Origin of the sequence: Streptomyces flaveolus (assembly GCF_044765825.1) — a bacterium.
In the GTDB taxonomy this organism is placed as follows: domain Bacteria; phylum Actinomycetota; class Actinomycetes; order Streptomycetales; family Streptomycetaceae; genus Streptomyces; species Streptomyces flaveolus.
In genome coordinates this window covers 279499-336729 of sequence record NZ_JBIWKU010000002.1, presented here as the reverse complement: position 1 = coordinate 336729, position 57231 = coordinate 279499, and the positions used below count along the sequence as shown (strand labels likewise).

47 protein-coding genes and 9 pseudogenes (1 of these 56 only partly in view) are annotated in these 57231 nt (G+C 69.3%); 26 read left to right on the top strand and 30 right to left on the bottom strand.

The features are described from left to right. Positions 1–25, top strand: the 3' end of a protein-coding gene (locus tag ACIRG6_RS06770; RefSeq protein WP_403321266.1) for a hypothetical protein. The gene continues 101 nt to the left of window position 1, outside the view; 25 of the gene's 126 nt are visible here — the last part of the coding sequence; its start codon lies off the left edge, out of view; it ends in the stop codon at positions 23–25. Positions 26–86: 61 nt separating this feature from the next. Here ACIRG6_RS06770 and ACIRG6_RS06765 read toward each other — a convergent pair whose 3' ends face one another. Then, on the bottom strand, positions 87–647 hold the full coding sequence (locus ACIRG6_RS06765) for a hypothetical protein (protein ID WP_403321264.1): 561 nt from the start codon (positions 645–647) through the stop codon (positions 87–89). A gap of 120 nt (positions 648–767) precedes the next feature. On the opposite strand from ACIRG6_RS06765, the gene ACIRG6_RS06760 reads away from it, so the two are divergent. The 4 genes from ACIRG6_RS06760 (at position 768) to ACIRG6_RS06745 (ending at position 3888) form a co-directional block, all read left to right on the top strand. Then, on the top strand, positions 768–1352 hold the full coding sequence (locus ACIRG6_RS06760; protein WP_364826408.1) for a TetR/AcrR family transcriptional regulator: 585 nt from the start codon (positions 768–770) through the stop codon (positions 1350–1352). Between the two features lie 665 nt (positions 1353–2017). After that, positions 2018–2425 carry an ATP-binding protein gene (locus tag ACIRG6_RS06755; RefSeq protein ID WP_403321261.1) on the top strand — a complete coding sequence of 136 codons (408 nt, stop codon included), beginning with the start codon at positions 2018–2020 and terminating at the stop codon, positions 2423–2425. Positions 2426–2587: 162 nt separating this feature from the next. Continuing rightward, positions 2588–3154, top strand: coding sequence for an ECF RNA polymerase sigma factor SigK (gene sigK / locus ACIRG6_RS06750; RefSeq protein ID WP_403321258.1), 567 nt, complete (start codon positions 2588–2590; stop codon positions 3152–3154). After that, positions 3151–3888, top strand: coding sequence for an anti-sigma factor (locus ACIRG6_RS06745; RefSeq protein ID WP_364686788.1), 738 nt, complete (start codon positions 3151–3153; stop codon positions 3886–3888). The genes sigK and ACIRG6_RS06745 overlap by 4 nt, the downstream gene beginning before the upstream one ends. 84 nt (positions 3889–3972) lie before the next feature. Here the strand turns inward: ACIRG6_RS06745 and ACIRG6_RS06740 are convergent, their stop codons facing one another. The 3 genes and pseudogenes from ACIRG6_RS06740 to ACIRG6_RS06730 all read right to left on the bottom strand — a co-directional run bounded on the left by ACIRG6_RS06740 (position 3973) and on the right by ACIRG6_RS06730 (position 5402). Continuing rightward, positions 3973–4740, bottom strand: a complete 768-nt coding sequence (locus tag ACIRG6_RS06740) for a hypothetical protein (protein WP_403321848.1) — start codon at positions 4738–4740, stop codon at positions 3973–3975. Then, positions 4665–4871 (bottom strand): annotated as a pseudogene (locus ACIRG6_RS06735) (IS200/IS605 family transposase); the annotation flags it as partial. The pseudogene ACIRG6_RS06735 and the gene ACIRG6_RS06740, both read right to left, overlap by 76 nt. Before the next feature lie 162 nt (positions 4872–5033). Further along, complete coding sequence (locus ACIRG6_RS06730) at positions 5034–5402, bottom strand: 4'-phosphopantetheinyl transferase family protein (RefSeq protein WP_364826061.1); 369 nt, start codon at positions 5400–5402, stop codon at positions 5034–5036. Between the two features lie 1041 nt (positions 5403–6443). On the opposite strand from ACIRG6_RS06730, the gene ACIRG6_RS06725 reads away from it, so the two are divergent. From ACIRG6_RS06725 to sbnA, 5 genes are read left to right on the top strand one after another with little or no spacing between them, the layout of a single operon-like run. Continuing rightward, entirely contained in the window at positions 6444–8999 is a 2556-nt protein-coding gene (locus ACIRG6_RS06725) for a Pls/PosA family non-ribosomal peptide synthetase (RefSeq protein ID WP_403321256.1), read from the top strand. After that, on the top strand, positions 8999–11836 hold the full coding sequence (locus tag ACIRG6_RS06720; protein WP_403321254.1) for a non-ribosomal peptide synthetase: 2838 nt from the start codon (positions 8999–9001) through the stop codon (positions 11834–11836). The genes ACIRG6_RS06725 and ACIRG6_RS06720 overlap by 1 nt, the downstream gene beginning before the upstream one ends. A gap of 24 nt (positions 11837–11860) precedes the next feature. Then, the gene (locus ACIRG6_RS06715) at positions 11861–12907 is read left to right on the top strand and encodes a TauD/TfdA family dioxygenase (RefSeq protein ID WP_364686614.1); all 1047 of its coding nucleotides are present in this window, start codon (positions 11861–11863) and stop codon (positions 12905–12907) included. Then, complete coding sequence (gene sbnB / locus ACIRG6_RS06710) at positions 12904–13971, top strand: 2,3-diaminopropionate biosynthesis protein SbnB (protein ID WP_364686617.1); 1068 nt, start codon at positions 12904–12906, stop codon at positions 13969–13971. The genes ACIRG6_RS06715 and sbnB overlap by 4 nt, the downstream gene beginning before the upstream one ends. Before the next feature lie 41 nt (positions 13972–14012). Beyond that, complete coding sequence (gene sbnA / locus ACIRG6_RS06705; protein ID WP_364686620.1) at positions 14013–15038, top strand: 2,3-diaminopropionate biosynthesis protein SbnA; 1026 nt, start codon at positions 14013–14015, stop codon at positions 15036–15038. Positions 15039–15294: 256 nt separating this feature from the next. Here the strand turns inward: sbnA and ACIRG6_RS06700 are convergent. From ACIRG6_RS06700 to ACIRG6_RS06690, 3 genes and pseudogenes are all read right to left on the bottom strand, one after another. Beyond that, a pseudogene (locus tag ACIRG6_RS06700) lies at positions 15295–15495 on the bottom strand (aldo/keto reductase); the annotation flags it as partial. A gap of 549 nt (positions 15496–16044) precedes the next feature. Next, positions 16045–17148: an NAD(P)/FAD-dependent oxidoreductase gene (locus tag ACIRG6_RS06695; protein ID WP_403321251.1), complete on the bottom strand. Its 1104-nt coding sequence runs from the start codon at positions 17146–17148 to the stop codon at positions 16045–16047. 764 nt (positions 17149–17912) lie between these two features. Then, positions 17913–18458 carry a hypothetical protein gene (locus ACIRG6_RS06690; protein ID WP_403321248.1) on the bottom strand — a complete coding sequence of 182 codons (546 nt, stop codon included), beginning with the start codon at positions 18456–18458 and terminating at the stop codon, positions 17913–17915. A gap of 544 nt (positions 18459–19002) precedes the next feature. On the opposite strand from ACIRG6_RS06690, the pseudogene ACIRG6_RS06685 reads away from it, so the two are divergent. The 3 genes and pseudogenes from ACIRG6_RS06685 to ACIRG6_RS06675 form a co-directional block, all read left to right on the top strand. After that, positions 19003–19436: pseudogene (locus ACIRG6_RS06685) on the top strand (alpha/beta fold hydrolase); the annotation flags it as partial. Further along, entirely contained in the window at positions 19429–19650 is a 222-nt protein-coding gene (locus ACIRG6_RS06680; RefSeq protein WP_403321847.1) for a hypothetical protein, read from the top strand. The pseudogene ACIRG6_RS06685 and the gene ACIRG6_RS06680, both read left to right, overlap by 8 nt. A gap of 223 nt (positions 19651–19873) precedes the next feature. Next, positions 19874–20479, top strand: coding sequence for a hypothetical protein (locus ACIRG6_RS06675; RefSeq protein WP_403321247.1), 606 nt, complete (start codon positions 19874–19876; stop codon positions 20477–20479). A gap of 15 nt (positions 20480–20494) precedes the next feature. Here the strand turns inward: ACIRG6_RS06675 and ACIRG6_RS06670 are convergent, their stop codons facing one another. Next, positions 20495–21247 (bottom strand): hypothetical protein, encoded by a 753-nt coding sequence (locus ACIRG6_RS06670; RefSeq protein WP_403321244.1) that lies wholly within the window; start codon positions 21245–21247, stop codon positions 20495–20497. Positions 21248–21517: 270 nt separating this feature from the next. Between ACIRG6_RS06670 and ACIRG6_RS06665 the strand changes: the two genes are divergently transcribed. Beyond that, positions 21518–22750, top strand: a complete 1233-nt coding sequence (locus tag ACIRG6_RS06665) for an MFS transporter (RefSeq protein ID WP_403321242.1) — start codon at positions 21518–21520, stop codon at positions 22748–22750. Positions 22751–22856: 106 nt separating this feature from the next. Here ACIRG6_RS06665 and ACIRG6_RS06660 read toward each other — a convergent pair whose 3' ends face one another. Continuing rightward, complete coding sequence (locus ACIRG6_RS06660) at positions 22857–23522, bottom strand: maleylpyruvate isomerase family mycothiol-dependent enzyme (RefSeq protein ID WP_403321239.1); 666 nt, start codon at positions 23520–23522, stop codon at positions 22857–22859. Positions 23523–23865: 343 nt separating this feature from the next. Here ACIRG6_RS06660 and ACIRG6_RS06655 point away from each other — a divergent pair, with 343 nt between their 5' ends. The 3 genes from ACIRG6_RS06655 (at position 23866) to ACIRG6_RS06645 (ending at position 25424) form a co-directional block, all read left to right on the top strand. Beyond that, positions 23866–24168, top strand: coding sequence for a hypothetical protein (locus tag ACIRG6_RS06655; RefSeq protein ID WP_403321238.1), 303 nt, complete (start codon positions 23866–23868; stop codon positions 24166–24168). A 204-nt stretch (positions 24169–24372) separates the two neighbouring features. Next, a complete protein-coding gene (locus ACIRG6_RS06650) occupies positions 24373–24663 on the top strand; it encodes a WhiB family transcriptional regulator (protein WP_364684438.1) in 291 nt (96 codons plus the stop codon). 269 nt (positions 24664–24932) lie between these two features. Continuing rightward, entirely contained in the window at positions 24933–25424 is a 492-nt protein-coding gene (locus tag ACIRG6_RS06645; protein WP_403321232.1) for a glutaredoxin domain-containing protein, read from the top strand. A gap of 79 nt (positions 25425–25503) precedes the next feature. Here ACIRG6_RS06645 and ACIRG6_RS06640 read toward each other — a convergent pair whose 3' ends face one another. Then, positions 25504–26136 (bottom strand): hypothetical protein, encoded by a 633-nt coding sequence (locus tag ACIRG6_RS06640; RefSeq protein ID WP_403321229.1) that lies wholly within the window; start codon positions 26134–26136, stop codon positions 25504–25506. Positions 26137–26416: 280 nt separating this feature from the next. Here ACIRG6_RS06640 and ACIRG6_RS06635 point away from each other — a divergent pair. Next, positions 26417–26596: pseudogene (locus ACIRG6_RS06635) on the top strand (HNH endonuclease); the annotation flags it as partial. Between the two features lie 138 nt (positions 26597–26734). On the opposite strand, the gene ACIRG6_RS06630 reads toward ACIRG6_RS06635, so the two are convergent. Beyond that, positions 26735–27106, bottom strand: a complete 372-nt coding sequence (locus tag ACIRG6_RS06630) for a type II toxin-antitoxin system PemK/MazF family toxin (protein ID WP_403321227.1) — start codon at positions 27104–27106, stop codon at positions 26735–26737. 91 nt (positions 27107–27197) lie between these two features. On the opposite strand from ACIRG6_RS06630, the pseudogene ACIRG6_RS06625 reads away from it, so the two are divergent. The 4 genes and pseudogenes from ACIRG6_RS06625 to ACIRG6_RS06610 form a co-directional block, all read left to right on the top strand. Further along, positions 27198–27697, top strand: a pseudogene (locus ACIRG6_RS06625) (IS701 family transposase); the annotation flags it as partial. 467 nt (positions 27698–28164) lie between these two features. After that, positions 28165–31014 (top strand): helix-turn-helix transcriptional regulator, encoded by a 2850-nt coding sequence (locus ACIRG6_RS06620; protein ID WP_403321224.1) that lies wholly within the window; start codon positions 28165–28167, stop codon positions 31012–31014. A gap of 724 nt (positions 31015–31738) precedes the next feature. Further along, positions 31739–32944, top strand: a complete 1206-nt coding sequence (locus ACIRG6_RS06615) for a S1 family peptidase (protein ID WP_364684450.1) — start codon at positions 31739–31741, stop codon at positions 32942–32944. A 140-nt stretch (positions 32945–33084) separates the two neighbouring features. Continuing rightward, positions 33085–33996 (top strand): hypothetical protein, encoded by a 912-nt coding sequence (locus ACIRG6_RS06610; RefSeq protein ID WP_364684452.1) that lies wholly within the window; start codon positions 33085–33087, stop codon positions 33994–33996. Positions 33997–34435: 439 nt separating this feature from the next. Here ACIRG6_RS06610 and ACIRG6_RS06605 read toward each other — a convergent pair whose 3' ends face one another. The 6 genes from ACIRG6_RS06605 to ACIRG6_RS06580 all read right to left on the bottom strand — a co-directional run bounded on the left by ACIRG6_RS06605 (position 34436) and on the right by ACIRG6_RS06580 (position 40124). After that, the gene (locus ACIRG6_RS06605; RefSeq protein WP_403321221.1) at positions 34436–35578 is read right to left on the bottom strand and encodes an LLM class flavin-dependent oxidoreductase; all 1143 of its coding nucleotides are present in this window, start codon (positions 35576–35578) and stop codon (positions 34436–34438) included. A 63-nt stretch (positions 35579–35641) separates the two neighbouring features. After that, positions 35642–36826, bottom strand: a complete 1185-nt coding sequence (locus ACIRG6_RS06600; RefSeq protein WP_403321219.1) for an SfnB family sulfur acquisition oxidoreductase — start codon at positions 36824–36826, stop codon at positions 35642–35644. Positions 36827–36829: 3 nt separating this feature from the next. After that, positions 36830–37384 carry an NADPH-dependent FMN reductase gene (ssuE, locus tag ACIRG6_RS06595; protein WP_403321216.1) on the bottom strand — a complete coding sequence of 185 codons (555 nt, stop codon included), beginning with the start codon at positions 37382–37384 and terminating at the stop codon, positions 36830–36832. A 59-nt stretch (positions 37385–37443) separates the two neighbouring features. Next, positions 37444–38661 carry an acyl-CoA dehydrogenase family protein gene (locus tag ACIRG6_RS06590; protein ID WP_403321214.1) on the bottom strand — a complete coding sequence of 406 codons (1218 nt, stop codon included), beginning with the start codon at positions 38659–38661 and terminating at the stop codon, positions 37444–37446. Between the two features lie 50 nt (positions 38662–38711). After that, positions 38712–39830 carry a dimethylsulfone monooxygenase SfnG gene (gene sfnG / locus ACIRG6_RS06585; RefSeq protein ID WP_403321211.1) on the bottom strand — a complete coding sequence of 373 codons (1119 nt, stop codon included), beginning with the start codon at positions 39828–39830 and terminating at the stop codon, positions 38712–38714. A 210-nt stretch (positions 39831–40040) separates the two neighbouring features. Then, positions 40041–40124 (bottom strand): putative leader peptide, encoded by an 84-nt coding sequence (locus ACIRG6_RS06580; RefSeq protein ID WP_350720278.1) that lies wholly within the window; start codon positions 40122–40124, stop codon positions 40041–40043. A 137-nt stretch (positions 40125–40261) separates the two neighbouring features. On the opposite strand from ACIRG6_RS06580, the gene ACIRG6_RS06575 reads away from it, so the two are divergent. After that, on the top strand, positions 40262–41170 hold the full coding sequence (locus ACIRG6_RS06575; protein WP_403321209.1) for a LysR family transcriptional regulator: 909 nt from the start codon (positions 40262–40264) through the stop codon (positions 41168–41170). 217 nt (positions 41171–41387) lie between these two features. Here the strand turns inward: ACIRG6_RS06575 and ACIRG6_RS06570 are convergent, their stop codons facing one another. From ACIRG6_RS06570 to rsgA, 3 genes are all read right to left on the bottom strand, one after another. After that, complete coding sequence (locus tag ACIRG6_RS06570; RefSeq protein WP_403321206.1) at positions 41388–42032, bottom strand: LysE family translocator; 645 nt, start codon at positions 42030–42032, stop codon at positions 41388–41390. A gap of 422 nt (positions 42033–42454) precedes the next feature. After that, positions 42455–43201: an SAM-dependent methyltransferase gene (locus tag ACIRG6_RS06565; RefSeq protein WP_403321203.1), complete on the bottom strand. Its 747-nt coding sequence runs from the start codon at positions 43199–43201 to the stop codon at positions 42455–42457. A 17-nt stretch (positions 43202–43218) separates the two neighbouring features. Continuing rightward, on the bottom strand, positions 43219–44193 hold the full coding sequence (gene rsgA, locus ACIRG6_RS06560; RefSeq protein WP_403321201.1) for a ribosome small subunit-dependent GTPase A: 975 nt from the start codon (positions 44191–44193) through the stop codon (positions 43219–43221). A gap of 713 nt (positions 44194–44906) precedes the next feature. Here rsgA and ACIRG6_RS06555 point away from each other — a divergent pair. The 3 genes and pseudogenes from ACIRG6_RS06555 to ACIRG6_RS06545 all read left to right on the top strand — a co-directional run. Beyond that, positions 44907–45215 (top strand): annotated as a pseudogene (locus ACIRG6_RS06555) (DUF2637 domain-containing protein); the annotation flags it as partial. 246 nt (positions 45216–45461) lie between these two features. Continuing rightward, positions 45462–45866, top strand: a complete 405-nt coding sequence (locus ACIRG6_RS06550; protein ID WP_403321199.1) for an STAS domain-containing protein — start codon at positions 45462–45464, stop codon at positions 45864–45866. Continuing rightward, positions 45863–48070 (top strand): SpoIIE family protein phosphatase, encoded by a 2208-nt coding sequence (locus ACIRG6_RS06545; protein ID WP_403321197.1) that lies wholly within the window; start codon positions 45863–45865, stop codon positions 48068–48070. Before ACIRG6_RS06550 ends, ACIRG6_RS06545 begins: the two co-directional genes overlap by 4 nt. A gap of 302 nt (positions 48071–48372) precedes the next feature. On the opposite strand, the gene ACIRG6_RS06540 is transcribed toward ACIRG6_RS06545, so the two are convergent. From ACIRG6_RS06540 to ACIRG6_RS06495, 10 genes and pseudogenes are all read right to left on the bottom strand, one after another. Continuing rightward, a complete protein-coding gene (locus tag ACIRG6_RS06540; RefSeq protein WP_403321194.1) occupies positions 48373–49548 on the bottom strand; it encodes a zinc-dependent alcohol dehydrogenase in 1176 nt (391 codons plus the stop codon). Further along, positions 49545–49997: an SRPBCC family protein gene (locus ACIRG6_RS06535; protein ID WP_403321191.1), complete on the bottom strand. Its 453-nt coding sequence runs from the start codon at positions 49995–49997 to the stop codon at positions 49545–49547. The genes ACIRG6_RS06540 and ACIRG6_RS06535 overlap by 4 nt, the downstream gene beginning before the upstream one ends. 1242 nt (positions 49998–51239) lie before the next feature. After that, positions 51240–51524 (bottom strand): annotated as a pseudogene (locus tag ACIRG6_RS06530) (M23 family metallopeptidase); the annotation flags it as partial. Between the two features lie 120 nt (positions 51525–51644). Then, positions 51645–51875 (bottom strand): annotated as a pseudogene (locus ACIRG6_RS06525) (peptidoglycan-binding protein); the annotation flags it as partial. Between the two features lie 29 nt (positions 51876–51904). Beyond that, a complete protein-coding gene (locus ACIRG6_RS06520) occupies positions 51905–52597 on the bottom strand; it encodes a transglycosylase SLT domain-containing protein (RefSeq protein ID WP_403321189.1) in 693 nt (230 codons plus the stop codon). A gap of 417 nt (positions 52598–53014) precedes the next feature. Then, positions 53015–53253 (bottom strand): annotated as a pseudogene (locus ACIRG6_RS06515) (IS5/IS1182 family transposase); the annotation flags it as partial. A gap of 56 nt (positions 53254–53309) precedes the next feature. Continuing rightward, on the bottom strand, positions 53310–54317 hold the full coding sequence (locus ACIRG6_RS06510) for a DUF2278 family protein (RefSeq protein WP_403321187.1): 1008 nt from the start codon (positions 54315–54317) through the stop codon (positions 53310–53312). A 68-nt stretch (positions 54318–54385) separates the two neighbouring features. After that, a complete protein-coding gene (locus tag ACIRG6_RS06505; RefSeq protein ID WP_403321184.1) occupies positions 54386–55345 on the bottom strand; it encodes an endonuclease/exonuclease/phosphatase family protein in 960 nt (319 codons plus the stop codon). 104 nt (positions 55346–55449) lie between these two features. Beyond that, entirely contained in the window at positions 55450–55746 is a 297-nt protein-coding gene (locus ACIRG6_RS06500; RefSeq protein ID WP_350720186.1) for a protealysin inhibitor emfourin, read from the bottom strand. A 68-nt stretch (positions 55747–55814) separates the two neighbouring features. Next, positions 55815–57011, bottom strand: a complete 1197-nt coding sequence (locus ACIRG6_RS06495) for a M4 family metallopeptidase (protein WP_403321180.1) — start codon at positions 57009–57011, stop codon at positions 55815–55817. Positions 57012–57231: the final 220 nt, after the last annotated feature.

Sequence of the window (57231 nt, the reverse complement as noted above, 5' to 3'; positions counted from 1 at the left end):
GAACCTGTACACCCCGCTGGTCTGACAAAAGCCCACGGTCCCCGTCCGCGGCGGCGGACGGAGACCGTGGTGCCGGAAAGCCATGGCTACGCTCGCGTGCCGTCGCGCCCCAGGCGCAGGGCGGAGACGAGGAAGAAGACGCCGCCGAGGAAGGCGTACCCGGCCAGACTGCCCAGCGAGGCGCCGTCCTTGCCTGCCTGGGCGATGAACGAGGAGCCGGCGAGGGTGGAGATGGCACCACTGGCGATCATCGCCCACTGGCCGCCGAGCCGGCGCCGGACGGCGCCGACGACGAGCTGCACGATGCCCGCGGTGACGGCCCAGGCGCCCCAGACCCGCAGGACGGCGGGGATGCCGGAGGTGGCTGCGACGGCGAGGCCGACGACGGTGAGGGCGCTGAGCGCGATGTTCATGCGCAGGCCGCGCACCGGTTGGCCGTTCCCCTGGGCCGACCTGAGGTCGACGACCGCGCACGCCACGTCGAACAGGGGGTAGATCACGAGCAGCGTGGCCGTGAGCGCGCCCAGTGTGCCGGCGGTCGTGAACAGCAGGGCAGCCCACACGGCGGCGAAAGCGAAGCGCAGGAAGTACAGCTTGCGCAGGCCCGCGGGGACGCCGGTGGGAGCGGTGGCGGTGAGGGTGTCCATGGCAGGTCCTTTTCGTAGCGGATGAGGGAGAACGTTCGGTCTCATTGAGCATTCAAGAGTGGCGGGTTGGCTGCTGTCAAGACCGAACGTTCTCCCTCACGTATGGGGTAGCCTGACCGCATGAGCGAGGCAGCAGAAGGCGGCAGCACATCGGCGGCGCGGGCACGGCTGCTCGGCGCGGCGATCAGGGTCTTCTACGCGGAGGGCATCCACTCCGTCGGCATCGACCGGGTCATCGCGGAGGCGCAGGTCACCCGTGCCACGCTGTACCGGCATTTCACGGGCAAGGAGGACCTCGTCCTCGCCTACCTCGACCAGGCCGACCGGGGAATCCGGGCGGGGGTGGAGGCCGCACGGGCGGGCGAGCGGTCGCCGGCCGACGGGGTCCGGGCGGTCGGCCGGTTCATCACCGAGGGCATCCAGAGCCCCGGGTTTCGCGGCTGCGCCTTCCTCAACGCGGCCGCCGAGTACCCCGACCCCGCCCACCCCGTCCACCGGGCCGTCCTGGCCCACCGTCAGTGGTTCCTGGGCACCGTCACCGAGTTGCTGGCCCAGGTCGGCGACACTCCCGCCGACGAGGACGCACGGCGCTTCGTCATGCTCCGGGACGGCGCGATGGCCGCGGGCTGCCTCTTCGACCCGAAGCTGATTTCCGAGACCTTCCTGCTGGGCATAGAGGACATCCTGCGCACGCGCGAGGCGTGAACTGCCGCGAAGGCTGGGACGGTTCCTGCGTTCGCGTCGGAACGCTGAGCACCGAGCGACTTGAGGGCGTGCCGTCCACCGGAGTTGGACGGCACGCCCTCACCGGGCTCTACTGTCAATGTCCTGACGCGGCGAAGAGTGACGACGGTCTCCGTCGTGCTCACGTCGCCGTATAGAAGCGGAAGGCATTCGCTTGGATCTTCGCCGGGACGGCTTCGAGATTCAGGTATGACGGGGCATCCTGCCGGACGACGCTCAAGCCATGTGCAAGCTGGCCGCCTGGATCCGTCAGCAGACGGAGATCGCGGTTGCCTCCGCCAAGGCGCCGGAGAGACACCTCCGCCGCAGGGGGAATCGGAGCGGCGGGCGCGCTGGATGAGGATGCCGGAAAAGGTGAGCGGTCGGGAGGGCTGGGTGCGATGCTCCGCGGAAGGGTGGTTACAGCAGAGGCCCTCTGTGCGGCGAGGGCGACGGGTGAAAGGCCGGGCCGCATCGGGAGGAGGCCGACCGGCTACGTGTGCGGGTCGGACGGGCGGCCGCCTGGATCTGCCGCTCGACCGAGATCTGCTGTTCGCTCGGCCATTCACACCATCCGTCGGTTCTGCGGCTACGAATCACTTGCGAAGAGAGATTGTCGCTACCGAGGCTCCTGAAGGGAGCCGGTCATGACCACTATCGCCTCGCTCCCCATCACGGAGCGGCACGCTGTCGCTCTTCCGTATGGTCGGCGGGCCCCGGCTGTGGCCCGCCACATCACCGAGCGATGGCTGAAGACCACCGATCAGCCCGACCGCGTCGCGGATGCGGTGCTCGTTGTCTCGGAGCTGGTCACCAACGCGGTCCTTCACACCCGTGACTCGTGCCTGCTGACCCTCACCCTGAGCGGTGGGCAGCTGGACATTGCCGTTGCTGATCACGGTGAGGAGCTGCCCGATCTTCATGCACGGGCGGGTGGGGGCCAGCGCGGAGGCTTCGGTATGGAGATCGTCAGCCAGCTGGGTGAACAGGTCCGAGTGGTCCCCGCTCTTGGCGGTAAGACGGTGCACGTCCAGCTCGGGTTGGAGGAGGGCTAGACCATCCAGGTATGGAAGAGCAGGTCCTCGACCGGCGCCGTCATCACTCGTATGCCTCCGCAACCCTGCATTGCCCGGCAGTCAGTGACACAGTCGGACACGGCACTCAGCGCGCTGCGGGCATGCCTCACAGTGCAGCACAAGGCACGAGGGGAGCGGGGCTTGCTTCACCGATCCAGGCCCAGCGCGCGAGCGGAGGAGCTGCTTGCCCGTGTCGCCGACGGCGATAAGGAAGCCTTTGCAGGTGTCTATGACGCTTTCAGTGAAACGGTGATGGGACTGGCCTGCCGTATTCTGCGCGACTCGGCCCAAGCCGAGGAGGTCACCCAGGACGTCATGATCGAGGTCTGGCGCACCGCAGACCGGTACGACCCCGCACGGGGAACAGCGAAAGCCTGGGTGCTCACCCTGGCGCACCGCCGTGCGGTCGACCGGGTGCGTACCGCCCAGGCCAGCACACAACGGGAGCAGCGCGCCTCGGCGCTCCTTCCCGATCGGGACTTCGACGAGGTTGCCGAGACGGTGCTGACGCACGACGAACAGCGGCGCCTCTACCACTGCCTGGCCTCCCTGGCTCGCCAGCACCGCGTCCCACTGGTGCTCGCCTACTACCAGGGTTTGACCTACCTCGAGGTGGCCCAGGCGCTGACCACCCCTGCGGGCACCGTGAAGTCCCGCATGCGCGCAGCCCTGCAGCAGCTGCGTGCCTGCCTGGAGGGAGACCGATGACTTCCAGGGAGGACTCGCACCTGGCGCTCGGCGCATACGTCCTGCATGCCCTGCCCCCGGCAGAGGAAGCCGCCTTCGAAAACCACCTGGCCGGCTGCGAGACCTGCCGCCAAGAAGTCGCCGCACTGCAGGAAACCCTCAGCGCCCTGGCAGCCATGCACACCGCCCCCGTGGCGCCGCACGTGAAGGCCCGCACGCTGGACGCCGTCACCCGCGTGTCTCAAGACCGCTCCCGCAGGCAGCACCGTGCAGCCGGCCGCCGTGCCCGGGACTTCGTTCTCGCCGTGGCTGTTGCCGCGGTCGCTGCCCTCGGCGGTGTCGCGACCTGGCAGCACTCCCAGGCCGAAGACGCCCGAGCCTTGGCCGCCCAGGCCCGCTCCACCAGCGATGCCCTCACCGACGTCACGACCGCACCCGATGCCACACTGCACACCGCCGAGCTGACTGGTGGCGCCACGGCCGCTGTCGTCGTTTCCCGTGATCAGGGGCGCGCCGTCTTCACCGCCCAGAACCTGCCGACTCTGACCGGCAACAAGGTCTATGAACTTTGGTATGCCGCTGAGACGGGCGCGCTGCGTCCCGCAGGCCTCATGCACGGTGCAGGGGAATACTACGCACACGCCATGGAAGGCCCCCTCGCCGGCGCGGTGGCCGTCGGTATCACCATCGAACCCGCGGGTGGATCGGACCAACCCACCACCGACACCCTGGGCATCATCACCCTCACTGCCTGAGCCGAACTCCTCCAGCTCGGCATCCCCGCCGTACTGACGGTGAGCGCGATCACGCCGAGACGCTAGCTGCCGGTTTGTGATCGGTTATGCACCGTTTCCCGCGTGGATCGGCAGGGCAAGCGCCCTTCGACCTCCCCAGGTGTCCTGGCCCTTGCCCGGCCGACTCCGGGGACCATCCGCTCGCGCGGGCCCGAGCCCCGGGCGCCCTTGCCGTGGCGGACGTGGAGCGTGCCCAAGCGGCCCAGGTCCCAGGTAGTTACAAGCGGTCGGAGCGAACTTCCGGCAGGTCGCCAGCTCGCCGCCCCATCCGGCGAACAGCGTCTTGACCTCCGGCCCGGACGGCGGAATCTGCAGAGCCGCGTCCTTCGACCCGCGCGGCCGGTTCATCTCGTCGATCGGGCACTCGATCACCCGACCGGTCATCCGGTGGACCTCGACCTTGTGCCGCAGCTTCAACAACAGGGAGTACGTAATCAGCGCCTGAGAGCGCCCTAGCCGCGTACCGCTCGGCGAAGCCCGCAGCACCTTCCCGACGTACGCGACGGCGTCCGGCGGCTCCATCTCCCACAGCGGGCGGCCGAACCAGGACCGCGTCTGGTCCAGGTGTCCGACGTCCCTGCGGATCGTGCCGTCCGCCAGCTCAGCCGAGGCCCGCGCCAGCACAAACCCCGCCAGCACGTCGGTCTCGAACCGCTCCACCTCCTCCGCCGTGGCCGACGGCCGGACATCGCGCAGGTCCCGTACGACAGCCAGCGCCAACCCGAGCCCCCTCAACTTCAGTGAGAACGCTTCAGAAATCCTGAAGTTGCCGGGACTCTTGCAGAAAAAATCGCCAACGGTGCTCCGCCGCACGATGCGGAGAAGTATGAGGGCGACCACAGGTGCCCATGCATGATGGCGCGGTTGATCCGGCCGGTGAACTCCTGCCGTATCCGGCGGGCGGAGACGCCCTTGAGGCTGCTGACCAGCTTGGAGACCGCGACCGTGATGACCAAGGCCATCTGCGGTGGGGCGTCGCGCGCATGGTCCCGAGAGGACTGATCAGCAACGGCACCGTCACTATCACGAAAGCCGCGACGGCGGGTCACCAGCGTCGACCGGAGACCTACCGCTACCGCAACACGCCGGCTCCCGACATGGCATCCTCAGTGGCGCTCGGCGACCGCGACGGCAGCCGCGTACCCCGCTTCCACGGCGACGTCGCTGACCACCCAGCCGGGCACCGGGCACGCCCCACGCTCAGAGGTGCCGAGGTAGTCGAGATGCAGGGCGCGCCCCAGTCCGGTGCCGCGCCCCTTCAGGTACGCCTCCTTGCGGGTCCACACGCGGGCGAAGGCCGCCGGGCGTTGGGCCGACGGGCAGCTGGCGAGCTCGGCGCGCTCCAGGGGATGGAGTGTTTCGCCGACATCGGTGACGAGGTCGAGGCCCGGCAACCGCTCGATGTCCACGCCGACTGCTGTTTCCGCGAAGACGAGAAGGCACAGCTCGGCACTGCGGGAGACGGAGAAGCGCAAGGGCGCTTGGGGGACTGCGGGAGGTCCGTGCCGGACCCGGCACACTGGACATGGCTGCCGGACGAGAGAGATGCCTGAGGGTTCTGTGTGCAGGTACGCCCCGAGGAGTAGACGCAGTGCCGTGTGGGTGACCCGATATGCGTCACGATCCGTCGCTTTCTGTAGCGACATGGCCCGTGCTTTTTCGTGGCTGTCCAGCAGTGTGTTAGCGAGTGGGGCGAGGATGTCTCGGAGGTCTGGTATCCGTGCCAGCCACAATCGAAGCGGGCTGCCAAGGGCAGGTGGCTCCAGTGGCTGGGCCCAGGCGGCCGGTGCTAGCGGAACGGGTTCCAGCATGACGTTGCGGTGGCCGGTTGCGGGAATCGCTTCCGAAAGCGGTTATCAGGAGAGTTGCGCATGCCGCCGGCCGCCCTTCTTCACCTGATGCGGGGTCTACTTCGGTCGTATGTCAGAGCCCTACGCTGATCGTCCTTGTCGTTGCTGCCCGACTCCCTTCGTGTCGGTGTCCGCCAGGGATGGCGCACGGTGTTCGGGTTCGGACTTCGTGATGGGGCTTCGATTGTTTCGGTGATCGGGCGGATCACCGACGCTGCGAGACCGCTGATGGTCGGATGCCGGCAGATGCCGCGCATCGGCACCAACAGAGCTGCCTTCTTACCCGAGCACACAGTCTCTGTGGGCCTCGTCCGTAGGCAGTCGGGCGGATTCCTCGCCCCAATTCGTATGGGCAGGATCCAGAGGCGTGACGTCGGCGTGGGGGCTTTCTGAAGCTTTGCTGATGGCGCGCCTTACTCTGTATTCGGTGCGAGGGAGGCCGGGTATGACGCAGTCGCGCATATTTCTTGTGTCTGGTCACCTGTCCCGATATATGCAACGGTCAGAACAGGTGAGGCAAGTGCCGGGCTGACCTGAAACGCCACATGGTGAGACGGACATTCACCATGCAAGAACACTCACAACAACTTCATACCGGGCTGCCCTGGCAACGAATACCTGGCAAGACAGCAGGACGTTCGACCGGCAGTAGCCCAGGGAGTCCTCATGACGGGACAGAGGCTCGAGGTGATGGATACCGGCCTCACGGCCACCGCCTCCCACCACGATGAACTCGCGGATCCCCCCGCACCCAGCACTCAGGATCTCCTCGCACGGGTCCTTGCCGAGGTCGCCCAGGTGCACAAGGTGTCTGTGGACAGTCACTTCTTCAACGACCTGGGAGCCGACTCACTGATCATGGCGCACTTCTGCGCCCGGGTCAGGAAACGGCCGGAACTGCCGTCGGTGTCCATGCGCGACGTTTACCGGCACCCGACCATCAGGGGACTGTCCGCGGCACTGACGGCCGGTGCACCGCCGGCCCACGCACCACCGACGCCCAAGACGTCCGGACCCCCAACCTCGGAGGCGGGCGAGGCACGGACACCGAAGGCGCCGACGGGCCACCCCCACTACGCACTGTGTGGCGCACTGCAGCTGTTGAGTTTCCTTGGCTACGCGTTCCTCTTCGCCTTCGTGACCGCCAGAGGCTACGACTGGATTTCCGCCGGCACCGGCCTCATCGATGCGTATGTCCGGTCCGTCACCTTCGGCGCCGCGCTGCTCCTGGTGCTGTGCGTCCTGCCTGTCTTGGCGAAGTGGCTGCTGATCGGCCGCTGGAAGCCACAGCGGATTCGCGTGTGGAGTCTCGCCTACGTACGCTTCTGGCTGGTCAAGACGCTGATCCGGTCAAGCCCGCTGGCCTTGTTCGCCGGGTCGCCGCTGTACCCGCTCTACCTCAGAGCGCTCGGCGCACGCATCGGCCGGGGAGTGACCTACCTGTCGCGCAGCATGCCCGTGTGCACGGACCTGCTGACCATCGGCGACGGTACGGTCGTCCGTAAGGACTCCTTGATCAGCTGCTACCGCGCTCACGACGGGGTGATCGAGACCGGCCCCGTCACGCTGGGGCGGGAGGCTGTGGTCAGCGAGGCGACGGTGCTGGACATCGGTACCCGCCTGGGCGACGGATCGAGGCTCGGGCACGCGTCGTCCCTGCACACCGGACAGCGAGTACCGGACGGTGCGCACTGGCACGGCTCACCGGCCCAGCCCGCCGATACTGCTTTCCGGACAGTGGAGCCCGCCCGGTGCGGCACCGCACGGCGAGCCGCCGCCGGCGTCCTGCTGCTGTTCACCGTCCTGCTGCTGTACGTACCCGTCGCGGTGGGCCTGGTGGATGCGCTGCTCTCCCAGGTTCTCCAGGACTCCGCGGTGGTGCGGCAGGCGGAGGCCCACCCGGCCGACTGGACGCTCTACGCCGACCTGCTGGCGATCACTGCGGTGGTCTTCTTCGGCGCTGTGCCCGTGGCCCTGGTCGTCGTCGCTACCGTGCCGCGCCTGCTGAGCAGGCTTGTGCCGCCGGGCCGAACCTACCCGCTGTACGGTTTCCGGCACGCCGTACACCGGGCGATCGTCCTCATCACCAACCGGAGGGCGCTCACGCGCCTGTTCGGCGACAGCACCTGCATCGTGCACTACTTGCGCTGGATCGGTTACGACCTCTCGCAGGTGCAGCAGACTGGTTCGAACTTCGGCACCCTGGTCAAGCACGAGAGCCCCTTCGCCAGCACGGTCGGCACCGGGACCATGGTCGCCGACGGGCTCTCCTTGATGAACGCCGACTACTCGAACACCTCCTTCCGGCTGTCTGCGACCTCGATCGGCGCGCACAACTTCCTCGGCAACCGCATCGCCTACCCCTCCCAGGGGCGGACCGGCGACAACTGCCTGCTCGCCACGAAGGTGATGGTGCCTGTCGACGGACCGCTGAGGCACGACGTGGGCCTGCTCGGCTCCCCCTGCTTCGAGATACCGAGGTCGGTACTGCGCGACAGCACCTTCGACGATCTCAAGGACGGCGACGCACTGCGCGCCCGCCTGGCGGCCAAGAACCGGCACAACGCGGTCACGATGCTCTGTTACCTGTTCACGGGGTGGCTCTACTTCTTCGGCGTCACCGCCCTCTTCGCCGGCGCGGCAAGCCTGTACCCGCACTTGGGCATGGTGGTGCTCGGGCTGGCCACCGTCCTGCTGCTGCCCTTCACCGTCCTCTACTTCGTCCTGGTCGAGAGGGCCCTGACTGTGCGGCACCGGCCGGAGCCGCTGTTCTGCTCGATCTACGACCGCCGTTTCTGGTACCGCGAGCGCTACTGGAAGGTGCCCTCGGAGATCCATCTGCACGTCCTCAACGGCACGCCGTTCAAGAGCGCGGTATGGCGGCTGCTCGGCGTCCGCATCGGCCGGCGAGTGTTCGACGACGGATGCACGTTCACCGAGCGCCCCATGGTCGCCGTCGGCGACGGCTGCACGCTCAACGCCGGCAGCGTCGTGCAGTGCCACTCCCAGGAGGACGGCACGTTCAAGTCGGACCGCAGCGAGATCGGCGCACACTGCACCCTCGGGGTCGGAGCGCTGGTGCACTACGGCGTGACAGTCGGCGACGGCGTGGAGCTGGCAGCCGACACCTTCCTGATGAAGGGCGAGACGGTCCCCGAGGGCGCTCGCTGGGCCGGAAACCCTGCCCGCCCCGTATCTGACACCCACGGAGGTGAGCGGTGATGACGACGACAGCGACCAGCGGCCACGACATGGGACACGAGACCTCGCCAGAGGAGGTCTTCACGACCGCGCCCCGCTGGACCAGCGGCCCCCGCCCCGGCACCGCGCGGCACGACACCCCCGTCCCCCACGACGTCACGGCGGCCCTCGAGCAGCGGGCCCGGGAGCTCGGCGTGCCGCTGACCGCGATCCTCCTCGCGGCGCACGCGAAGGTCCTCGCCCTCCTCTCCGGCGCCCCCGCCGTCCGCAGCGGATATCGGCCGCCCGCGGGCACCGGGTTCCTGCCCTGGGAACTGACGGTGGCATCCGGCAGCTGGCGCGAACTGGTCTTTGCGGCCCGGCAGGCGCAGGCGCGGGCTTTCGCGACGCAGCCCGCGACCTCGGCCCCACCGGGATGCGAGGTGGTGTTCGACCCGGTCGGGCACGAGCCGGCCAGCTCCACGGACGGCACGGTGCTCGTCGTGGCCGCCGGAGAGCAGGACGGCCGGCGCGCCCTGCGACTGCGGTACCGGACCGACCTGCTCGACGCTGACTGCGCCGCCCGCATCGGCAGCTATCACCTGCGCGCCCTCGAACAGATCGCCGTCCGTCCGGACGCCCCGCACGACCGGCACAGCCTGCTGACGGCCGAGGAGATCCGTTTCCAGATCGACGCGCTCGCCGGGCCCTGCCGCCCGCTGCCCGACCGCCGCTTCCACGAACTGTTCCAGGAGCGTGCGCACCGGCACCCCGATGCCGTCGCCGTAGTCCACCGCGACCGGCGGTGGACGTACCGGGAACTCGACGTACGCGCCAACCGGCTGGCGCACGCCCTGCTCGACCAGGGGCTGCGCCCCGAGGAGGTGGTCGCAGTAGTGACCGAACGCGACCTGAACTGGCCGGTCGCCGTACTCGCCGTGCTGAAGGCCGGAGGCGCCTACCTACCCCTCGACCCGCACTACCCGCCCGATCGCATGACCACCGTGCTCGCCCGCGCCGACTGCACGCTCGTACTCACCGAACCGGGCAGTACCGCCCATCTGGACCAGGCCCTGGCCTTGCTGCCCGGCACTCGCAAGGTGCTCGTCCCGGACATCGCCGAGGCAGCCGGCAACGACACCGACCCCGGCGTGGACGTCCCCGCGGACTCGCTTGCGTACGTCTTCTTCACCTCCGGATCCACCGGTGAGCCCAAGGGCGCGATGTGCGAGCACGCGGGCCTGCTCAACCACCTCCTCGCCAAGATCGACGACCTGGGCATCGACGAGGGGACAGTCGTCGCACAGACCGCCTCACAGTGCTTCGACATCTCGCTCTGGCAGCTCCTGGCCGCACTGCTGACGGGCGGGCGGACCCTGCTGGTCGATCAGGAAGCGGTCCTCGACACGGACCGGTTCCTCGACACGATCACCGAGGGCCGGGTCGACATCCTCCAGGTGGTGCCCTCCTACCTCGACGTCCTCCTCACCGCGCTCGAACGCCGCCCCCGCCATCTGCCGGACCTGCGGTGCGTTTCGGTCACCGGCGAAGCCCTCAAGGCGGAGCTCGTCCAGCGCTGGTTCGGCGGCGGCCCCGGTCTCCGCCTCGTCAACGCCTACGGCCTCACCGAGACCAGTGACGACACCAACCACGAGGTGCTGGACCGCGCGCCGCCGGGCGACCGGATCCCCCTGGGCCGGCCCGTACGCAACGTGCGCGTCTATGTCGTCGACGACCACCTTGTTCCCGTCCCGCTCGGCGCGCCCGGCGCCATCGTCTTCTCCGGGATCTGCGTCGGCCGCGGGTACGTCAACGACCCCGAACGCACCCGGCTCGCCTACCTGAGCGATCCTCACCGTCCAGGGCAACGGCTCTACCGGGGCGGTGACTTCGGCCGCTGGCTGCCCGACGGCAAGCTGGAGTTCCTCGGCCGCCAGGACGCGCAGGTCAAGATCCGCGGGTTCCGCGTCGAGATCGGCGAAGTCGAGAACGCCCTGCTGCGGGTGCCCGGCGTCCACGACGGTGCGATCGTGGTGACCGGAGCGGAGGGCCAAGACCGGCAACTGACCGCCTTCTGCACCGGCGCGCGGACCCTGACCGCCGAGGACGTGCGGGCACGGCTAGGCGAACTGCTGCCCGCATACATGATCCCGGCCTCCTGCCACCAGCTGGACCGCATGCCTCTCACGGCCAACGGCAAGACCGACAAGAACGCTTTGGCAGCCCTCGCCGGAGCACTCGGTACGGCCTCCGAGGCCCCGTCCCCACCGCGGACACCGACCGAACGGCGGCTCGCCGTTGCCTGGGCGGCAGTACTCGACACACCCATAGAACAAATCGACCGAAACAAGGACTTCTTTTCCCTCGGCGGCACCTCCCTGACGGCCGTGCGCCTCGCGGTCAGACTTGGCAAGGCCATCTCCCCGCGCGACCTCACCGCCCACCCGGTACTCGCCGACCTCGCCCATCTCATCGACACCCGGTCCGAGCCGGCTCCCGCCGTGCTGCACCCTCTCCTGATCCCCGATCACCCGGCACGCGCCGCCCTGATCTGCTTCCCCGACACCGGTCGCACGGCGGCCGGCCTCGGCTCGCCGGCCGACGCCCTGCGGCGAACCGGCCTGGCCGCAGCCAGCGGCCTCGCCGTGCACGTCGCCGCCGTGCCGGACGCCGCACGCATCGTGCAGGCAACCGACCGGCTCCACGCCGACCGCATCCTGTTCTGGGGCGACGGCTCCGGCGCGGCGGCCGCCCAGGAGGCGGCCCACGCCCTGCAGCGGAGCCGAACGCCGGGCCGGGCCGAAGTGATCCGTGCGCCTTCCTTCCAGGAGGCCGCCGACATTGCGTTCCACGCCGCCGTACCTCCGGCAGCACCCTGACACCAGCTCCCCAAGGAGACCACCATGCTGTCCGGACTCTTCCGTAAGCCTTCAGCCCCCGCCGAACCGGCCGCGCCCGCCACGAACGGCACCGCATCACCGACCCCCGCCGAACCCCCGGTCATCGAAGCCCATGACGTCGCGGACGCAGCGGCCTGGACGGCCGAGCACCGGCGCACCCTGCGCAGCATCATTGCCGAGCACGGCGCGCTCACCGTCCACGGCCTCGGTCTGCGCACCCCGTCCGACGTCGAGACGGTGCTTAACCGGCTGGCCGACCGTCCGGCGACCGAACGGGAAGCGTTCGCCGCCCGCGACATGCATGCGACGGGCATCTACTCATCGTCCACGTGGCCGCCCAACCAGACCATGTGCATGCACCACGAGGTGAGCTACACGACACAGTGCCCCGAACTGCTGCTGTTCGCCTGCCTCCAGCCCCCCACCGAGGGCGGCGCCACGGCCGTGGCCGACGCGGCCGCCGTGCTGCGAACGCTGCCCCCCGATCTGGTCGACCGCTTCGAACAGGAGGGCTGGCTGCTCACCCGCACATACAACGACGAGATCGGCGCCACGCTGACCCAGTCCTTCGGCACCGAGGACCGCGACTCCGTCGAGGCGTACTGCCGGGACCACGCCATCGACTACTCCTGGCAACCGGACGGCTCACTGCGCACCCGGCAGCACCGCGCCGCCGTGCTGCGCCACCCGGTCTCCGGCCGGCGCTGCTGGTTCAACCAGATCGCGTTCCTCAACGAGTGGACCATGGCCCCCGACGTTCGGGAGTTCCTCATCGAGGAGTACGGACCCGACGGCCTGCCCTTCAACACCCGCTACGGCAACGGCGACCCCGTGCCCCCCGACGTCGTGGAACAGATCAACAAGGCCTACGAAGCACACACCGTGCGCCGGCCCTGGCAGGCGGGAGACCTGATCGCCGTGGACAACCTGCGCACCGCGCACAGCCGGGAAGCATACGAGGGGCCCAGGGAGGTGGTCGTGGCCATGGGCAATCCCATAAACCTCCTGCCCCACCACACCGCGGCGCGCACCAGGAGGGCAGCGTCATGACCACCACACACCCCGTACCGGAGACCGCCTACGAGGACACGCCGAAGGTGCCGCCCTTCGCGGTCATCCCCGGCGTCCAGGTCAAGGAGGTACTCGAAGGACGGGAGAAGGCCGTGGTGGACGTGGTCGAGGAGGCGTACCGCCTGCACGGCGCCGGACACTCGGTCAATCCGCCGTCCTGCTTCCTCCACCTTCCCGACCGGCCCTCCTCGCGCATCATCGCCCTGCCCGCCTCACTGGGCGGCGACTACCAAGTGGACGGCCTGAAATGGATTTCCAGCTTCCCGGGCAACGTCGCCTCCGACATCCCGCGGGCGTCGGCCGTGCTCATCCTCAACGACCACGCCACCGGTTACCCCTTCGCCTGCCTGGAGAGCTCGATCATCAGTGCCGCCAGGACCGCTGCGTCCGCCGCGTCGGCGGCTGACCGGCTCAGCCGAGGACGGCCTCGGCCCGCCCGGCTGGGCTTCGTCGGGGCGGGCTTGATCGCCCGCTACGTTCACACCTATCTCGACCGCACCGGCTGGTCGTTCGATGCCATCGGCGTGCACGACCTGTCCGCCGACAGTTCGGCGGGCTTCCGGATGTACTTGGAGCAGGCCGGGGCCGTCGGCCGCGTCACGGTCCACCCAAGCGCCGAGGAGCTGGTCCGTAACAGCGACCTGATCGTCTTCGCCACGGTCGCCGGACGGCCGTACATCGACGACCCGTCCTGGTTCCGCCACAACCCGGTGGTGCTGCACGTGTCCCTGCGGGATCTCGCACCCCAGGTGCTGCTGTCCGCCACCAACGTTGTTGACGACATCGACCACTGTCTCAGGGCTGCCACCTCAACGCACCTGACCGAACGCCTCACCGGCAGCCGGGACTTCCTGCTCGGCACGCTCGACGACGTGATGGCCGACCGGGTGACGGTGCCCTCCGGCCGGCCGGTGGTTTTCTCACCGTTCGGCCTGGGGGTGCTCGACCTCGCCGTAGGCAAGTACGTCTACGACGAGGTGGTCATGTCAGGCGAACTACGGATCGTCGAGGACTTTTTCCACGAACTCCGGCGGCACGGCTGAGACGGCCCGCCGACCAACCGGTCGCACCCGAGGAGACCATCGTGCCAGTCATATCCGTCCCCCAGGCCTTCAACGAAGAGGACCTCTACGTCGACCTCGCCTCGTTGTCCGGGCGCCGGCTGTTCCTCAAGTGCGAGGGCTTCAACTTCGCCGGTTCGATCAAGCTGAAGGCCGCGACCGAGATGGTGGAGTCCGCCGAGCGGAGCGGGACCCTGACACGGGATTCGATCCTGGTGGAGTCGTCCTCCGGAAACCTCGGTGTCGCCCTGAGCGTGATCGCAGCGAGCAAGGGATACCAGTTCGTCTGCGTGACCGATTCCCGCTGCAACCTCGCCACCCGCCTGATGATGGAGGCACTGGGCAGCCAGGTCCGTGTCGTCTCCGACGAGGCCGCCGCCGGCGGACTCCTGGGCGCCCGGCTGGCCTACGTGCGAAACCTGTGCGCTTCGGACGACCGTTACGTGTGGCTGAGCCAGTACACCAATGCCGACAACTGGAAGGCTCACTATCGCAGGACCGCTCCCGCCATCGCTCACCGCTTCCCCCAACTGGACGTTCTGTTCATCGGCGTCGGCACCACCGGAACGCTGATGGGGTGTGCCCGCTGGTTCCGCTCCTGGCACCGTCCGGTGCGGATCGTCGCGGTGGACACCGTCGGCTCGGCCATCTTCGGCGACCCGCCGGGCCGCCGCATGATCCCCGGCCTGGGCATGAGCGTACGGCCGCCACTGCTCGACGAGGCGTACGTGGACGAGGCGGTGCGGGTCGAGGAGGCCGACGCCATCCGCACGTGCCGGAGCCTGGCCAGGCGCGGCTTCCTCTTCGGAGGCTCCACCGGCACGGTGGTCAGCGGCGCGACGAGCTGGCTCGCACGGCACGGCACACGCGACCTGACTCCTGTGGCGATTGCCCCGGACCTCGGAGAGCGCTACCTCGACACCGTCTACCAGACCAACTGGGTACAGGCCCTCTACGGCGACGATGCCCTCACCTCGCAGACACCATCAGACGGATCACTCACACCTCCGCCCCCGTCGGCAGCGCGTGTCACGCGGGAATACAGCTAGGGTCCGTCTTCAAAGATCATCAGGTCGTGGATCACGGTGGGGTGGTACGTCGTCATGAACGCACCGGTCATGAGTAGTTGCTCGCCTCGCTGATACCGCGGTTCGCGACGGGCCAGCGCGGAGGATGCCGTAGACGGTCAGGGCAGGTCGCCCAGACGTCCCGAACTTGACGGTGGGTGCCAAAGCGCAGGGCGTTGGCGTGGCCGACATACAGATAAGTGGCGGACCGGTGGGATCTAAGTTGGGCTGTAGCGGACACCGCCTCAGCCACCACTTCCTCCGCCGCGCCGTGCCCGTACATCTCCGCGGTGTCGATGAGGGGTCATTCCCAGGTCCAGGCCGGCGCGCAGGGCCGACACTTCGGCCGCGCGGCGCCCGGGATCCTCCCCCAGGTGCCCTGACCGAGCGCCGGGACCGCAACCCCGCCAGGAAGGATGACCGACCGCGGATCCGCCATGGCTTCCTCCTGGATATAACGGTGGCCAAGACTGCCAACCACCAACTGCACAACGGCACACACCTCAGACCGGAATGGGATTCTCCTGCGGCACGCGCCAAGATTCCCCGTTGGGCCCATGGTTCATCCAGCGAAAGCCGTCCGCGTCGCGCCGCTGCCGCTGCCGCTGCCGCTGCCGCTGATGTGATCGGGATCTTTCCGAATGGCACCGCGATCACCGATGCGCCCCCCGGCCCGGGTTGACGACCAGCCTAGGAGGGAGTTTTCGCGATCGCCCGGGTGCAGGGCACGTCATGCTGCAGATCGCCATGGCCACCCACCACACGGATGCCAGCGGTGAACTGCGGCTGAGCAAGGAGCCGATGCCGCTCAGCCGGGCTCCACCATGAACCTTCAAGATCGTGGATGAGAGCAACCAACCGAACACGGAAGAGTTCTCGGAAACGGGGACACGACATAGCTGCCTCCGGGAAGGCCGGGGCGTACCGGTTTCCTCGCCCCTCGTAGGTACCACGTCGTCGGGGCGGGCTGCGCCGACTGTCGGGGCATTCAGCGGGGCTGGCCGAGTGCTGCCGCCGGACGCAGGTTCTCCTCGAGTCCTTCGGCCATGGCCGCGCTGGCCAATGCCCGTCCCAGTCGAGGCGCCTGTTTGAACAGGTTGTGCCCGGCGGCGAAAAAGATCCTCTCGTCGGCTTCCCAGACCGCCATGCCGTCTTCGCTCCACGGCAGGCTCGTCACCCAGCAGTGCAGGTACTCGACGGGCTCGGGGTCGAGGTCGGGCAGTGCGCGCGAGACGTACCCGCGGGCGCGGTCGTTGAGCGCCACCAGCGCTTCGGGGTCCGCGAAGCTGCCGTCCTCCCGCACCTCGACCGTTTGACTGAGGCCCACCGCATATCGGCTGTTGCCGGGGTAGGGGGCTGCGTAGACGCCAACCTCTCCGAAGTCGCCGCTGCTGTCCTGCAGGCAGGCAACCCGTTCCGGAGGCGCTCCCCTGACCTGGAAGGTGAGGCGGACGTGCGCTGCCGGCTGTACGGGGAGCGAGAGCCCCACGCTGCGCGCCAGCCGCGCGGTGCCCAGGCCGGCGCACACCACGGCCGTTGCGTACTCTTCGCGGCCGACGGCGCTGAGCACCTCCACCGTGCCGCGGCCCGTCCGATGCAGCGAGATGACCTCGTCGGTGACCACAGAGTCACCCAGCGCGTCGCCCAGGCCCTCTACCGCGACACGGGTGCGGATGGCACCGCCGTCCTCATCGAGCATCGCGTTACCGTGATAGTCGGCGAGGAGCGGCATGCGGGCGTGAAGCTCGGCGCTGTCCACGGCCCGGGCCGGTATGCCGCCGGCATCGTGGAGAATGCGCAGTCTCTCAGGAACGGGATCGCCCAGGGCGACCACTCCGTCCTGGGAGATCAGTTCGGCGCCCAACCGGTCGGCCCACTCGTCCCAGACGCCACGGCCCTGCCGGGTGAATTCAACTAGGCGGGCGTCGTCATGCGCGTGGCGGAATATGCGTGACTGGCCACTGGACTGCCCATGGCCTGGAACGCCGCTTTCATAGACCCGCGCCCTTGTTCCGCGTTCGGCCAGTGCATAGGCGGTGCAGAGTCCGACGATGCCGGCTCCTACCACGGCCACCTCGGGAACCCGGTCCATTCGATCGCCTCACTTCGCGTCCCGGACCTGTCCCCCCTGCGGAGCATCTGTCGCCGCCGCGAACTGGTGGGTGACTGGACCCGGTGGGCGGCATTGTCAGGCTCTACGTGACGCGACGGCTGAACAGTGTCCCCTTCAGCCTCGCACCGGTCCGCAATATGTCAACCGGCCACCTCGGACAACGACCGTGACCGACCGGCGGAGAGCCGCGGGATCGGACGTCCGGTCAAGGCAGGGGAGAGGGTTTCCGAGCAGCACATCGGCCGGCTGGCGATTCCGTGGCTGTCCAGACCAGCGGGCAGGAGCAGGGGTCCCGCTCGGTCGAGGTGTCGACCCGCTGGACGTGATGACGGCACCATGAGCGCCGGCTGGTGGAATGACCTTGCATCATGATCAGCCTGGCAGCTTCCGCAGCCAGGACATCCTGCACATCGGAGTCCAGGCTCATTGTGTCGTTCTCGGTGTTTCGACCAGTTGACCTGGCACCTGGCCGCCCCGGGCATCGTGGGGCTCGGCACGTCACGCCCGCCCTGGACCGGGCCGGGCCGGGCCACCGAGGCCGAACCGGACGGTCCTGCTGGGAGCCCCGGAAGTCGGCCGACTTCGGCTGGCCGGTGACACGACCAGGTAACCGTACCGGCGGCGCAGGCACGCGCTGGAGTCCGCCTTCGCCGCCCGGGCGTGACCGCTACGCGCATGGGCCAAACTGGGACCCCGGCCCGATTCCAGCGGGCCGGGGTTCCACTTATGCGGGCGGCCGTGGCCTAGTACTCGTCGTGGTGGCTCTTGGTCACCCGGAAGCTGGCCAGGACACCGTCGTCGATGTCGATGCTCTTGACGTGTCCGGGGCGCACGCCGTAGCTGGAGCTGTGGCGTCCGACCGTGGCGATGGGAGCACCGTTGTCGCAGACGGCCCCGCGGAAGACCTCGACGGTCTTGCGGCTGTCGTTGCGGATGTTCAGGGTCTTCGCGCCCAGGCCGCTGACCACGGTGATGCAGTCACCGGCGTGAGCAGAGTAGGACCGCTCGTTGATCTGGATACGGCCCTCGTCCTCGTAGTCGTCGCCCCGGTCGTGGCCCTTGCCTCCGTAGCCCCTGCCTTCGTCCTTGCCTTCGTTGCCCTTTCCTTCGTTGCCCTTGCCTTCGTCGCCCTTGCTGTTGCCGCTGTCGCCGCCGGTCGGGGCGGCCACGGCGGCCGGAACCTCCTGGGGCGCCGAAGCGGTGCCGGCCGAGGCGTAGGTGATGCCGGTCACGGCCAGAGCCGCAGCAGCCGACACTCCGGCGGTGACCATGGTCGCACGAAGCTTCATCTCACCATCTCCTGTTCGAACAGAGACGCCGGACCGTTCGGCCGGCTCGTGAACGAACTTACCCAGAGCCGATATGACGGGCATTTCGAGAAGCCGGGGATTCAGCTCCGAACGGGGTATTCTCCGGCCCCTTCCACAACCTGACGGAACCTCAGGTCAGGTACTGAAAAAGGCGATTGACATACTATTAGGCTTTCAGAGTGATGTTCTGATGCCTTCTCACCCCCGTGATGACGGCGTGTCGCTGCGGACCCGATGAGCTGAGCCGTGTTACCGAGGTCGAACTTTTCCTGTCGTGTCGTTGCTCAGTCGGGCCCCGGCCAGGCCGGTCCCGGCGAGGCAGCCGTCCACGAGGGCGCTGCGGCACTGTCCCGTCCCATGGGATCCAGCACCGAGGCATCGCGCTGACCAGGCATGATGCACTGTGCGGTGAGACGTGCCGAGGCTGGTGTCCCGGATTGTCGTCTCTGCCAGGGGGAAATGGAGAGTGGCGTCTCAGCTCGTCGTGACTGTGGGTCTGCGTTTCCAGTACCGACTGCCGAACATGATGGATGCCACGAACGAACAACGAACGGATACCACCAGGCGGACGGCGCTGCGCGGTCTGGGGCTCGCGCTGGGGGTGCCGCCCTGGCCGGCGGGTGCGGAGCCTCGCGAGCGGCGGCGAAGCCACGTCGCGGGCTCACCACCTACGTGCTGGTACACGGTACCCACAGCGCCGACCCGTTCTGGATGCCGATCGCGCGGGAGCTGACGCTGAGCGGTCACCACGTCGTCATGGTGGACCAGCCGCAGCATGGCACGGAGGCTTTCGTCCCGGAGTCGCACCAGCGGCAGGACCTCGAAGCGATGGCGGCCGAGCCATCCCCGCTGAAGGGCCTCGGGCTGGACGACTACGAGGCGCGCGTCACGGGCATCGTGCGGCGCGCGGCCAGGAACGGCCCGGCGGTGCTGGTCGGGCACAGCCTGGGTGGCGTGCACCGGCCGGAAGGTCCACGGTCTGGTCATCGGCTCGAACGGAGGCGGCCTGTCCTACGTCGCGGGCCTCGACGGGACGGTGCACCGGACGCGGACAGCGTCGCTGGACGAACCGGAGCTCGACCAAGTAGCCGGTGACCTGCGTCAGTTCCTCGAGCTGCTGGAAGAATCCTTGACACGCTTCACGACCGACGGCGAGCTGGGACCTTTGTAGGCCGGCTCGGGGTGCCCCTTTCCCGCCAGCCGCTGCCCCGCCTCGGCTACCGGCCCCGGAGGAGAAGACCGGGGTGCTGTGCTCCATCCAGTCGTCCGCGTCTGCTCGGTTCGGCATGAACGCGACGAGGGGTGCCGGGCCGGGTCTCGGACAGTGTCTGCTGGAGGTACGTGCCTGGTGGTCGCCTGGGTATCGTGCAGCAGCACGAGAATCAGGGGGACAGATGGCGGGCCGAGCTGACGTAGAGGCGTTGCAGCGGATTCTGCACAGCCAGTGGGGTGCGGACGAGCAGGTGGACTGGGCGGCAGCCGAAGCCGCCCTGGGGACTGCTCTTCCGTCCGACTATCGGGGCTTCATGGCGGTCTACGGTGGCGGCGGCATCGATGACCTGAGCGTTCTCCCGCCTCTGCCGACCGGGAACGGCTGGAAGGGGTCGATCACCGGTCACACTGCGGGGTTCCGGGAGCTGTGGGCCATGGAGGGCGGAGTACCCGGAATCCAGCTGAGTGCTGACCGGGTCCTGCCCTGGGCCAGCGGATGCAACGCGAACGAACTCGGCTGGCTGATGACCGGACCGGACCCTGACCAGTGGCCTGTGGTCGTGTTCAGACGGCACGACAGTCCCCACTGGGCACTGTTCGACTGTGGCATGGCCGCATTCCTCAGGCGGCTCATGACCGCCGACTTCGACGAGTGCCCCCTCAGCGACCTGTCGCTGTGGGGACGCGTGGGCACCTTCGTCCACCACGAGGAACAGGAACGCCGGTTCCACGCGGGCCTGGATCCGATGACCGGCGAACCAGACCCGTACGCCGGCATGTTCGACTGAGTGCCAGGCTTCGGCTCAGGAGCGGGAGCGAACCGCCTCGTCCCAGGCGCGAGGGCTGCGGTAGTGGTTGTGATGCCCCGCGGCGAGGACGTGGCGCAGTTCGGCGCGGTGTGGGGTATCGGCGGGGAGATCCAGCCGGTCGAGCAGAGAGAGCGCGGCTGCTGGTTCCAGGTCGCCGTAGATGTCGTGGAAGCCTGCCCGCAGAGCACGGAACAGCGCGGGGTGCAGGGCGGGCAGTTGCACGGCGGTGCGGTACGTGCGCTCTTTCACCGGCCACGGCACCGGGCCCGAGCACTCCAGAACCCGACGGGCCCGGCGGAGCCGAGCCTCCGATCGCTCCGCGACCACGCGGTCGATGTCGTTGCCGAGGACCTCGGTGAAAGCCGTCGCGGACGTGGTGCGGTCCTCGAACCAGTCCACCCACAGTGAGTAGGTGACCGCCTCGACGTCCCTGTCCGCCTCCAGCCGCCGTCGGTAGCCGTCCCACAGCACGCCGGCCGGCAGCGGGCCTGCCGCACTCGCGTTCGCGAACCGGATCTCGCAGGTGACCCAGTAGTCGTCGAGGAGGTCCAGCAGCCCGAACGCCAGTCGCAGCTGCTCGGCTGCATCCAGGTCTTCGGCGAATACCTCGCCGGCCCAGGAGTGCGCCACCTGGTTGGCGGTGAGCAGCACGTCCGGCTCCTCGTCGCTCATCCACCCCTCGCGCACCTGCCTGATGCCCCGCTCCGCAAGCCAGCGCCGCCCAGCCTCCACGGCCTGCATCTCCATCCGGGAAGTATGACAACCCCTGCCAAGAGGCCGAACTAAGCGGCGCAAGCCATGTATCAGGACGAGCCGACTGTGGAGCATCAACAGATGTGGCCCCTCCCCTTCCCGCCTCGCGGGACGGGGCTGCTGAACGGCACCCCCGCGCTCCCGCCGGGCGGAACGCCGCCGTCCGTCGCGGCGGCGGCTGCCACCGGTGAAGGCAGGCTGCTGTCTGCCGCCGTCCCCGGGCCGCGCGGCGTGCCACCGCCGTTCGAGCAGACGGCCCCGTGGATGAGTGAGCAGAGCGCGCCCCCGCCCGGTGAGTTCGGCACGTGGCTGTCCGGGCAGGGAGCGGACGCCTACGCCCTGGTGTGGCTCGACCCGCCCGGCCAGCTAGCCGGCTGGTCCGGTGGCGTGGAGTCGGAGCTGCCGAGGCTGGGGGAGACGGGTATCGCCCGTCCCGGGTTCGACCTCGCACGGGTCTCGGTGCAGGAGGTCGTCTACGGCCGTGAGGAGGCGCTGCGACGGTGGCTGGACCTGGACACGGGCGCCCGCATGCTGGCCGGCCCCGACGGTCTGCGCGAACGCACTCCGGACGAGCTCGCCGTCGTCCTGCACGAGGCGGACGACGCCTGGCTCAGCCGCCGACTGGCCGACGGCCCGAGGCGCGCCTGCGCGTCAGTCCCAGGCGTTGAAGAGCACTCCGCCCAGCCTGGTGATGCCGTAGAGGCGGATCTCGCGCCACTCGCCCTGGGTGAGGACCGAGGTGTCAACGTCTGCGAGCGGCAGCGTGAGCTCCCCGTGATCGAGCACGACGAAGCCCAGGTCGGTGAAGCTACGGGCGCACGGCGGCGGGGCAAGGAACTCCTCGGTGTACCAGTCCCGGCGCTCCTGAGCGAACGCGATCCAGGGGTGATGGGCGTGACACAGCACGACGTGCTCGGTCGTGCCCGCGAGGACCGCCGCGGTGTGGAACGTACGCGGGTACGCCTGTTCCTCGACCTCGCCCACACTGCTCTGGTCTGCCTCGGCGTGACCGTCGGCGCGCTCGACGTCGCCGCGATCGCCGTGGCCGACCGGCAGGACGCCTCCTGGCTGGCGGGCGCACTGCCCGCTGTGTTCTCCGGCGCGGGCCTGGCCGGCGGCGTGGTCTTCGCCCGCTGCCAGCCCGCCACCCCCCCGGCCGCGTCATCTCCTCCTGCTGGGGACGGTGTTCGCGGCGTGCTGGCTGCCCCTGATCGTCCGCTCCCGGCCCCCGTGGTGCTCGCCGCGGTGTTGCTGCCCGGCGCGCTGTTCGTCCCGGTGCTTACCGTGGCCGGTCTGGCGGTGACCGCGCTGGCCCCGCTGGGGACGACCACGGAGGGGGTCGGTTGGATGTCCAGCGCGATCCGCCTCGGGCTGGCCGCAGGCACCGCCCTGGCCGGGCCCCTCGACGGCCACTTCGCGCTGCCGCTGATGGCCGCCGCCCTGGGCGTGCTCATACTCACCGCCTGCACCCACACCCGCGCGCCCGCCACCGCGTGAGCACCGGAGCAGGGCCCGCCATCACCAAGATGACCACTCACCCCGGGTCAGCCCTGGCGCACGTCGGCTGCTGCTCCGGAGCCGGGCTGGAGGACACGACACCGTGTCACGATGTCCCGCAGCGGCTTCGAAGCAGTTCCACACCATCGCCTTCGAGATCGTCCACGTACGTGGCGCGACCAGTCATGGCCATGATCAAGGCCACGGTGCGGCCGGACACGAGGGGCCCCGAACCGCTGGTGAACGGGCTGTCATCGGCCACGAGCCGCAGGCCGCTGATGCGGCCCTTGGCGACGACTACAAGGTCTGACCCCTGGTAGTACCCGGCCGTCCTCGCCACGACATCGACCGGATAGTCACGGCGGATGCCCAGCGGGCGCCGGATGTCTTCGCCGTGCACGATCGTCTCGCCCAGCATGGCGATGGCAGGCAGGGGAGGCTTGGTCGTGCTCGGGACGGTGCGCCGGAAACGTTCAAGAGTCTCGCCCGGGGTCGTGCCGAGTTGCTGGGCCAGCCGCATGGCCACCTGCTTGTCGAAGTCGAACCGGCAGCGGATCACACCCGCCAGCCAGCGCATCGTATTGAGGCTCGCGCCCGCGGTCAGGTGCGCCAGCACCTCACGCGCTGTCAGGCCAGTGCAAAGCGACGGCGTCGCCCACTGCTCGTCCGTCAGATCTGCCAGATCGGCTGCCAGCGCCGCTCTCTCAGCGTGGATCAAGGGCCACACCCCGGCGTCACGCTTGCGGTCCGCTGTCAATGCCGCGTTACTCATATGGGCTGTACTCCTGTCCAGAATCGTGAACTGCGTGCCCCGGCCCCCGCAGGACTTCGACAGGGGCATTCCCGAAGGAGACTGTTGCTCCCGAGGAATGTCATCGCCGTTGAGCAATCTTTCTCCTGTCGCCTGAACCCGGATCGCACCCACACGGCAGTCACCACAACTGCCAAGCTCACCATGGGCTGCCCAAGGCTGTCAGCCCTCACGAACTCTCCCACCCGGCTGATCAGCTAAGTACTGCCCGAAGCAATTGGCAGACGTTGCCGCTCCCGCTGACACAACCGGTCACCGCCCCCCGGCCGCGTCATCTCCTCCTGCTGGGGACGGTGTTCGCGGCGTGCTGGCTGCCCCTGATCGTCCGCTCCCGGCCCCCGTGGTGCTCGCCGCGGTGTTGCTGCCCGGCGCGCTGTTCGTCCCGGTGCTTACCGTGGCCGGTCTGGCGGTGACCGCGCTGGCCCCGCTGGGGACGACCACGGAGGGGGTCGGTTGGATGTCCAGCGCGATCCGCCTCGGGCTGGCCGCAGGCACCGCCCTGGCCGGGCCCCTCGACGGCCACTTCGCCCTCCCGCTGATGGCCGCCGCCGTGGGCGCGCTCGTGCTCTCAGCCCGCACCCACACCCGTCGCCGCGTGAGTAGGTGAGTCGCAACGGGCCGACGCCGGCAGGTGGGGCGAGGTCGAAGTCCGTGCGGGGAGGACGCCGTTGCTTTCGGATGTTACTCACCTCAAATGTCCAATAGTTACAGTCCCGTCCGACCGCCCCCCTTGCGGACATGTGGGGAATGATCGGCGGTGACCTGGGCATAGGCTCGGTGCCGTCGCCGAACGCGACGGGGGAGGAACACGATGACGACCGTGAAGTACTGGCAGGAGGACGCCGCCTGCCGCGGCGCCGACCCGGACGAACTGTTCGCCGAGAGCACCCGTCAGAGGCGGGCCAAGGCTGTCTGCGAGGGCTGCCCCGTACGCATCGACTGCCTGGTGGAAGCACTCGACAACCGCATCGAGTGGGGTGTGTGGGGCGGCATGACCGAGCGCGAACGCCGCGCACTGCTGCGCCGCAGACCGGGCGTTGCTTCCTGGCGGCACGTCCTGGACAGCGCGCGCGTCGAGCAGCAGCAGCCGCAGGCCAGCTGACCGGCCGCCGGTCAGCGGCGGCGAACAGTCCTGGTCACCTTTCAACGAGGTGTCCCCGCCCTCTGGCGCCCGGGCCGCCTGCCGGGACGCCCGGCCCGATGTCGCACCGCTTGTCTCCCGCCGGGCGTCACCGCCGGCCGAACCCTGTAGCTCGACCACCTCGCCCCCAGAATCCGTCGGCGTGGACCCGTCGTGAGAGGCATGGTTGCCCGACCCGAACAGCTTCTGGTTCGAGGAGCCTTTCGACTCCTTCGATAGTCTGCGTCACCATGATGCGCGCTTGGTTACTGCCCATTCTGCTTGTGCTCTGCGGCTCAGTCGTCGCGACTGGGCAGATCGCCAAAGGGAGCCTCGGCACAGCCGCAGCACTTCTGCCGCCGTTTCTGGCGCTCGCGGGCGTGAACTCGCCTCTGATGTTCCCGAGATCGATCGGTGCGGGGGAGGCCCAACGCCGCAGCGTGGTCGACGGTCGGCCAATCGTGTTCTGGCGTCCGGGGTGCAAGTACTGCATGAGACTGCGCATCCGGCTGGGCCGCAGCGCCCGTCAGTTGCATTGGGTCAACATCTGGCGTGACCCGGCAGGAGCTGCAGCGGTGAGGGCAGCCAACGACGGCAATGAGACCGTGCCGACCGTCGTCGTGGCGGGCCAGCTACACACCAACCCCGATCCCGCATGGGTGCGCGAACAGCTCCCCCTACCGCGTGATCGGAAGCCGCGCCCTACGGAGAGGCGACCGCAGACCCAAGCGGACAGAGGTTAAAACCACAGGTGCATCTCCATCCTCCATTTCATCGCTGGGTTGCAGCGGGAGCCGCCGAGAGTGTCGGTCGGGTTGCGGGTCAGACAGGTTCCAGCAGAACGGCGGGCAGGGACCCGCTGACGATCACCTCCCTGGGCAGCGAGAGCCCGAAGAACTCTTCGACGACGCCCAGTGCCACGCGGTGGACGTCCCTGTGGCCACGTTCCGGGTCGGGAAGGCCGGCGGCCGGGAGCCGCTCCTGCAGACCTGTGGTCGTGACGGGATCGCCGTCGACCTTCTCGTAGCCCCATGACCGGTCCAGGTGCAGGTTGAAGGCGGCCAGCACCCGGCCGTCCTGGAAGGAGGCGAACTGGGGCGGCACCGGCTTGCCGTTCTCCTCCTCGTACTCCAGGAGGCAGACATGCGCGCCGCCGTCGGAGAGGGGTGCCAGGGGTCCGAAGGCGGATTGCCAGCCGCCGTACGCCACCGCGTAAGACCAGTCGCCGGCAGAGCCGAGGCGCAGCCCGACGTCGTAGTCGTCGTCCATGAGCTCCAGGAGCGAGGCTCCCGAGTGGTCCCCGACCGGCACGACCACGTGCTCAGCGTCGTACAGCAGGGCCGCCGCAAGACGCTCGGCGAGCGTCTGCGGCGAGAGTCCTCGGGCCATCACCACGTGATAGCCCCCGAAGGCTATGGCCTGCCGGTCAGCGAGCCAGGTCATTCCGTCTGTCATGACCGACATCCTGACCGCTGCCTCTGACAGCACACGAACCTCTCCTGGGAACCAGCCCGGACCGTCTGCCGGGACGCCCGGTCCGACATTGCGCCGCTGCTCTCCCGCAGGGCGGGACGCTCTGCGCCAGCGGCCCCGTGCCTTCGCCTGTCGTGCCGACACAGACTACGGCCGGGCGCGGCCCCGGCGGAGAGTTTCGGGCTCGATGCATCGCGGCCATGCGCGAGGAGGGCGACCTGCCGGCCTTCCTGTGCCTGCGGATCCGCCCCGACCGCACCGCAGCCTCGTCGCGGTCACCACCCGTTCGAACCGGTCGAAGGCCGAACAGGAACCGGCCCAGTGGCTGCCGCCGGCCGCCGAGGCGCATTGCCAGTACGTCGCCGAGTGGGTGGGTACGAAGCTCCGCTGGGCGCTGTCGGCGGACGAGGCCGAGGCGGCAGCCCTGCAGGAAGCAGGCAGCGCACCCTTCCGCGGGCGACGCGCCAAGCCGATGCGCCGGGAGAACCGTCTCGGCGCCGGTATCTCAACGCGGCCGGAGCCGGCCTGGGCTGGGTGCTGGCGATGCTCACGGTCCTTTGGCTGCTGGGCGTCGGCGCGGTCACTCGCTGAGCTTCGCGGCTGCCGTCGCGGTCCACTCCTGCGGCTGTCCAGCAACACGGAGGGCGTCCTCAATCTCCCTGAGCTTCACGGAGGACAGCACGCCTGCCCGCTCGACCAGGTCGTCCCGGGACACGGTGGTCAGCCACGTGCAAGGGGTGAAGCCTGGACGCGGGAACGCGAACCGCAGCACGCCTTCAAAGGGCAGTCCGTCCGTGGCGCCCACGGCCACTTCGATGCCCAGACCGCTGATGTCGACGCCCGCCGGAGCGACGACCTGCATCACCCGGAGCCCGGACGCCTCGTCTCCCGGCAGCAGCACGACCGGCCGTCGCTCATCGAACTCGACCCACCAGACTTCGCCGTGTTGCATATGTCCTCCTTGCGCGATCTGCGGTGAGGGCGCTGTGAAAACGGGTGCGGCCACCGTTGATCATCGGTGTGTGAAGACTGAAGATCGTGCAGTGGCCGCAGGTCACAGCGTAGACCGTGCCCGGTGGCAGGAGTCGTTCGAGGGCGCCTGATGCAGCGGATCGCGGGCCGCTTCGCGCGGGTTGAACCCCGGCGTCGGGTGCAGGACTTGGTCCTTGGACTGCTCTCGGACCTGCCGCGCTAGAACTGCTGGACCATAGCCGAGCACATCGGGGACACCACCCCGGACGGGCTGCAGCACCTGCTCGGGCGGGCAAAGTGGGACGCCGACCTGCTCCGCGACGACCTGCGCGGCTACGTGCTGGAGCATCTGGCGGACGAGCAGGCCGTGCTCGCGGTGGACGAGACCGGAGACCTGAGGAAGGGCACGCACACGGTTGGCGTCCAACGCCAGTACACCGGCATCGCCGGCAGGATCGAGAACGCCCAGGTCGCCGTCTACCTCACCTGCACCCCCCGGCACGGGCACGCAGGTATCGACCGTGCCCTGTACTTGCCCAAGTCCCGGACCGGCGACATCGAACGCCGCCGCAGGCCCCTCCCGGCCGGTTGATTGAGTATCCGTGGAACTGGCTTTCCGGATGTTCACGGACGCGGAGCGGCGCCTAGGTTCAGGTGTCGGCCCACCGGACTCGCAGGACCGCGCAGCAACTGCGCGGAATCCCGCCCAGCCTCGGTCGGTCAGCACGTGCACGGGCGTGTGGAACGAGCCGCGCATGCCGCTTAACGGCTGTCCCGAGCCGTAGGGCATGGCGCGCTGCTTTTCAGTGGTCGGCCGAGCGTGCTCCGCGGCGCGCCTCGACGCCGAAAAGCTCTTCCGCACGCCCGGGCACGCATGCCCGCTGAAGGCTCGAGGTGCACCCGGTGGCTGCTCGCGAATGTGGGTTGTCCGCCATTGCTGAATCGCCCCGTGGGTATAGCGGTCCCAACGAGGAGAGGCAGCGGTAATTCTGCTCTTGTGTGTGTCCGGTTATGTCGTCGTCTTGGTACGGTGCGGCGATGAGCGACGATGACGGCGTGATCACGGCGCGTGGTTCCGCTGTGCGGACCGTGGCACGCGTCCTCGCCGAGGAGCGTGCCGAACCGCTGCTGCTGTTCGTCGAAGGTGCCGCAGGCGAGGGAAAGAGCCATCTGCTTCAGGAACTGGCCGACCTGTCCGAGAGTGCGGACACGCCGCGCCGGTGGTGGCAGTGCGGAGCCGGTGGGATGCCGTCGCAGGGGGATGAGAACCCGGACATACCGACCCTGTGGCTCGTGGACGATGTCCACCGGGCGGATGGGGACGAACTCGGGCGCCTGCGCCAGGTGCTGGAGGGGCTCGGGCCGGGCTCGGCGGCCGCGGTGACCTATCGCCCCGAGGAACTCCGCGTACCCGGTCTGCCTCTGGGCGCCCTGCCGATGATGTACCCGTCCCGGATGACGGTGCTCCGGCGCCGACTGGCGCCCTGGGACGAGGGACGCGTACGCCAGGCTGTCGTGCAGGCACTGGGCGAAGGCTGTTCGGCCGAGGCGGTGCGCAGGCTGCACGAGCGGACCGGCGGAGTGCCCCGGGTGGTCGTCGACCTCCTCGCCGTACTGCGGGAGCAGCGGCCGGCGTTCAGTGGCACGGCCGCCGAGGTGGAAGCGGCCGGTACGCCGGCCCGGCTGGCGGAGCTGGTGCTGAGCCGTACGCACGCACTGGCTCCCGAGGACCGGCCGGTGGTCTGGGCGGCCGCCGTCTTCGACGGCCCCGTCGGCCGCGACGAACTGCTCGCGGTGTCGGGGCTCGGACATCTGCCGGGGAACGCCGCGCTGCTGCGGGCCCTCGAGCGCGCGGCACTCGCGGAGCTCGGCGACGACCGTTACGGCTTCGCCGTCCCGCTCGCGGCGCCGGCCGTGCGAGCCTCCCTGCCCGGACCCGTACGCCAGGATCTCCACGGGCGGGCGGCGAAAGCCCTGGGTCGCAGGCAGCCCGTGCCCTGGGCCGCCGTGGCCGAGCACCACAGGGCAGCCGGCGACAGTCGCAGATGGATCAACGCGGTGGAGAAGGCCGCCGAGTCGGCGGCGGCCTCCAGCCGGCACCAGGAAGCCATCACGCTGCTGGAACGGACGCTTGCCACCCCCGGCCTCCCTCCCCAGGTCCGCTCCCGGCTGGCACCGCTGCTGGCCCGCAGCGCGGTGACCGGGCTGCGCTCGGACCAGACCGTCGAAGTCCTCGCGCAGATCGTGCAAGATGCGTCCCTCCCCGCGGCCGTACGCGGAGAGCTGCGGCTCGACCTGGGTCTGATGCTGTGCAACCAGATGGGACGGTACCCCGAGGGCTGGCGAGCCCTGGAGACCGCAGCCGCCGAACTGCGCGAGGTGCGCCCCGGCCTGGCCGCACGTGCCATGGGAGCCCTGTCCAGCCCCTTCTGGCCGGGCAACTCCATCGACGTCCACCAGGAGTGGCTCGTCAAGGCCATCGCCGCCGCGGACGCGAGCGGAGACGACGCGATGTGTACGGCGGTCCTGGCCAACAGAGTCGCCCTGGCGACGAGTTGCGCCGAGCCGGACGCGTGGGAGTTGGTACGCAGGCTGCCCAGGGACACCACCGACCCCGCCCGCGCCGGACAAGCGGCACGCGGCCTGTGCAACGCCGCGGACTCCGCCGTCTGGCTCGGCCTGCACGAGCGGGCGGCCGACCTGCTCGCGGAGGGACGGGACTTGTCCGCACGAAGCGGTGCCCCCTACTTCGAGCACAACGCGCTGGGGGCACAACTGCTCCAGGAATGGTGGACCGGCCAGTGGCCGGGCTTGGCCAAGCGGTGCGAGGACTTCGTCGCGGCGACCGCCGACATGCCGCTCATCGCCTCCGACGCCTACGTCGTCCGCGGCCTGCTCGCCCTCGCCCAGGGCGACTGGGGGGAGGCGGCGTCCTGGCTGTCGCAGCGCGGGACGTTCGGCAGGGAAGACCTTCCCGTGCCCCTGGCCACGACGGCGGCCGGCGCCCTGATCCGCCTCGCTCTGGCCCGCCAGGAGACGCAGACCGCGGCGGAACAAGCACGTGCCGCTTGGTCGGTGGTGGCCGAGAAGGGGGTGTGGCCGTGGGCCGCGGAACTCGCGCCGTGGGCCGTGGAAGCGCTGGCGCGCGAGGGCGACAGCGCCACGGCGCAGGCCATGGTCCGGGACTTCGCCCAGGGCCTCGGCCCGGGCGACGCGCCCGCCGCCAGGGCCGCGCTGATCTGGAGCCGGGCCGTGCTCGCCGAAACGGACGCGCCGGCCCGGGGCGGGCGGGACGGACTGCTGCGGGCCGCGGAGCTGTACCGGGAGGCCGCGGCGGCCTACGGGGAGCTGCCCCGCCCCTACACGCAGGCATTGACGGCGGAGGGAGCCGCGCGCTGCGTGCTCGCGGCGCACATCGATGCCGGTCCCAGCCCGATCGCGGAGGGCTTGCGCACCGACGCGTCGCCGGAACCGGCGGCCGACTGCGCCTCAGCCCCGTCGGCGGTGGCCGAACTGGAAGCCTGCGCTCAGCGCTTCACCGATCTGGGTGCAGTCTGGGACGCGGCTCGGACCAGGGCCCTGTTGCGTACACGGCAGCCCGCCAGGAAGGGTCGCCCTCCCGGACGCCCCTCACACGCCGACGAGTTGTCCCCCCGGGAGGCGGAGGTCGCACAGCTCGCGGTCTCCGGACTGACCAACCGGGAGATCGCCGCGACCCTGCACCTGTCTCCCCGCACGGTGGAGCAGCACATCGCCCGCGCCATGCGCAAGACCGGCGCGCTCTCCCGTCGTGACCTCGCCCACCGACTGGGAGGCGGTCCTGAAACGGTGGGCGCCCCCTCGCCCACCAGGGACAGCTGTCCCGTCAGGGCAAGTGAGACCTGCTGAGCCGGAGCCTTCTGTCCTGCCCCCAGGCGTCCACGGTCGCGGCCGTCCAGTCGAGCACCCAGCCGGGGCGCAGCCCCCGGGCCGACCAGCCGTCCGGACGCCGACCGGGGACCGGAAGGCTCGCCATCTGCGCGGCGGTGGCCGTGTCACAGGTCTCACGCGCCATGCGGAGGGCTGCAGACCAGGTGTCGGCCGCCCCGGTGAAGACGTGTAGCCCGCACTGCTCAGGCCGTACGGGATTCCGGATGGGGACATGGACCTGGAAGAAGATTTTGGCCACGGCGCCTGCTCCTTGTCTGCGCGTCTTCCCATCGGACCGCACCAAGGTACGAATCAGCCTGATCCGTGAATATCCGGGATCGGCCCATTACGTATACGTATCCCTGTCCCCGTCTGGGACGACTCCGGAGATGTCGCGGATGCTTCGAGTTTTCTGCGTATCCGTGAATACGCCCGACTGATACAACAGCGAACGCGACTCCCTTATGGTTCAGTGCGCCGACGTCGAGTGCTCCTTCCTATTCAACAGAAGTCCCACTGTTTCTGTTAATTGAATTTCCTGCCGCAGGTACCTTGAAATTCGAGAAATCGTTGCGCGATAGTTCGGGTCCACGGCGGGTCGATGACCCACCGTCAGACAGGAACTGCCTCGACCTGGTGCGCAGTTGCGCCCCGGTCGTAACCCCCCCGTTGGGTTCCTGTCTGTCACCCGGAAGGAATCAACGTGCGCAACTCTCGTAAGTACCGCCTGGCTGCGGTCGGTATCGCGCTCTCGGCATCCGCGGTCCTGGGGACCCAGACCGTGGCGCAGGCTCAGAGCACGACGGACGCCACCCCCCGCTACCAGCCCGAGATGGTCCGGGCCCTGGCCGCTTCGCTCGGTGTGAGCGAGGAGGCCGCGGCCGACCGCCTGGACCGGCAGGACGCCCAGCAGGCCAAGCTCGCCGAGCTCGCCAAGAGAGGGATAGCCGGCGACGGAGCCTTCTTCGACGCATCCGGCAAGCTGATCGTCAACGCCACCGACACCGCCGAGGCGGCCAGGATCGAGAAGGCCGGCCTCGACGCCCGGGTGCCTGCCCGTGGCAAGGCTGCACTCGACAAGGTCAAGGCCGAACTGGACGCCCTCGCAGCCGAGAAGGTCCCCTCCGGAGTGGTCGCCTGGTCCGTGGACATGGCCGCCGACAAGGTGACGGTCAAGGTCAACAACGACCGGGGAGCGGCCGCCAAGGCGTTCCTCGCCAAGGCCGCCGAGCACGGCTCCGCCGTCCAGATCGTACGGGGCCAGGAGAAGCTCGAGGCCAAGGCCGCGATCTACCCCGGCAGCAAGATGACGTTCAACGACACCACCCAGTGGTGTTCCGTCGGATACGGGGCCCGCGACCGGTCGGGCAACCAGTACCTGGTGAGCGCCGGGCACTGCATCGTGAACACCCTGCGCTACGACGGCGCGGCCTTCGCCAAGGGCTACAAGACCCGCTACGCGCTCGGCACCCGCAGCGTCGACATGGGCACAGCGACCATCAACTCCGGTCACTCGATCACCACCAGCGTCGGCACCTGGGGGCAGGCGAGCGGCAACGTGGCCGTCAAGGGCAGCAGCCGCGCCGCGTCCGGCGCCGCCCTCTGCAAGTCCGGTGCGACGACCGGCTGGACCTGCGGCACGGTCGGCTCCTACAACAACACCGTCACCTACATCGACCGCAACGGAGGTCCGGACACGGTCGTCAGCGGCCTGGCTTCCTCCAGCGTCTGCGTCGAGGGCGGTGACAGCGGCGGTGCGTACATCTCCGGCAACCAGGCTCAGGGCATGACCTCCGGCGGCCCGACCAACCAGCAGTGCACCGGCGGGGTCTACTCCCGCGGCTCGTCGTACTTCCAGCCTCTCGATGACGCCCTCAGCTACTACGGGCTGACGCTCAACACCAACTGAGCGTATCCGTAGCAGGGCCGGCCAGGGGTCGCTCGCGAGACATGCCGAGCGGCCCCCGGCTGCCTTCGCGACGGACGCCCGGCCCCGTCCAGTCGCAGACCGTCCTAGTCCGACAAGCCCTCCGCCCGCTGGAAGACGCCATGCCCAACGCCCTCCAAGCCGACGACCCGTACCTGATGTTCGCGACCGCGTTCAACGAGGCCCTGCGACAGCGAGGACTGCCGCTTGACCACGTACGCGACCACCTCCAGTCGCACGGGATCAGCCTCAGCCTCGCCACCCTCAGCTACTGGCGAAGCGGCCGCAGCCAGCCCGAGAGACTCCAGTCCCTGCGCGCCGTCGACATCATGGAACCCCTTCTCGGCCTCCCGAGCGGCGCCCTGCGGTCGCTGCTGAGACACCGGCCTCGCGGCTGGGCCCCGCCTCACGACCCGGCCGCCGTTCGCGGCGTCTACGGCGAGAACTCCGACGTCGAGAAGGTCCTCGGCGACGCTTTCCCCTACCTCAACGCCGACCTGCGGCGGCTGGTCGTCCACGAAGCGGTGAACGTGAACGAGCACCGCCTCGTCGACGAGATTCGCGTCACCGTCGCAGTCAGAGCCACCCAAGACGACGCGCGCCACCTGACGGTCATTCACACCCTGGACTCGTGGACGGCCGACACGGTCGACTTCACCGTTCCCCACGGGCCGGCCCCGAGCATCCGATTCCGCCCGGAACTGAACTGCGTGATCGCCGACATCCCGCTCGGCCGCCGACTGGCCAGGAACGAGACCGCGGTTGTCGAGTACACACTCCGCTCCGCCTCCACCGCGGGCATTTCAGACCAGTACGAACGCCGTACCGCCACACCCCTGCAGATGTACCTGCTGCACATACAGTTCCACCCCCTGGCGGTGCCGTCCAGGTGCTGGCACTACTACCGCAGGCAACTCGGCATCAAGCCCTTGAACCGGCAGTTCGCGCCCCTGGACGACTCCCACACCACCCACCTGCTGCCTACGAAGTGCCCACCCGGCGCGTACGGCATCGAATGGCAGTGGACGGACTGAAGCACGCTCCGAAAAGCCTCCGACTCTGTCAGGACGGTGTCCCGCGTCCACGTTGCGGGAGCGGCCCGCTCGTCGAAGGGCCGCAGATGACTGCTGCACAGCCCGCTCGATCTACGCGGCCCGTGGGTCCACGGTCGCCGGCCTGCCGCAGAGCCGTAAGGCGCCCGTGCTGGTAGGGGCTCAGCCGGGTGCTGCCGTCCCGGCTCCTCTTCGGGGTGAAGCCCAAAACTGCGCGGCAGCCCGGGGAGCGACTGCCTCGACATCCAGACCCTCCCGTGGGGCGAAGAGGTGCGAGAACACTGGGCATCGACGCCAACGCCTTCGATCCCGAGGCCCGCGCCCGCGCTCCTGCGTGAAGGTGCGGTCCCGCACGCCGCCGTCGACGAAGTCCTGCACGAGGGCTGATCCCGGCGCTCGTGACCGGCGGCCTCCGGCCCGGTCAGCCGGCGAACGGCACACGGGCGGCATCGGCGGTGGGCGTGCCTGGCGGGGGAGTCCACAGGCCGGCCGCCGCCAACCGGGGCAGGACACCCTCGCCGAACCAGTACGCCTCCTCCAGATGCGGGTAGCCGGAGAGCACGAACTCCTCGATGCCCAGGGACGCGTACTCCTCGATCCGCTCGGCGACCTCGTCGTGGCTGCCGACCAGGGCGGTGCCCGCGCCGCCGCGCACCAGGCCGATGCCGGCCCACAGGTTGGGGTGAATCTCCAGACCGTCGCGGGCGCCGCCGTGCAGCGCCAGCATGCGCCTCTGGCCCTCGGACTCGCTGCGGGCCAGCCCTTCCTGCACCGACCGCACGGTGGACTCGTCGAACCCGGCTAGCAGGCGACTGGCCTCCGCCCACGCCTCTTCGGAGGTGTCCCGGGTGATGACGTGCAGCCGGACACCGAAACGCACGGTGCGTCCCTGGGCCGCCGCCAGCCCGCGTATCCAGGCGATCTTCTCGGCGACCTGATCCGGCGGCTCGCCCCAGGTGAGGTACACGTCGCTGTGCCGGGCCGCGATGTCGCCCGCGATCGGCGACGAACCGCCGAAGTACACCTCGGGCACCGGGTCGGGCAGCCTGGCCAGACTCGCGTCCTGGACCCGCAGATGCTCGCCGTGCGTGTCGACGGTCTTGCCCTCCCACAGTGCCCGGACGATCTCCAGGAACTCCCCGGTACGGCGGTAGCGGTCGTCCTTGCCGAGGAAGTCGCCGTAGGCGCGCTGTTCGTGGCTCTCGCCGCCGGTGACGACGTTGAGCAGGAGCCGGCCGCCCGTCTGCTGCTGGAAGGTGGCGGCCATCTGAGCGGCGAGCGTGGGGGCGGTGAGGCCGGGACGGAAGGCGACCAGGAACTTCAGCCGTTCGCTGTGCTGGGCGACCATCGCGGTGGTCAGCCAGGCGTCCTCGCACCAGGCGCCGGTCGGGGTGAGCGCTCCCTCGAAGCCCAGGTCCTCGGCAGCGCGGGCGATCTGGCTCAGATAGGCGACCGTCGGCGGCCGGCTCCGGCCCAGGGACCTGGCCGGTGTGCCGTGGCCGCCGCCGACGACATCGCGGCTGTCGCCGTTGGTGGGCAGGAACCAGTGGAAGGTGAGGGACACGTCAGTCTCCGTGGGAAGAAGCAGCGGGGCGTGCCGGCCGGGCACGCGTCGGGCGAAGGGGCGTCAGAGCAGGCCGTGGCGGGGCGGCCGGGTGCCGGTGAGGACGTGGCGTCCGATGTGCTGGATCTTCCAGCGCACCGGGTCGTGCAGGGTGTGGGTGCGGGCGTCGCGCCAGTGGCGGTGCAGATTGAGGGAGGCGAGCGCCGACCGGGTGCCGGAGACCTCGAAGAGGGCGTTGGCGACCTCCACCGCGCTCTGCGCGGCCTGGACCTTGGCGGCGGCCACGGCGATCGACGCTGCTGCCGCCGTGTCGTCGGTCAGGTCGGCGCGGGCGGTGTCCACGGCGCGCGCGGCCTCCCGCAGCAGCGCCTCGGCCGCCCGCACCCGGATGGCGAGTTCACCGAAGCGCTGGATCAGCAGCGGGTCCTCGGCGGCGGTCTCCAGACCGCTCTCGAACCAGGGGCGACTCCTCGTACGGACGAAGCCGGCCGCCTCGTCGAGCGCCCCCTGCGCGATGCCGGCGTCGATCGCGGCGTGCAGCAACTGGGCCACGGCACCGTGCAGTTGCGGCCCCTCGAAGGTGAGGTGGTGGGGCAGGACCCGGTCGGCCGGCACGAGCACGTCGTCCAGCCGTACGGTGCCGCTGGCGGTGGTCCGCTGGCCGAGGCCGTCCCAGTCGTCCACGACCGTGACGCCCGGCGCGCCGCTCGGCACGTAGGCCACGTGGAGCCGGTCGTCCTCGGCGAGGGCCAGCACGGGGATCCAGTGCGCGAACAGGGCGCCGGTGCAGTAGTCCTTGACGCCGTTCAGCAGGAAGGAGCCGTCCGGCCGGCAGGACAGGCGGGTACGGAAGTCCTGGACGTGCCGGGTGCCCGCCTCCGACTGGGCGTTGCCCAGCCGCTTGCCGGCGAGCAGCTCGGCGGAGAAGAACGCCTGCTGCTCGGCCGTGCCCTGGCGGCGGACGACGTTGACATAGGCGAAGTGGCTCTGCGGGATCTGCGCGATGCTGGCGTCGGCGGCAGCCAGCAGCCGGAAGATCTCGGCGAGGGTGGCGGCGGAGACGTCGGCACCGCCGTGCTCGGCGGGGACGGTGACGCCGAGCAGTCCGGACCGGGAGAGCCGGTCGAGTTCGGCGCGCGGCAGCCGGCGCTCGGCGTCGCGCGCGGCGGCACCCGCCCGGAAGTCCTCGGCCAGGGCGGCGGCGACCTTGAGGGCCTCGGCGTCGTCGGCGATGATGTGTGCGGTCATGACTCAGCTCGCCGAGACCAGCAGGGGCGTACGGCTCAGGGCCGCGGAGAACTGGTCGACGACCCGGGTCAGTGCCGCCGCGCCGGCCGGAGCGACGGTCACGGAGCCGTCCTCGTCCACGGTGATGTCCGTGTCCAGGGTGAACCAGCCCTGCACGATGTGCGCGGCGCCCATCGAGCTGAGCACCGGCCGCAGCGCGTAGTCGACGGCGAGAACGTGTGCGGTGGAACCGCCGGTGGCCAGCGGCAGCACGGTCTTGTCGGCCAGCGCGTACTGCGGAAGAAGGTCGAGGAGCGCCTTCAGCACCCCGGAGTAGGACGCTTTGTAGACGGGGGTTCCGACGATGACGCCGTCCGCCGCCGCGAACAGCTCGGTGGCCTCAGTGATCGCGGGATGCCGGAAGTCCGCGCCCAGCAGGGCCTCGGCGGGGATCGTACGGACGTCGAGCGGGATCACCTCGTGGCCCTGGGCGGTCAGCCTCCGGTCGAGGTGGCGCAGCAGGCGGTTGGTGCGGGAGGAGGCGGAGGGGCTGCCGGAGACGGACAGGACGGTGGCCATGGGCTTCTCGTTTCGGGAAGGCGGGGCGCCGTACCCTGGGGTGCGGCGCCCCGCGGCGGTCAGGAGTACCAGGTGGGTTCGGGCAGCGTGCCCTCGAGGACCCAGCGGCCGACCTCGTGCCGCTTGTAGGCGACGGGGTCGTGCAGGGTGTGGGTGCGGACGTTGCGCCAGAACCGGTCCAGGCCCTCGGCGGTGGTCGTGGCGCGGGCACCGGTGACCTCGAAGATCCGGCTGGAGATCTCCAGGGCGACGTCGGTGGCGCGTGCCTTGACCGCGGCCACCCGGACCTCGAACTCGCCGCGTGCCTGCTCGGTGACCGCATCGGCGTCGTCGTGCAGCCGCTGTCCCTCGGCGGCGACGGCGTCGGCGAGGGCTTCCACCGCCCACAGCTTCGCGGTGAGGTCGCCGTAGATGTCGATGACGTACGGTTCGTCGACGGCGCGGTCGTAGCCGCTGTGCAGCCATGACCGGGACTTCTCCCGGGTGTAGGTGGCCGCGGTCTGCAGGGCGCCGCCCGCGATGCCGAGGTAGAAGCTGACGAAGACCAGCTGGATCGTGGGGACGTTGAGGGTGTTGTAGACGCGGGGGACGAACTCGCCGTCGACATAGCCGGCCGCCGACGACCAGGGGGTGCGGACCCCGTCGAGTGTGACACCGCCGCTTTCGGTGAGCCGCTGGCCGATGTTGTCCCAGTCGTCGTGGAAGTTCAGGCCCGCGCTGTCGGAGGGCACGATCGCGAAGACATGCCGGTCGGAGCCTTCGAAAACGCCCTCCAGGACAGTGACGTCGGAGACCTTGCTGCCCGTGGAGAACGTCTTGCGGCCGGTGAACACCAGCTCGTCGCCGTCCTCGGTCACGACGACGTCCGTGTCCCGCGGGTTGACGGCCCCGCCGAAGAACCAGCGGTTGCGGGCGGCCTCGGCCTCGACGTGCTCCCACTGCTCCCGTGTGCCGACCAGCCGGGCCGCCCAGTTCCACAGGTAGTGGTAGCCCAGGAGCTGGCCAATGGAGCCGTCTGCCTTGGAGACCTCGCGGATCACCCGGTAGGCGGTGACCCAGTTCTCGCCCGCGCCTCCGTGCTCGACCGGGCCCAGCAGGGTGACCAGGCCGGAGTCCTTCAGCAACTGGACCTCGGCGTACGGGGTGGCACCGGCCCGGTCCCGGGCGGCGGCGTCGGTGGCGAGAACCGAGGCGACCTCGGCGGCGCGGGCGATCCACTCCTCGGCGGTCCGCGGGTGCGGACGGGTCTGCCAGTCGGGGAGGGCGGAGGTGCTCATGCGGTGACCTCTTTCGTGGTGCGGGTGGATGTGTCTCGGGTACGGGGTGGTCAGACGGGTGCGGTCGCGGCCTCCGGCTCGTCGTGGCCGAGCCGGGCCTCCAGCTCACGCACCAGCGGCAGCACCCGCTTGCCGAAGTAGGCGACCTCTTCGTGGTAGTGGAGGAAGCCGAGCAGCAGCAGGTCGACGCCGAGCTTGCGGTAGGCGACGATTCGTTCAGCCACCTGCTCAGGGGTGCCGATCAGACCGGTGCGGAAACCGTCGTTGTACTGGACGAGGTCCTCGAAGGCGGAGTTCTCCCACATGCCCTTGCCGTCGGCGGTGGACCTCCCGGCCTGCTTGACCGCGGCACCGAAGCCGTCCACGGCCTCCCGATCGGCCTTGGCGATGATCTCGCGCAGCGTGTCGCGGGCCTCGGCCTCGGTGTCCCGGGCGATGAGAAAGCCGTTGAGGCCGAACTTCGGGGCGGTGCGCCCGGCTTGGCGGGCGGCGGCGCGGACGTCGGCGAGCTGCTCGGCGACACCGTCGAAGTCCCTGCCGTTGGAGAAGTACCAGTCGGAGACCCGTCCGGCCATGGCCCGGGCCGCGGTGGAGTTGCCGCCCTGGAAGATCTCGGGGTGGGGACGCTCCGGTGTGTTGAGCGGCTTGGGTTTGAGGGAGAAGTCGCGCAGCCGGTAGAAGTCGCCGGCCAGTTCGGTGTGGTCCTCCGTCCAGATCTGGCGCAGGGCCCTGATGAACTCCTCGGCGCGCCGGTAGCGTTCGTCGTGCTCCAGCCAGGGCTCACCGAGCGCTGTGAACTCCCCCTTGAACCAGCCGCTGACGACGTTCACGGCGAAGCGGCCCTGGGAGAGATGGTCCGCGGTGGCGCCGAGCTTGGCGAGTACGCCGGGGTGCCACAGACCGGGGTGCACGGCGGCGATGACCTTGAGCCGCTCGGTGGCGAGCAGCAGGGCCAGGCTGAAGCTGGTCGACTCATGCTGGTACTCGGCCCCGTAACTGGCCATGTAGCGGACCTGACTGAGGGCGTACTCGAAGCCGTTGTTCTCGGCGAGCACGGCGAGTTCGCGATTGTATTCGTATCCCCAGTCGGTGCGTTGTTCAATGGTGCTGGTGACCAGACCGCCACTGACATTGGGGACCCAGTAGGCGAATTTCACGGGCGCGGGCATGCGGAACTCCTGTTGCGGAACATGGGAATGCACGGCTGATATGCGTGAGCTCGAGGTAGGCGAGAGACAGGGCTTACGGCGCGGATTCGCAGCAGGGGAGCCGGGCCGGCCTGTGAGGGCACGCCGCACCGGGGCCGGTCCGGTTGCTCAGGCGGTGCATGAGCCGGTCAGGCCGTGCGAACGTGGGGAAAGAAGGCGGCGGAGCGCAGATCAGGCCGCGGCGCGACAGGAGGCGCTGGAGACGCGTGCGAGGTCGACATGGCGTCGCCGCGTGAGTTCCAGTCGCTTCTTCATGCCGTCGATGGTGGCAGGCCGCCGTGCGGCCCGTCAAGGGAAACCCAACTCATTCCGCGCCGCTGACCATGGGATTTCACGAACCTGTGACAGGGAAACCCTTGAACGGCCCGTCAATTCGAATGCACGATTCCGGAATGCGGACCGAACAGCTTGAATACATAGCCGCGGTGACCCGGCTCGGCTCATTGCGCCGGGCGGCGGAGGAATTGCGTCTCTCGCAGCCCGCGCTGAGCGAGACCGTGCGGAATCTGGAGCGGGAGCTGGGCGTCGACCTCTTGGACCGCAAGCGGTCAGGGGCGACGATGAGCGCGGAGGGCAGGGAACTGCTGCCGCACATCGTCCGGGTGCTGGAGGCGGTGGACGGGCTGCGCGCCGCGGCCGGGGAGCAGCACCGGATCAGCCGCATGGTTCGGGTCGGCACGGTGAACGCGGCGACCGTGCCGCTGCTCGTGCCGGTGGTGCGGACCTTCCGGGCGGAGCACCCGCTGACCCAGGTCGAGGTGGTGGGTGCGCAGCAGACGCAGATTCAGCGGTCCTTGGCCGAGGGTGCCTTCGACCTCGGCCTCGTCAACCACCTCGAGGGTGACGACACCCCCGTCGGCATGGACTCCACCCGCCTGCTGCGAGGCCGGCCCGTGGTGTGCATGCGCCCCGACAGCCCGCTCGCCTCGCGCACCGTCGTGACGGTGCCGGAACTACTGGCCGAGCCGCTGGTCGCGATGCGCGCCGGCTATGTCATGCACCGGTTGGTGCACCGGCTCCTGGACGGCGGTGTCCCCGCCTTCTCGTACTCGACGGACGGCGCGGAGATGGGCAAGCTGATGGTGGCCGAAGGGCTCGGAGTGACCGTCCTGCCGGACTTCAGCGTGGTCGGTGACCCTCTGCAGCGGCTCGGCATCATCACCTGCCGGCCGCTCGCCGGTGACGTCCCCGGTGTTCTGCTCATGCTCCAGCGCCGCAAGGCGGTCTCCGTGCCGCAGGCCGCGCAGGACCTGCACGAGGTGTTTGTCCGCCGAGCCCGGGAACTGGAGGGCGCCGCCTGACGCCGGAACCCGCGAAACCCCGAGGCTCCCGGTCAGCCAGAGTGCCAGGGCGAGAACGCTGTCACACTCGGCTCGTCCGTAGGACCGCTCCACGTCTGCTGACGAACGAACGCGTAACTCGGTCCATGTTCCGGTCGCATCCAGCCGATACCGGCTTCGCAGTCGATGCCGCGACTGCCTCGGGGGAGCACCGGTCTCACAGGTGCACGTACATGGCTCAGGCTGAGACAGGGGTACGTGACAGGGCTGTGCGCAGCGCGAAGAAACCGAGCAAGCCGCCTGCCGCGAACCGCTGAGCGGTCATCACGCGAGGGCGGGCAGCGAGAAACCCTGACACCCGTGCTGCACCCAGCATGACCAGAGCGTTCACGGAGATTCCCACGACGATCTGCACACTGCCGAGCTGCAGCAGTTGCGCCCAGGCCGGACCCGCCTGCGGATCCATGAACTGGGGCAGAAGAGCGGCGTACAGGAGAGCGATCTTGGGGTTGAGCAGGTTGGTCAGAAGCCCCGTCGAGAACAGGCGGGCATCGGAGACGGGAGGCAGGTCCTGGGCCGGAGCGAAGGGGGAGCGGCCACCGGGCTTGAGCATGTTCCAGGCCAGGTAGGCCAGGTAGGCGGCCCCGGCGAGCTTGACCATCGTGTACGCGAGCGGCACGGCGGCGAACAACGCGGACAGGCCCGCGGCCGCAGCCAGCAGATAGCACAGAAATCCCACGGCGGTACCGCTCAGGCTGACGAGGCCCGCCCTGCGGCCTTGGGTAATCGCGCGTGAGGCGAGGTGGATCATGTTCGGTCCCGGGGTCAGGGCCATGCCCAGTTCGACCAGGGCCACTCCCCCCACTGCGGCCAGGCTGATCACTGTCAACTCCCGATTGTTTGCCGGGCATCCGATACCCGCGGGCGGTAGCCCGGCGACGGACGGCTGCGACGCATCAGCAGTGCCTGCTTCGCTTGCCTCAGGATACGGACCTGCCGTTCGGCTTCTCCGTGCACCCTCACTCCAGCCGGACAACGGGCATCAACGACTGCCTCGTGAAGGCGTCGGCGCTTTCTGAGTGACCAGCTGGACGGGTCCCGGTTACTCACCCAGGTCGGCGGGACAGAGGTCGGATGCAGATCAGGCTTGCTCCGCGCTTCCCCGGTCCGGAAGAAGGTCAGGGCCTGCACGGTGGCGGAGGGTGTCGGCTCGCCCTTGCCGTCGGCTTGATCGCCGTGGTGATGAAGTGTCCCGAGCGGGGCCCGGACGGTTTGACGTCTGGGCCCCACAGGGGGGCGTGGGTGTCAGCGCTTCATGAGAGCGAAGACGCCCCAGCTGAGGTACTCACGCCCGTAACGGGCGTAGCGGGCGGGCTCGGTAGTGAGTTCTTCCCGTACCTCGGGGGCGAGTTCGTCGTCCGGGTTGTCATCGAGCCAGCGGCGCATGCTGAGCCACTGGGCTGCGGCGTAGCGGTCCCAGCTGTTCTGGTCGGCCAGCATCATTTCCACGACGTCGTACCCGAGTTCCTGGAACCGCTCGATCAGATCGGGGAGGAGCAGGAAGTCGGCGATGGAGGTGGCGTGGCACGCCTTGGCGGTCTCCTCGTCCGGAGGGGTCTGCCGCCAGAACGGCTCGCCGATCAGCATCATTCCTCCCGGGCGGAGGCTGCGCTGGAGCAGTTGGGCCGTTCCGGCGACGCCGTTGCCGATCCAGGTGGCGCCGACGCAGGCGGCCAGATCGACCGGCTGGTCGGCGACGTGGCCGGCGGCGTCACCGTGGACGAACTCGACCCGGTCGGCAACGCCGAGCTCGGCGGCGCGGGCCTGGGCCTGCGCGGTGAAGAGCGTACTGATGTCGACCCCAGTGCCGGTGAAGCCCAGGTCGCGGGCCCAGGTGCACAGCATTTCGCCCGAGCCGCTGGCCAGGTCGAATACCCGGGTCCCAGCGGGAAGGCGCAGGGATTCGCCCAGGACGGCGAGCTTGTCCGCGGTCAGCGGATTGTGGATGCGGTGGTTGCTCTCGCGGATGGTGAAGATGCGGGGAAGGTCCATGACCAGGTTCCTTTCCGTCATGCCTTGACGTGGGGGGACTGCTTGAGGGCGCGCACCTGTCGCGAGATCTGCTTCAGGGGCCGTTCCGGCTCGGCGCGCAGGCGCGCGTCGATGCGGGAGGCGGCGTAGGTGTTCTCGCGCTGCAGTCGGTGGTAGCCGTCGAGGCGCCGCCGGGTGAGGTGGCCGTCCTCGACGGCGGCCGGCACGGCGCAGCCCGGCTCGGTGGCGTGGGCGCAGTCCGCGAAGCGGCAGTTGCGGGCCAGCTCGGCAATCTCGGCGAAGGTGTGCTCCAGGCCCTCGTCGGCGTCGTGCAGGCCGACGCCCCGCAGGCCCGGGGTGTCCAGCGGGACTCCGCCGTGGGGCAGCGGCACCAGTTCTCGCCAGGCGGTGGTGTGCCGGCCCTTGCCGTCACTGCCGCGCACCGCGCCGGTGGTCAGGAGGTCCTCGCCGAGCAGGCGGTTGCCGAGGGTGGACTTGCCCGCGCCCGAGGGCCCGAGCAGGACGACCGTGCCCGACAGGACGGCGGTCAGGGTGTCCAGGCCCTCGCCGGTGGTGGCGCTGGTGACCAGCACCACCACGCCCGGGGCTACCTCGGCCACCTCGGACGCAGTCGAAGTGGGGTCGGTGGACCGGTCGGCCTTGGTGAGCACGATCACGGGCGTGGCGCCGCTCTCCCAGGCCAGGGCGAGCATCCGCTCGATCCGCCCGAGTTTGAGCGGGTCGGCGAGGCAGACGGCCACCGCCACGGTGTCGACGTTCGCGGCCAGTACCTGGGCTTGGGAGGTGCGCGAGGAGGTGGAGCGGACCGCGGCGGTCCGGCGCTCCGGTACCTCCACCACGGTGGCGGAGGTCGCCGGGCCGGCCGGCCGGACGGCCACCCAGTCGCCGGTGCACGGCGTCAGCCGGTCACCGGTACCCAAGGAGGGGAGGACCATCGCGCGGACGGGGCCGTTCTCGGCGACGACGTCGCACAGACCGCGCTCGGCCCGCACGACACGGCCCGGGAACAGTCCCTCGTCCCTCGACGGAGCGAAGGACCGCTCACGCTCCGTGTCCCAGCCGTAGTCGACCAGAGTCAGGACATGCGAAGGACGGGGGAGAGGAGATGGGTGTGAAGCGTGTTGGTGAAACACAGTGGAGACCCTTGAGAGGGGGTCTCGCCGGACGGCAGACGTGCCGGAACCACTCCCGCGGAGGGGAGGCCGGCAGAGGAAAGGTCAGGCCGAGACCCGAGAGATGCGAACGAGTCGGGCACCGCACGCAGCGGTGGTCACCACGACCGTCATCGCGCATCTCCTCCGATCTCCAACAGTGGCCTGGTCGCCACTTCCGCAGAACCGTAGCATCTTCTGTGAACCCTCTGCGTCGGCCGGGGAACACGGGGCTGTCTCATGAACAGCGCTGTCCGGGGCAGGCTTCCTCTCCGTGCCCCAGCCGCGTGACTCGAGGCCCCGCCTTTAGCCGTGGCAGCCATTCGCCACGCCACCCACCTGCACCTACCCACGTCATCCCGGGCCGGGCCTGCCGACTCTCACAGGCTCAGCGCAGAGCGCCACTCACTCTCCCAGACTCCACGAGCGGCACCAGGCGCAAGGCACGGCTATGTTCGCAGTGCCTTGCGCGCTGACAGGCCGGGCAGGGCAAGGGCGGCTCCCGGTACCGCTGCGCCCTGGTCACGGGGCCGCCCTTCAGAACACGTCAGCCCACCGCCGACAAGCACATGGAGAGCGTCCGCCTCACCCGCTGGATGCTCTCGTGGGTGCCGACCGTCCTGCTGTGGCGGCGCATGAAGCTGCGGGAGATGCGCTCCTACGAGCAGGTGATCAAGCTGGAGCAGGAGTGCCTGGTCTACCAGGCCGGCCTCCGATCCCGCTACGGCCGGGCCTGGCGCCGCAGAGCACCCGTCGAAGCACTCATCATGTGCCGCCACAACGGCAGCCACCCATCGGTGTATCGGTCGTGCTTGGCCCACACCGACCGTGCCGGCTCCCCGAGCCGACGCAGCAGGCCGGCACGGGCATTCCCCCAATTGCTCATGAAGGATTGATACAGGGCAGAGCATCCCTTTGGGCGGCAGAATGAGCAAACGGGTGATTGCTCGAGCCTGGACCTGATCTTGGCTCCGCCGGCCGGCTGACAAACTGCCGAGCCCCTCGGCAGCTGGAGCCGCCTGAACCGGGTGTGCCGGGGTACGTGAGAGCGGAGCCGGTCCCACCATGCGGGGCTTGGTGGTGAGACTCATGCGCGGAGGAAGCTGAGGGTGTTCTCGGTGGACGTCAGGCAGGACGGGCAACGCTCGGTGTTCGCGCTGCGCGGGGAGCTCGACTACGACAGCACGGAGCAGCTGCACGAGGCCGGTGAGAAGGAGCTGGTCAAAGGGCGGGAAGCGGGGCCCGTGGTGATCGACTGTGCCGCGCTGTCGTTCTGCGACTCCTCCGGCATCAGCGCCCTGCTGCGCTTTCACCAGCAGATGTCCTCGCAGTGCCGGGCGTTGCGGCTGGCGTCGGTACCGACGAAGGTGTCCCGTTTGTTCGAGTTGACAGGTTTGGATCAGGTGTTCTCTGTACACGCCGACGTTGCCGACGCCCTGACCGCGGGCCGGCGTGAGGACGTTGCCCCCGATGCTGAAAGTCCGGCTCGGTCGAGTGAGGGGCACCGCCCATGAGGCGTGTACCGGGGCAGCAGCCCGCCTGGTCCGTGGCGGCGGGAGAACTCGGCCCTGCCCGTGGCGGGACCGAGGATGATCTCCGGACGCTGTTCGGGCAGTCACCGGCCGTGTTCGCTTCCCTGACCGGGCCGGCGCACCTGCTGGAGACGGCCAACGCCGCGTTCTTCGCCGCCATCGGCGGTGGCGAGCGCACCCGAACCGGTGTGCCGCTGGGACAGCTGATGCCGGAGCTGGTCACGCAGGGCTTCATCGCCCTGCTGGACCGGGTCTACCGCACCGGGACGCCTTACACAGGGCGCGATGCCCGGGTGGTGCTGGGCCAGGGGACGCAGGCGCGGGAGACATATTTCGACTTCACCTACGAGCCCCGCCTGGACGCTGGCGGCAACGTCATGGGCGTGCGGGTGATCGGGGTGGAGACCACCCGGGTCAAGCATGCCCAGCGGTTGACCGCGGAGCACCGTGCCCTGCTGGAGCAGATCGCCCGCCAGGCCCCGCTGCCCGAGGTGCTGGAGGGCATGGCCCGCGTCATCGAGGACCTGGCACCCGAGGAGGTGCTGGTCTCAGTGCTGCTGGCCGACGCCGACGGCCGGCACCTGCGCCACGGAGCAGCCCCGAGCCTGCCCGATTTCTACAACCAGGCCATCGACGGCATCGCCACCGGCGAGGGCGTGGGCTCCTGCGGCACAGCCGCGTACCGCCGCCAACCGGTCATCGTCACCTACATCGCCACCGACACCTTCTGGGACGACTTCCGCGACCTGGCCGACAGGGTCGGTCTGGCCGCCTGCTGGTCCACTCCGATCCTCGCCCGGGACGGCTCGCTGCTGGGTACCTTCGCGATGTACCACCGCGTCCCGCGCGCACCGCAGGAGGCCGACCTCGCCCTCGCGCGCGTCTTCGCCGGCACCGCCGCCCTCGCCATAGAACGCCACCAAGCCGAACAGGCACGCCAAGCGGCTGAGGCCCGGGAGAAGGCCGCCCGCGATGACCTCGCCTTCCTGCTGGAGACCAGCACCGCCCTGGCCACCGACCTGGACGCCACCCAAACCCTGACGCGCCTGGCCGCCTCCTGTGTGCCGAAACTGGCACCTCTGTGCGCCGTCGACGTCATCAAGGGCGGACGGGTGCACCGGATTTCCACCGCCGCCCCCACCAGAGATCAGCAGGACCTGCTGGCTTCCCACATCCCGGTCTACGACGCGGCCGACGACGCCGTCGCCCGCGTGCTGGCCTCGGGCATCAGCGAGGTCGCCCGCCGCGCCCCCACCGGGCCCGGCCCCTGGCACGACCTCGGCGTCACCGGTTACCTGTGCGTCCCCCTGATGAACCGCGGCAGTGCCTTCGGCGCCGTGACCCTCCTGTCCACCGGTGAGCACACCTTCGACGGTCACACCGTCGCTCTGGCCGAAGAACTCGCCCGCCGCGCGGCCTCCTCCGCCCACAACGCCCGTCAGTACACCTACCGCGCCGCCCTGGCTCGCGACCTCCAGGCCGGCCTCCTCCTGCCCGAACTGCCTACGGTCCCGGGAGCCGAGGTCGCCACCTACTACCACCCCGCCGGCGAAGGACTTGACATCGGCGGCGACTTCTACGACGTCTTCCCCCTCGACGGCGGCCGCTGGGCATTCATGCTCGGCGACGTCTGCGGACGCGGCGCCATCGCCGCCACCACCACCGCCCTGGTCCGCCACACCGCCCGCGCCATCGCCCCCGTCAGGCCCGGCCCCGAAGACGTCGTCAAGGCCGTCAACCGGGCCCTGCTCAACCGTCCCGGCAGCCATGGCACCGGCTTCGTCACTCTCGTCTACGGCCAGCTCACCCCCACCCCTGACGGCCTGGACATCGAACTCGTCCGCGCCGGCCATACCCTTCCCCTCCACCTCGACGCCCACACCGCCCACCCTGTGGACACACCCGGCTCCCTGCTCGGTATCGCCCCCGACCCCCAGGTCACCTCCCATCGGCTGCAACTGCGCCCGCACGAGAGCCTGTTGCTCTACACCGACGGCATCACCGAAGCCCGCGACGCAAGGGGTGAGCAGTTCGGGGAGCAACGACTCGTCGACGCCCTGACCAACGTCCTGCATCAGCCCGGCGCTCAGAACGTCATCCACGCTCTGACCAGCGCCGTGTACACCTTCACCGGCGGCCACGACATCGACGATGACCAAGCCGTCCTCGTCCTGACCGCCACCTGACCTCGCACCGGGTCGCCGGCCCGGCCGAAGAGCACGACCGGCGTCACCAACGGGCGGCCCGGGCCGCTGATTCACGCGCCGCGGTATGGAAAAAGCAGGCGCAGACGCTTGTTCGTGCCGGGCGGCCGTTCGGGTCCGGACCGACGCGGCTTGGGCGCTCTGGAGCAGGACGGGGCATTGTGGCTGGCGGACCAGGAACGCCGTCAGTCGTTCGGTGCCGGTCGGCCTCTCCTGGGCGGCGCGGCGGGCAACGGTCGGGCTGGACATGGTGCTGCAGTGCATCGTGCCCGTCGGTGCGGCCCTCAGGGCGTGAGGACGACCTTCTCGCAGTGGTCCTTCTTGTTCTTGAACAGGTCGTAGCCGGTCGGTGCCTCGGTCAGGGGCAGCCGGTGGGTGATGACCCGGGTGGGGTCGATCTTGCCCGGCTCGATCAGGCCCAGCAGCGGTTTCATGTACTTGTGCACATGGCACTGTCCGGTGCGCAGGGTCAGTGACCTGTTCATCCAGGCCCCCGCCGGGAACTTGTCGATCAGTCCGCCGTAGACGCCGATGACCGACACCACGCCTCCGCTGCGGCAGGACATGATGGTCTGGCGCAGGGCGTGTGGCCGGTCGGTCTCGGAGCGGACCGCCTGCTTGGCACGGTCGTAGAGGTGGACGTGGGAGGCACCGTGTGTAGCCTCCAAGCCGACCGCGTCGATGCACTTGTCGGGGCCCCGGCCGCCAGTGAGTTCGAGCAGTGCCGACCGTACGTCGGTGTCCTCGAAGTTGATGGTGGTGTAGCCCTGGGCGGCGGCCATGTCGAGCCGGTAGGTCTCCTTGTCGATCGCGATGACCTTCTCCGCGCCCAGGGCGCGAGCGCTGTCCATGGCGAACTGGCCGACCGGACCGGCGCCCCAGACGGCGACGACGTCACCTTCCTGGATGTCGCACATGTCGGCACCCATGTATCCGGTCGGCAGGATGTCGGACAGGAACAGCACCTGCTCGTCGGTGAGGTCCGACTCGATCTTGAGGGCGTTGGCGTCGGCGAGCACCACGCGGGCGTACTCGGCCTGGCCACCGGCGAAGCCGCCGGTGAGGTGGGAGTAGCCGTAGATGCCGGCGGTGGGGTGGCCGAAGAGCTTTTCCGAGATGCCGGCGTTGGGGTTGGTGTTCTCGCAGCACGAGTACAGCTCCGCGTGGCAGGACGCGCAGGCGCCGCAGGCGATGGGGAAGGGCACGACGACCCGGTCGCCGACGCGCAGTTTGCCGTCGCTGATGCCGGGGCCGAGCTCGACGACCTCCCCCATGAACTCGTGGCCCAGAATGTCGCCTTTTTCCATGGTGGGGACGTAGCCGTCGACCAGGTGAAGGTCAGAGCCGCAGATCGCCGTCGAGGTGATTTTCACGATGGCGTCGCGGCTGTTCAGGATCGACGGTTCGGGGACGTTCTGCACCTCGACCGAGTTGCGTCCCGTCCAGCAGTTGGCCTTCATGCCAGGGCCTCCTTCAGCTCGTCCTCGGTCAGTGGTCGGGCCGGGTGCTGCGGGAACTCCCCGCGGGCCCGCTTGCCGCCGGGTGCGCCCTCGGAGCGGACGACCTCGCCGGTTTCCGCGATCTGCTTGAAGCGGCGCAGGTCGTCGTCCAGCTGCTGGTGCGGTTCCTCGCCGAAGTAGCGCGCCGCGGCCTTGCCCAGCGCCCCGCCGGGCAGGTCGTAACGCAGAGTTACCCGTACCTCCGTGCCCCGGCCGCCGGGGGCGGGCACGAAGCGGACCTCGCCGGAGTTGTCGATGTCGGCACCGTCCACCGATCGCCAGGCGATCAGCCGGCCGGGGACGTCCTGGGTGGTTTCGGCGTCCCATTCGACCGCCTTGCCGAACGGCGCGCCGGCCCGCCAGTGGCTGGTACGCGGGCCGGTGACACGCACCTCGTCCAGGTGCCCCATGAAGCGCGGCAGGCGCTCCAGGTCGCTCCAGAGGGCGTAGACCTCGTCCGGGGATTGGGATGACGGTGGTGGCCGAGGTCAGTTCCATGGGGGTGCTCCTACGAGTGCGGGTCACGGCCGCGTAGACGTCCGTGGCCGTGATGGCGGTGACCGCGGCCGTTGCGGCAACGGTGCGGCCCAGGCCGCGACCGTTGTGGTTCCGCAGGGCCCGGGTCAGCATCGTCAGATCCATGAGATCGCCGCCGACGCGGCCCCAGAGCCAGACGGGATGCGGCCGGCCCAGCAGCCCGGTCGCCGCCGCCAGTTCGCGCACACCGACGGCGGTCGTGGCCGAGCGGTGCCGGAATTTGCCGTCCACACCCAACGCCCGGGCGAAGCCCGCCGGGGCGGCGACCTGAGGCACGCCCAGCATCGCACTGGCCCAGCCGAGGCTCCGGACGAGCGGATCGTGTCGTAGGCGGGAGGTGGAACGGGTGTCTGTCTTCATGAGTGCTCCCCACGTGCGGCGAGGTGAACGGAAGGCGGGCTCTTGAGTGAAAAGGTGCAGCGCGCATGGCGGACAACGCCGAGTTTCCGCGTCGCCCACATCCAACCCTCAGCTCCCGTCACCGGATGCGCGCAGCCGTACGGTCGCGGCGCGGACATGACCCGCACCCTGGGCTCGACGAACGCTCTCTCGTACGAGTACGCGCCGGTCAAGCTGGGCGCCAGGTCCGCCATCCGTCCTACCGGGCCGGACGCGGTCGATCGCCGCTGCAGGTATGGCAGGAGCGCAGGCGACGATGGTCTGTCCCACCCCGGCCGAAGCCGGCATCGGGCTCCACTTGTCGGCCGGCCGGTCCTGGAGCTTTCACCGCTTGTGGCCGGCGCGCGCTGGGTGGGCTGATGTCGGTCGTGGAGGGCCAAGACCATATCCCCGCGCTGACCGCCGGCCGCAGCGCCGCCTGGGAGCTGCTGCTGATCTCCCGCTGGGAACCCCACTCGTCACAGTGCCGCCCCTGCTCGTACGGCTGCTCGCGGGTCCGGTCGAACATCAGCCCGCCCGGTTATCCGGCGCGTAGTAGTCGGAGATTGATTGGGGCTGTCTGGCAGTGGTCTGCGCAGTGATCGCGGCCGTCAAGGGGCGGGCCCTGTTCGACTGACGGTCACACCTGACCGCGCCCCGAGCGAGGGACCAGCATGCGACCCGGACACCGGAAACAGATACGCACTGGCCCGCCCCCCCCGGCACATAAGGCGCGGCTACCAGTTGGGGGGCACGTCGGATCCGAAGCCACCACCGGCCGGGCGCTTCTCGAGGTGGAGATGAGGGCCGTTGGCGTTCCCGGTGTGGCCGACTTCTCCGACCTTCTGGCCGGCCTTGACCGAACCCCCGGTCACGGTCCGATCGGAGAGGTGGCAGTACCAGTAGTCGAATCCGCCGGCACGCAGCACGAGGAAGTCGCCGAAACTCTTGTCGTGCCCGATGCGGACTGTGCCGCTGAGTACGGCGACGCACGACTTGCCCTGCGGAGCGGCGTAGTCCGCGCCGGTGTGGTACCCCAGGCTCCAACGAGAACGAGGTCCCTTCATGCGATAGGGCGTGGTGACACCGTGTCCGGGTACGGGAGATGCGACGCCTCTGCCGGAGGGCACGGTCGTGGTTGCAGGGACGTGCAGCTTGTCCCAAGAGGTCTTGCCGGGAATGCCGTCGGCGTCGGCGCCTTCGAACTTGAGCTTGCGCTGCCATGCGGCGAACGACTGTCGATCGACATCGGTCCACTCGGGACCAGGGCCTGTCCGGTACTTCCCGCATCCTTCTGCCACCAGGCGCCTGCCCATGGCGGTGATCACGGGACTCTTCTGTCCCTTGTGAAAGAATGCCGTTCCGGGGAACGGTACTTGTGTCGCCATCACCCTGTCTCCTTTCAGTACGGGGCCGGATCAAGGTGCGGATTCGCCTGTTGTACACGCGCGATGTCGCCGTACCGGCGCCAGATGTAGTTGATGGATGCCGCGACGTTGGCCACCGGATCGTAGATCCGGTCGGACGTGCCCACCTGGTGGTTCTCAGCGAACGTATCGGGAATCACCTGGGCGTAACCGCGTGAGCAGTTGAGCTTGGCGCCGTCCGACTGCACCGGGCCTGTCGCGTTTGTGTCGCTCACGTTCACGGCATTCGGCCGGAAGGACGACTCGCGGAACATGAGAGTGAGCAGGTTCGCTCCGTTGCCGACCCCCGTAACCCAATCCCTCGGCGCACCGGTCATGTCGCATGCCTGCTCGGCGAACGCGCGAGCCGTATCTTCATCGACGGCCACTCCCGAGTTCTTCGAGAAGCGCACCGAACTCCTGGCGATGGCCCCGGGATGCCGGCAGTCCACAGTGAACCCGGATCTGGCGCCGAGCTTGGCCAGTGAGGAGCAACCGGGGTATCCGTCGGCAGCCGATCCGGTGAATCCCAGCATGCGCTGCCACGCCGCGTAGGCCGATCTCGTCTCCTCGCCGAAGGACCCGGTGGCACCCGCGGGGATACTCACCCCGGCTGCGATCAACGCCACTTGAGTGGCCTTGACGTCGTCGTTGCGTTTGCCGAACCGTACGTTGGAGAGAGCAACCATGATGCCTCCCTCAAGCGCTGGAGGTCAGGGCGTACTGGTTGGCACGGCAGGGCGCCTGCCTGAAAGCTGTATACGTTTCAATAACGACGAGCCGCCTACCGTCACGTTCACCCCTATTCCACTTTGCGCCTCAGGGAAACCACTCGCAAACTTCCGTGACGGCTTCCGCGCGCGGGTGCTCACGGCCTTGGGCTTCGCGCCCGAGGACGCGGGCGTCCCCGGCATCCAAGATGGTCTGGCGGGAGGCCTCGGCGCCATGGACCTCGGCCAGATGCGGCTGGCCTTCGCCGGTGGTCAGGCCCTCGCCGGTCGTCAGGGGTCTCGCCGGCGGTCAGGCCCTTCGCGGCCCGCGAGATCACCATCTCGTCGACACGGGTCAGGCGCTTCTGCCGCTTCTTGACGATTTTCGGTTCGAACGAGCCGCAGGCCCTGGCGGTCGACGACGAGGTGACTCTTCGATCCCTTCTTGCCGCGGTCGGTCGGATTCGGTCCTGTAAGTCGCCTCCTTCGATCGCGCACCGCGACCGGTCCAGCTCGCCCCGGGCACCGAGTTCGTCCAGGACCAGGCGGTGGAGTTCGGCCCACACCCGGGCCTCGGTCCACTCGGTGAACCGCCGGAAGGCGGTGACCCCCGGCAGACCGAAGCCCGGTGGCCATCGCGGTGACCGCACGGTCGGCCGGCCCGGCCATGAGCAGCGGCCGCCGTCCCCCCTCAGAAGGTGACCGTCTCGCCCTTCGGCTCGGCTTGCCGGGCGGTGTAGGAAACGCCATGGACCTTGAGGCCGTCAGGGCCGAGAAGGGTGATGGCCCCTCCGCGGTCGCCCAGGTGGAAGTCACCGGCACCGGGAACGGTCAGGGTCCCGCCGGGTTGAAGACTGACATCGGGCAGGGGGAGCTTGCGCTTCTCCTGATCCGCGAGCTGCCAGTCCGTGAGGCGGACGGGGGTGCGGGAGGTGTTGATCAGGGTGACGGTTTCGCTCTCCTGCCCAGGACCGAGGGGATCGGCCAGGGCAGCCACGATCCGCACGGGGCCTCGCCCCTCGTCGGTGCGGCGGGGGACGGTCTCGATGGCGTGACCGGTGATGTCGTCCGTATGCCACGCCTGGGATTGGAAGGCCAGGAAGATCCCGATCCAACGGGACTCTCCGGGCAGGTGCAGCAGGAGTCCGCCGTCCTGCCAGACCCCGTCGTCGCCGTGGAACCGGCCGCTGTTGCCCTGGTTCATGTGGATGTCGTGGACGCCATTGCCGGGCTCGAACCCGAAGATCTTGTCGGGCTTGCCCTCTTCGCGGGCCCAACGCTGACCGAAGGCGTACAGGCAGATGGCGCGGTCGTTGATGGCCCGCTGGATGTAGTGGTCCAGCAGGTCGGCGAGGTCGTTGTCAGGACCCGGCAGGTCCGGAGGCAGCAACCGCATCTTGGCGGGGTCGAACAAGTTGCCGCGGATGAAGTCGAGGCCTGCCGCTCCTGGCCGGGACCGCAGGCCGGTCCAGCCGCTGCCGGCGACCGGGAGCATGTCGGTGAGCGGATGGTGGAAGTCGTCGTCGGCCAGGTACAACAGCTCCGAAGGGGCCTGCTGTGACTGCACATTGACGGCAGCGCGGTAGTGCGTGTCCGCGTCGTCGACAAGGTGGACCTGGTAGTGCGGAGTGTCACTGTGCCCTTCCCGGAGCCTGGCGACAACGTGGGCGGCCAGCACTCCGTACTGCTTCAGTGGCATATGAATCACTTTTCTCTCCTCCGGCCGTCCCGGTCCCAGGCCGGCACCCCGGCGTGCGGGGCGAGACGTCAGGGGAAGCGCAGTACGGCCAGGATCGGAGCATGGTCGGAGGCGGGTGCGTCCCGCCGTTCCGAGGGGTCTTCGCCGACCGAGGGCAGCGACTGCTCGGGGCGCTCGTTGCCGGTGAAGACGCGTTCGACCCGGTCCAGCAGGGCGCGGCTGACCAGGATGTGGTCGATCAGCTCGGGCTGTCCGTCCTGGACGCGGGAGTAACGCTGATCCTCGGGAATGAGGGGGCAGAGGTTCCACAGCCGCGCCTCGTCCCCCCGATCGGGGTGTTTGAAGCCGGAGGTGCTGATCTGGGAGCCGGGCGGGCCAAGGAGGATCTGCGTTGTGGCTGCGGCCGGCTCGTCATTGAAGTCCCCCATGACGGCGACCATTCGCGTACCGCCATCCCCGTCGAGCAGGCGGTCTGCCGCGGCGCGAACGGTCATGGCCTCGGCGCCGCGCCGGAACAGGGCGTATCCGGCGTAGCGGGCCCGTTCACCTTCGTCACGGGGGACGAACCGGTGCCCCGGGAACGTCAGCAGCTTGGACTTCAGATGGCAGACGACCGCGTGCAGTTCGCTGCCCGGGGCCGGCGAGACGCTCACGGCGAGCGCTCCCCGGCCTGCCCGGTGGCTGGGCTCTCCGTCATCACCGCTTTGGAGCGGGGCGACCTGCGAAGGAAACTCGTTGATGTCCGCGACGGGTGTCAAGGGCGACCGGCTGAGAAAACCCACCCGGATTCCGCGCCCGTCCGCATGCTCCGACAGAGCGACGTGCCATTCGCCGTCGAGGGCATCGGCCAGGTCGCCGAGCGCCAGCGGGTCGCCGACCTCCTGCACTCCGAGCAGGTCAGGGCCGAGTCGGCCGACGGTATCGGCCAGGGTCTCCAGCTTCGCCTCGTATGCAGCGCGATCTCGGGGCCCGAACCGTCCGCCGGGCCGGTACAGGTTCTCCAGGTTCCACGTGCCGATGACTGCCATGTTCCTGTCCTTGTGCTCTCATCCTGGTGCTGTTCCACCGATGCGGTTGTCGGGTGAGGTGCGCCGAACCGCGACGCAGGCTGCCGCCTCCACGGCGTCGGCTCTCACTGCCGCGCGGTATGTTCCTTGAGCCGTCGCAGCAACGCCGCGAACTCTGGAGACATGGTCGTATCCGACTGGACCAGGACGGACGCGTGATCGCCCTCCTCAACCGTGATCGAGTAGGTCATGGCGTCTCTAGCGAGGCCGGAGGGCTCCTCGGACCCTTCCACCACCGACCGGGCGGCTGCGGACACCAGTCGGTGCAGCTCGGCAGCGGCTCCTTCGGACAGGGTGTCCGTGTCCAGGACCTGAGGCGGAAGGCCGGCGAGGACGGTGGCCGCCAGCCCGCCGTCTGTCACCAAGGTGATTTTCATGGCGTCTCACAGCCAACCTGCGCCCTCCGCCGGAACGGCGGAGGGCGCGGCGGTCAACGGCCGCTGGTCACACGTCCGTTCAGCATGGCCACGTCGTTGCTCAGTTCCTGCACCTGGCCCATCAGCGTCTGAACCTGCCTGGCCACTGCTGCCACGGAATCCTGTCGGCCCGCGTCACTGCTCTCGTCGACCGCGCGGCCCTGTTCCTCCGCGATCCCGGCCGGGACCCCGGTGATGGTGATGCCCACCTGCTGCCACGTGCCCAGTACGGCCTGTTGCTGGGCGCTGCCGGTTCCGTAGAGATCCCCTGCCTTCCGGTAGGTGGTATCGGCGAATTCCTGGAACCGCGTCTCGCTGTTGGACGCCTTCAGGGATTCGTACCAGATCATTCCCGCGGCCTCCCACGCGTGTCCGCCGATGGCCGTCGCCGTCAGGTAGAACGCTTTGTTCGGGATTCCGGAGTTATAGTGCACTCCGCCGTGGTCCCCCGACATGTGGATGTATTTGGACATGTGGTCAGGTTGAGGGTCCCGTGCCCAGGCGTGCCCCGGGGCCTTCATCGATCGGAGAGCGTCTTTCTGGACCTTGGGTGTAAAGACCTCACGGCCGATCAACCAGTCCGCCTGCTCGGCCGTCTGGTTCAGCATCCATTGCTCGACCAGCGTCCCGAACACGTCGGAGATGGACTCGTTCAGAGCCCCGGACTGATCGCGATAGGCGAGTCCCGCAGTGTGCTCGGTGACTCCGTGCGCCAATTCGTGGGCGATCACGGAAATCGAGCTCGTGAGGTCGGAAAAGATGATTCCGTCACCGTCGCCGAAGCACATTTCACGCCCGTCCCAGAAGGCATTGTTGTACTTCTCGTCGTAGTGGATGTAGCCGTCCAGGCGCATCCCTTGACCATCGATGGAGTTCCGTGCGAAAACTCGCTGGAAGAAGTCTCGAGTCCTGCCGAGAGCGTCGAACGCCCGGTTGGCGGCGCTGTCCGAGGACGGCTGGCCGTCCTCGGACCGGGCCAGTACCGCGAGGGCAAGGTCCGTGCCGTTTCGGCAGTCGAAGACCGTCCTGCGCCCGTTCCCGGGCGTGGCGGCGCCGGGGAAGGCCGCCAGAACCGTCCGCTCACCCCTCAGGCGGGCAGTCGTGAGCAGGGTGTTCAGCGCCGCCCGCCGCACCTCACCGTCATCGCTTTCCAGAAGATCCTCGAGTATGTACGGGGGAATCGCGCAGTTCACTCGAAGTTCGCTTGTCATGGGGAGGCTCCGTGATCCGAAGACGAAGGTTTGTTGCTGATTCGCCCATCGCCGTCCACCCGGACCGCCCATGGCAAGAGGATTGTTGGCCGTGCAAGAGCGTCCAGACGGGCTGGGCTTTGAGACGTGGCCGATCGAAGCAGTCGGACCGCTGACCAGGTCTCATGTGTCACCTTGTGGGTTCTCTTTCAATTCCAGCATTGCAGGGTTCGGGGTGCGG

Coding starts and splice junctions, on each gene's coding strand:
- ACIRG6_RS06580 (WP_350720278.1), bottom strand. CDS start 40,124: ATGAAGAAGCGACTGGAACTCACGCGGCGACGCCATGTCGACCTCGCA.
- ACIRG6_RS06695 (WP_403321251.1), bottom strand. CDS start 17,148: ATGGACCGGGTTCCCGAGGTGGCCGTGGTAGGAGCCGGCATCGTCGGA.
- ACIRG6_RS06645 (WP_403321232.1), top strand. CDS start 24,933: ATGATGCGCGCTTGGTTACTGCCCATTCTGCTTGTGCTCTGCGGCTCA.
- ACIRG6_RS06650 (WP_364684438.1), top strand. CDS start 24,373: ATGACGACCGTGAAGTACTGGCAGGAGGACGCCGCCTGCCGCGGCGCC.
- ACIRG6_RS06610 (WP_364684452.1), top strand. CDS start 33,085: ATGCCCAACGCCCTCCAAGCCGACGACCCGTACCTGATGTTCGCGACC.
- ACIRG6_RS06720 (WP_403321254.1), top strand. CDS start 8,999: ATGACGACGACAGCGACCAGCGGCCACGACATGGGACACGAGACCTCG.
- ACIRG6_RS06510 (WP_403321187.1), bottom strand. CDS start 54,317: ATGCCACTGAAGCAGTACGGAGTGCTGGCCGCCCACGTTGTCGCCAGG.
- ACIRG6_RS06520 (WP_403321189.1), bottom strand. CDS start 52,597: ATGGTTGCTCTCTCCAACGTACGGTTCGGCAAACGCAACGACGACGTC.
- sfnG (WP_403321211.1), bottom strand. CDS start 39,830: ATGCCCGCGCCCGTGAAATTCGCCTACTGGGTCCCCAATGTCAGTGGC.
- ACIRG6_RS06715 (WP_364686614.1), top strand. CDS start 11,861: ATGCTGTCCGGACTCTTCCGTAAGCCTTCAGCCCCCGCCGAACCGGCC.
- ACIRG6_RS06665 (WP_403321242.1), top strand. CDS start 21,518: ATGAGTGAGCAGAGCGCGCCCCCGCCCGGTGAGTTCGGCACGTGGCTG.
- ACIRG6_RS06505 (WP_403321184.1), bottom strand. CDS start 55,345: ATGGCAGTCATCGGCACGTGGAACCTGGAGAACCTGTACCGGCCCGGC.
- ACIRG6_RS06620 (WP_403321224.1), top strand. CDS start 28,165: ATGAGCGACGATGACGGCGTGATCACGGCGCGTGGTTCCGCTGTGCGG.
- ACIRG6_RS06540 (WP_403321194.1), bottom strand. CDS start 49,548: ATGAAGGCCAACTGCTGGACGGGACGCAACTCGGTCGAGGTGCAGAAC.
- ACIRG6_RS06640 (WP_403321229.1), bottom strand. CDS start 26,136: ATGACAGACGGAATGACCTGGCTCGCTGACCGGCAGGCCATAGCCTTC.
- ACIRG6_RS06670 (WP_403321244.1), bottom strand. CDS start 21,247: ATGGAGATGCAGGCCGTGGAGGCTGGGCGGCGCTGGCTTGCGGAGCGG.
- ACIRG6_RS06760 (WP_364826408.1), top strand. CDS start 768: ATGAGCGAGGCAGCAGAAGGCGGCAGCACATCGGCGGCGCGGGCACGG.
- ACIRG6_RS06495 (WP_403321180.1), bottom strand. CDS start 57,011: ATGACAAGCGAACTTCGAGTGAACTGCGCGATTCCCCCGTACATACTC.
- ACIRG6_RS06745 (WP_364686788.1), top strand. CDS start 3,151: ATGACTTCCAGGGAGGACTCGCACCTGGCGCTCGGCGCATACGTCCTG.
- ACIRG6_RS06690 (WP_403321248.1), bottom strand. CDS start 18,458: ATGAAGCTTCGTGCGACCATGGTCACCGCCGGAGTGTCGGCTGCTGCG.
- ACIRG6_RS06535 (WP_403321191.1), bottom strand. CDS start 49,997: ATGGGGCACCTGGACGAGGTGCGTGTCACCGGCCCGCGTACCAGCCAC.
- sbnB (WP_364686617.1), top strand. CDS start 12,904: ATGACCACCACACACCCCGTACCGGAGACCGCCTACGAGGACACGCCG.
- ACIRG6_RS06755 (WP_403321261.1), top strand. CDS start 2,018: ATGACCACTATCGCCTCGCTCCCCATCACGGAGCGGCACGCTGTCGCT.
- ACIRG6_RS06600 (WP_403321219.1), bottom strand. CDS start 36,826: ATGACCGCACACATCATCGCCGACGACGCCGAGGCCCTCAAGGTCGCC.
- ACIRG6_RS06675 (WP_403321247.1), top strand. CDS start 19,874: ATGGCGGGCCGAGCTGACGTAGAGGCGTTGCAGCGGATTCTGCACAGC.
- ssuE (WP_403321216.1), bottom strand. CDS start 37,384: ATGGCCACCGTCCTGTCCGTCTCCGGCAGCCCCTCCGCCTCCTCCCGC.
- ACIRG6_RS06765 (WP_403321264.1), bottom strand. CDS start 647: ATGGACACCCTCACCGCCACCGCTCCCACCGGCGTCCCCGCGGGCCTG.
- ACIRG6_RS06575 (WP_403321209.1), top strand. CDS start 40,262: ATGCGGACCGAACAGCTTGAATACATAGCCGCGGTGACCCGGCTCGGC.
- ACIRG6_RS06660 (WP_403321239.1), bottom strand. CDS start 23,522: ATGAGTAACGCGGCATTGACAGCGGACCGCAAGCGTGACGCCGGGGTG.
- ACIRG6_RS06590 (WP_403321214.1), bottom strand. CDS start 38,661: ATGAGCACCTCCGCCCTCCCCGACTGGCAGACCCGTCCGCACCCGCGG.
- ACIRG6_RS06630 (WP_403321227.1), bottom strand. CDS start 27,106: ATGCAACACGGCGAAGTCTGGTGGGTCGAGTTCGATGAGCGACGGCCG.
- ACIRG6_RS06725 (WP_403321256.1), top strand. CDS start 6,444: ATGACGGGACAGAGGCTCGAGGTGATGGATACCGGCCTCACGGCCACC.
- ACIRG6_RS06545 (WP_403321197.1), top strand. CDS start 45,863: ATGAGGCGTGTACCGGGGCAGCAGCCCGCCTGGTCCGTGGCGGCGGGA.
- ACIRG6_RS06565 (WP_403321203.1), bottom strand. CDS start 43,201: ATGGACCTTCCCCGCATCTTCACCATCCGCGAGAGCAACCACCGCATC.